The organism is Pseudoalteromonas luteoviolacea (assembly GCF_018100925.1).
Lineage (GTDB): Bacteria > Pseudomonadota > Gammaproteobacteria > Enterobacterales > Alteromonadaceae > Pseudoalteromonas > Pseudoalteromonas obscura.
Map to the genome: position 1 here is coordinate 1 of NZ_JAGJEH010000021.1, position 57,671 is coordinate 57,671.

Genomic DNA, 57,671 nt, shown 5'->3' on the forward strand with positions numbered 1-57,671 from the left:
TTTCTGCCTTAGCTGCGGTTAAAACGGCTCACTTCACCTTGCGCAAAAGAAATGTATTCGCTGCGTTCATTGTCGTTAACACTTTGCACGAAGTCATCCTGAACTTGATTCAGGATCCATGTTTTATGATGTTAGTTAGGTTTTAGAGGTGAAAGGCTTAACAATTATTAAAATGGCTCATTTCACCTTGCGCAAAAGAAATGTACTCACTGCGCTCATTGTCATTAACCTTTTGCACGATATTCACCTTGCGCAAAAGAAATGTACTCACTGCGTTCGTTGTCATTAACCTTTTGCACGATATTCACCTTATGCAAAAGAATCGTACTCACTTTGCTCATTGTCGGTAGCCTTTTGCACGATGTCATCCTGAACTTGATTCAGGATCCATGTTTTTTGATGTTAGTTAGTTTTAGAAGTGTTTACCTCATCGCTTGTTAAAACAGCTCACTTCACCTTGCGTAAAAGAACCGTACTCACTTCGTTCGCAGTCGGTAGCCTTTTGCACGTTATTCACCTTGCGCAAAAGAAATGTACTCACTGCGTTCGTTGTCATTAACCTTTTGCACGTTATTCGCCTTACGCAAAAGAAATGTACTCACTTCGCTCGCTGTCGGTAGCCTGTTGCATGGTTTTATTTGACTACAAACTGATAGCGAAATTGCGAAGCTAACAAAGTCTGCTTAACTGTAATGTAGTGAATTGCACAATAGGAATGAATCGTATGGCGCGTATTGAACGAAGTCAGGTAGGAGCGTTTTGTTGGTCTGAACTATGTAGCTCTGAGTGGGCCGAAGGTAAATCATTTTATACTCAGCTATTTAATTGGCAGCATGTCGACCAACCAATTGGAGAAGGGTGCTTTTATACTATGCTGCAAAAGCACGGAGATGACGTTGCAGCTATGTATCAAATGATGCCTGAACAAAAAGAAGCACAGGTGCCCAGTCATTGGTTAGGGTATGTTGCGGTTGATAATGTTGACGAGATGGCAGAACGAGCAAAAAGTTTAGGCGCGGATATTATTGCGGGACCTCATGATGTTCCTGAAGCCGGCAGAATGGTTATGCTTCAAGAGCCTGGCGGTGCGCGGTTTGCATTGTGGCAAGCAGGTGCTCATACAGGAACAAAGAGAGAACTTGAAGCCGGCGTGCCTTATTGGTATGAGTTGGCAAGCCAACACAGTACCAAAAGTGAAGCGTTTTATTGTGAGCTACTGGGCTGGCAGGCTGATCATCAGGCAATGGAAAATATGGACTATGTGGTTTTTAGCTACAACGGTAAACCAGTTGCCGGGATGTTGGAGATGACAGAAGAGTGGCAGGGCGTACCACCACACTGGATGCTTTATTTTGCGGTATTGGATTGCGACGAGATTGCCGATAAAGCGAAATCACTGGGAGGAGAAGTGTGTGTACCGCCAACCGATATTCCTCAAGTGGGTCGCTTTGCTGTTATCACTGACCCTCAGGGGGCGGTGTTTTCAGTAATGGCATCCGTTATGGACAAGATCACAAACTAACCTGAGTGGCAGCGGTGAGATCAATGATTTCACCATCACAATTGGCAAACTCGCTATTTAGGCGATTGATAAAGCGAGTAAATTCGCCACTATTAACTTTGTCTTTGATGATATCGTTTAATTTAGGTAGGAGTGCGTGGTGCTTTTTGTGAATATAGTGGCGGATAAGCACACCTTGGAAAGGTAAAATACGCATGTAAATTTTACTGAGTCCAGAATCACAAAGCGAGCCTATACTAAAATGGTCGGTTGCCAGCAATTGATCACTGTGGTTGCGCGTCAGAGCTTGGAACGCTGATACATTGTTGTGTACTGGGTGGCAATCGAGTTTTGTACGCTCACAGAACTGTGTCGTCATTAAACTGCCTTCGATGATAATAATACCGTGTTCACCATTGAGGTGACACAACTCGGGCTTCAAGCAAAACACCGCAAGACGCACGATTGCCAGCGGTGTTGGAATGGGAAGCAGCTGTTCAAATGTGGTCATCGCATTTTCTACTCGACCTGCCTCAGCATCGAAACGTCCGCTGTTAACCCACTCAAGGCCTCGCTGAGTGGGGAGGTAGTGAAACGTCGGAGTGATGTCGAGAGGCCGATATATTTCAGTAAAAATTTTTTCTATTTGTGCTTTTCCAAGATGAAAAGACATGCCTTCACTGACATTTATATTAAATTCCTTAGCGCTCAGTTGACTACATAAACACAACAGCATCAATGCAAATAAGGGTTTCACAATGCGTTTTCCAAAATGCAAACCTTTCGTTTAAGACTAGCAGAAGTCTTCATTTCTATCAGAGCTCAGTGAGAAAATTCACTTGAATCTGAACAAGCCACCCCAACTATTTACATCATCAATAGCCAAATAAATGAGAAAAAAATGACCAAACATGTTGTGATCACTGGTGCAAATAGAGGTATCGGTTTAGAGTTTTGCCGTCAATATGCCGAGCTGGGCTATCAGGTGACCGCTGTGGTGAGAAACAGCTCTGAAGAGCTTGATGAACTGGGTATCACTGTTATCGAAAATATTGATGTCAGTGTTGAGCAAGATGTGGCCAGCCTGTCGGCGCAATTACAAGATCAGGCAATTGATGTGTTGATTAACAATGCGGGAATATTCAGTAACGAAAGCCTTGAACATATGGATTTCGCTCAACTTGAGGCACAGTTAGCGGTTAATGCTGTGGCACCTATCCGAGTAACGCATGCGCTACAGTCCCAATTGAGTAAAGGGGCTAAAGTGGCAATGATCACCAGTCGAATGGGATCAATTACTGACAATAGCTCGGGCGCGTATATTGGTTATCGCATGTCTAAAGCCGCACTTAATGCAGCTGGTGTGAGTTTAGCCCATGAACTTAAACCCAAAGGCGTGGCGGTTGCCTTATTGCATCCTGGTTTTGTACAAACCCAAATGGTGAACTTCGCTGGTGATATTTCTGCGCAAGAGTCTGCTAATCGTCTAATTGCCCGCATAGATGAACTTACGCTCAGCAATTCTGGAGGCTTTTGGCATTCAAACGGCGAAGAGTTACCTTGGTAAGAGAGTGATGTTCTGAGCTGGGCTGATAGAATCAGCCCAAATACAGTTGTTTGGGGCTGGTTCAGCGAACTATGCTACAATTGCAAAAAAATAAGCCCAGAGAACTGTATGGAACTTCAAGAGAACACCCCCCTAACACTGCCCCTTTTTCAATTAAATGAACAGTTAGAAACGCGTGATATCGAGTCTCCCGATATGCAACTATCGGTTAATTTAACCGCAGACTTGTTGGCAAATTTATGTCAAAACCCGGCGCCGGAACAGAATATGAGTATTCCTTTGGAAGCTTATGAATTGACAGATATTGAAGCGAGTGTTGCGACAGTGCTCAGTGAAGGACATCAGGCTCAGCTTATCCTGAATCACGGCCCGGTGTTGAGTGCGGTATTGAGCCCACTTGGTGAGGATGTGCTTTTTGTCTCCCCTCCCGTTGATATGATGCCGACTTTTGATCTCGGCTTAGATGATGAAGAGGATGATAGTGAAGAAGCGCAAAACGCTTCACAATAAAAAGTCTAAGGGGTTTTAGTCATGTTGCAAAAGCGCCAAGTTTGGTTGGTAGCTGTGTTAATTGTACTCAGTGGTTGTGCAGTACTAGGGGTAAGTCATTATGATGATTTGTTTGGGCCGGAACAGCCTCGTCAACGCTTAGTCGAATATCGCCAAGGTGGCGCGCATTATTTACAGCAAGTAAAGCCTATTCTGGATAACCGCTGTGTTGTGTGTCATGGGTGTTATGACGCCCCGTGTCAATTGAAATTGAGTTCACCTCAAGGCATTGATAGAGGACTGAGTAAAGCCTTAGTTTATGACGGCACACGAATTCTGGCACAGCCACCAACACGATTACTATTTGATGCAACAACGACTAGCCAGTGGCGTGACAAGGGCTTCACACCCGTTTTGAATGAGCGTGTACAAACAGGTTATGCCAATTTACAAGGCAGTGTGATGTACCACAGTTTATTGCTGAAGCAGCGTACGCCATTTCCTCAGCAAACTGTTTTGAATGATGCGTTTGACTTCTCCCTTGATAGACAGCAAACCTGCCCTACAATGGATGAATATGAGCAGTATGCTCAAAATAATCCCCATGCTGGAATGCCTTACGGCTTGCCTGCGCTGACAAACCAAGAGTATGGGAAATTACATACTTGGTTGGAGCAAGGCGCTCAGATGAGCGAAGTGGCTGTACCCTCAAAAGCGGTAGCACAGCAGGTGACAAAGTGGGAGCAGTTTCTCAATCAGTCTGGCAATAAACACCAATTGGCCGCTCGCTATATTTATGAGCACTGGTACTTGGCTAATATCTATTTTTCAGAACATGGCGGCACAGACTTTTTTAAGCTGGTCAGGTCTAAAACACCACCCGGTGAGTCAATTGAACTGATTGCGACGGTGCGCCCATTTGACGATCCAAAAGTAGATAGGGTGTACTACCGATTACTGCACGAACGCAGTACGATCTTGTCTAAAACGCATTTGCCGTTAGCATTAGATGATAAAAAGTTAGCCCGTCTATACACGCAGTTTATAGGCCCTAATTACAGTGTCTCTGAGCTACCAAGCTACGCGCCAAAACTGGCCGCAAACCCGTTTAAGACGTTTGCGGACATACCCGTAAAGTCCCGTTATCAGTTTATGTTGGATGAAGCTGAGTTGATAGTAAAGGGCTTTATCAAGGGGCCTGTATGCCGTGGGCAAATCGCGCTGAATGTGATCAACGACCACTTTTGGGTGGCATTTGTTGACCCAGAGAAAAATGCCTCGCCAGCCGTTGAGGCTTTGTTGATGCAGCATGACGATGACTTACTGCTGCCTGCTGCAGAGCAAAGTAATGTATTGCCGTTGTCTAGTTGGGCTAAATATGCAAAACATCAAAGTGATTACTTGGAAGCTAAAACTCAGTTATCTGAACAAATTTTCAATCAAGGTGGAAAGCTCGATTTAGCGCTGATTTGGCAAGGTGATGGTCACAATCCCAATGCAGCACTGACCATATTTCGCCATTTTAACAGCGCCACAGTTGTGAAAGGGTTTGTTGGGCAACAGCCAAAAACAGCCTGGGTTTTAGATTACGCATTGTTCGAGCGTATTCACTACTTATTGGTGGCGGGCTTTGATGTATATGGCAATATTGGTCACCAGCTAATTACGCGTCTGTATATGGACTTTTTGCGACTTGAAGGGGAGCAAAATTTTCTTAATCTTCTGCCGCGTAGCCATCGCCAGCAGATAAAGCAGCACTGGTATCGCAAATCACATTTGAGCTTGAGTGAGTTTATCAATCGTAAAAGTTTGCTCGGCGCACCCAGTCATATTAATTACCAAAGTGATGACCCTCAACGAGAGCTCTATGACAAGCTCGCCGAATACCTCGCCCCTGTTATGCATAGAGAGTACGATCATTTGGCTGTGCCCTCAACCTTGCGTGTGTTAAATGACTTGCCCAATGCTGCAGTAGCAACTTTACCTCAGGTGTCATTTGTGCTGGCGAATGACGAACAGGGTGAGTTAAAAGGCTACACCTTGTTGCGTCACAACGCGCACTTTAATATTTCTTCACTATTGAATGAGGAAGGTCAACGCGCTTATGCGGAGGATTACGTAACGGTTTTACCGGGTTTTGTCGGTGATTATCCGGAAGCCATTTGGTACTTACCAAATGAGGCACACGCTGACGCCTTTGCAAGTGGACTAAGACAGGTATCTGATGAAGCAAGTTACCAAGCATTAAAAGCGCAGTTTGGGATACGGCGTACACATCCACAATTCTGGCAATACAGTGATCTACTGCATCAAACAGCAAAACAGACTCGTGGTGTGGAGTTTGGATTATTTGACTATAACCGCCTGGAAAACAGATAAGAAGTTAGACGGTGATAGACTTCCCATCTGTCACCGCTTGACTTGTTAAAGTGCACTGGCCGCTTTTGCAGCAGCAAGTAATACCTGCTCGTCCAATCGTACTTTATAATTTGGGTTGGCGTACTGGAATTGAATTAACCCTTTTTTATCGATGACAAATACAGCTGGAACAGGCAGTGCAACTCTGTCTTTTCCATTGAGATCTACAAAATTTACACCCAACTTATTTCGATAGGCTGTCGCCGTTTTGTCATCTAAATAATAAGCTAGACCTAAAGCTTGTGAATAGGCGAGTTGATCGTCCGACAATAGCATGTAATTTGGTGACTCAATGGTACTTTTAGCCAGCTCTTTTGGTGAATCTGGAGAGATGGCAACAATTTGCACATCTAGCTTAGTCAATTGAGCCTCAATTTTTTGAATGCCATTAAGTTGTCGAACACAGTATGGACACCATCCACCACGATAAACGACCACTAAGGTGGTTTTGTTTTTATATAATTGTGCCAATTCTACAGACTTACCTTGGCTATTTTTAAGTGTTAGTTTGGGTGCATCAAGGCCAGGTAATAAAGGCGCGACGGTATTTGGGGAGTTTGTAATATTGGTAACAGTCGCAGCCGAGGCACTCGGCAGCATAACTAGAAGTAAAATAAAGAGTAGTATTTGCATAAAATCCTCTGTCGAAATGTTTGATCAGTGATATTAGACAGGCAAAGTGACGAAAGACTTTCGCTCGGGTATGATATTGTTTTTATCCTTGTAATTTTATCACGTCAAAGAGAGCGAATATGTCTGCAAATATCACAAAGCTAGTGGTGATGCTGGAAATGCAAAATGCGATGAATACCAAAGTGCATGAGCAATGGTTCAGTCAGGGTTTTGAATGGTATCGAGCGATATGGGTTGAGTGTGCAGAAATGCTTGATCACTATGGTTGGAAGTGGTGGAAAAAGCAAACGCCGGATACAGAGCAAGTGATCTTGGAGTTGGTCGATATTTTTCACTTTGGACTGTCTTTGAGAATTGATGGCGAAACATCATTTGAAGCGCTGGCTGCGCAGCTTGACCAAGAGTTGGCAGCACCTACACAAGCAGACGATTTTAAACAAACGCTTGAACAGTTAGCTGCGAGTGCAGTGGCCGAAAAGTCTTTCAACGCAGCCGCATTTGCAGGGTGTATGGCACAAATCGGAATGAGCCTTGACGACTTATACCGTGGTTATGTAGGTAAAAACACCTTGAATTTTTTCCGTCAAGATAATGGCTATAAAGATGGCACTTATATCAAAGTGTGGGATGGCAAAGAAGACAACGAACATCTGGTTGAGATTGTAAAAAGTCTGGACACTGAACACCCAGACTTTGCTAAGCAAGTTTATAGCGGCTTAACAGCTCGTTACCCTGCTTAGGCTACTTGATTGGCAGCAATGTGCGATAGTCACTGATCGCCAAATAGTCAGTGATCTCTCTAGGAGGTTGCTGACTGTCTGGGTTATTGATTGCCAACAGGTGGCCTATGCCGTACTTTTTGGCTGCAGCCAACACACTCAGGCTATCATCAACAAATAAAGTACGTGTTTTATCAAACCCGATGTCAGCTTGTACTTGCTGCCAAAGCGACTGACTTTCTTTACTGACACCATACTCATGGGTCGAAATCACTTTATCTAAATACCCATCGAACTGAGTACCACTAAGTTGAGTTCGCTCTATCTTGAGGCTTAGGCTGTCGGGGTGAGCGTTCGTTAGCAGCACCAATTCTTTATCGGCATCTTTGAGTGCTTGTAAAAATTCGGGCACGTCTTCTCTGACAGAAATTAAATGCTGCACCTCTCGTTTTAGCTCCATAATGGGAAGCTGAAGCTGTTCTTGCCAGTAGTCGAGGCAATACCACTCTATTTGCCCCATCACGGCTTCATATCTGGCAAGTATATCTGCGCGAGCCTGTTCAAGACTCAAGCCCTGTCTCTGCGCGTGGGCTCTGGGAATGAGTTCTAACCAAAAATGGTTGTCGAAGTGCAAATCTAACAATGTGCCGTCCATATCCAACAGAACGGTATCGATTTTAGACCAATTTAACATAGGCTTTTAACTGCAAAGGCTTTATGATTAGATTACCAACATCATAGCAAATAAAAGTTTATGTCACAGAAAAAGCACCCATGTCCGCCAGAAATTTTGTCATCTGACGTTGTTGCATCGAGCAAGCTGTTTACAGTTGAAGCTTTGTCATTGCAATTTTCAAACGGAGAGCGAAGGCAATATGAGCGTGTAAAAGGGGGTGGGCGCGGTGCTGTGATGATTGTGCCAATAACTGCTGAAAATGAACTATTATTAGTCAGAGAGTACTGTGCGGGCACACATGACTATCAATTGGGGTTTCCAAAAGGGTTAATTGATCCTGGCGAAACACCAGTTGAAGCGGGAAACAGAGAGTTAAAAGAAGAAGTCGGTTTTGGGGCTAACGAATTTGTGAATTTGAAAACCGTATCTTTAGCGCCAAGTTATTTTAAAGCGCAAATGCATATTTTATTTGCACAAGATCTATACCCTGAGCGCTTGATTGGCGATGAGCCAGAACCTCTTGTTGTTGTAAAGTGGCCTTTGAATGATTGGCAATCATTACTTGAGCAAAGTGACTTTACTGAAGCGCGCAGTGTCGCGGCATTGTTGTTATTACAACAGCATTTATTAAAGGAGGTTTAAATTGCAAACCTACTTAGAGCCTTGTATCGAGTTGGCGCAGTTAGCGGGTAAAGCCATTATGGCAATTTATCAACGAGATGATATTGGCCAACAAGAAAAATCTGATCATACACCGGTAACTGCAGCGGACTTGGCCGCCAATGAAGTATTGCTTAATGGGTTGCAGGCATTAGCACCAGAGATCCCGGTAATGTCAGAAGAGACTCCAATCCCCCCTCTTGAACAGCGACAAAGTTGGCAGCGCTACTGGTTGTTGGATCCTATGGACGGAACTGGGGAGTTCATTCTAGAAAGCGGTGATTTTGCTGTTAATATTGCATTAATTGAAGATAATCAACCGGTGTTAGGGGTGATCCATTGGCCTGCCAAAAACGTCACCTATTTTGCAACTAAAGGCGGCGGTGCATTCAAACGTGATAAGCAGCAAGATGAACAGATCTTTGTATCACCGCCTGACACTTTGACACTCGCGGTGAGCCGAAGACAAAAAATCGAAGCGGTGAGCCAATATTTGAATAGCCAATTCGATACAATCGCGCTAGGCTCCTGTTCTCTTAAGGCATGTATTATTGCTGAAGGGAAAGCTGATTGCTTTTTACGAGTTGGACCTACCGGTGAGTGGGATACTGGCGCATCGCAAGTCATTGTCGAAGAAGCGGGCGGCTGCATTACCGATGCACAATTTAATCCACTCACTTACAACCAGCGTGAAACAACTGAAAACCCAGATTTTATTGTTATGGGTCACCCAGATTGGCAATTTCAAAAGTTGATAAGCCCTCATCAGAGGTAATTTTACCCGATCAGAAGGCGTATTTGATTGATAGAATACGCCTGCAATGAATCTATTTGGACCTTCAAAAGTAGGTCTATCTCTTAAAATAAGCGTTGTTGATGTATTTTTGTTCGTTTAAACAATTATTTTATGTCAAATCCTTGCAATAAAAATAAATTTAGATATTATAGCGACCTCTTTAAGGGAGAGCTGCAAAGCACACTTCTTAAAGCGCATCTAAATTAGATGCATACAGGCGCGGGATGGAGCAGCCTGGTAGCTCGTCGGGCTCATAACCCGAAGGTCGTCGGTTCAAATCCGGCTCCCGCAACCACTTCTCAGTTAAGAGAGAAGTAAAACAAACTTAACAATACAGGCGCGGGATGGAGCAGCCTGGTAGCTCGTCGGGCTCATAACCCGAAGGTCGTCGGTTCAAATCCGGCTCCCGCAACCAACTTCTTAGTTAAGAGAGAAGCAAAACAAACTTAACAATACAGGCGCGGGATGGAGCAGCCTGGTAGCTCGTCGGGCTCATAACCCGAAGGTCGTCGGTTCAAATCCGGCTCCCGCAACCAATCCCTGTATTTAAAATTTTCAAACTCTGAACTTCCTGAACATAAAATTTCCTGACTCTTCACTTAGCTTGTCATTTTTATTCGTTTACTTAATTGTGTTGTTGGCAGCGCTCATTTTCTGTGGCTTTTAGATCAAAATAGCGCACCAAAAGTGCGCTATTTAATGTGTTTGCAACTAACAGCGACAAGACGAACGATTGCCAAGACAACTGTGCGCCATCGAAACTTGGCAGCAGACCGTATTGGCTGTTCTTGCACCTGCAACATTTGGTGTGTGTTCTGACTCTAGTACGTTTTCGTGAGTCAGTGTTTTAAGCTTCTTTTTTTCAATTTTAAGTTTCATTAAATTTTCCTTTTTAATAGTTGATAAGTTGAAGTAGCACGCTAAGTGGCAACTTCAAAAATTAAGATAGTACATTTTTTAAAACCAATTAACTTTTTTTTATGTTTCTGCATTTTTTGTCTGAACGCTTTAACGTGTTTTGAAAAAGGCGTATCTAGATTAATAATCGTGGTTTATGAATAGTGTGATGGGCGCTATATTAAAGTGCTATTGTTGCTCTGATTCAACAATGAGTATTAGTATTAATTTCTGGTTATATAGTTGGTCAATATATCGAGCTTAAAATAAGTGCATTTCTATATGGTGTTAAATAGCGCGAGCCTAAAAAGGCTTGCGCTCACTTAGTGTTACAGTTAGCAGCGGCAAGAAAAGCCACCAATACAACTGGCTTCTTTAGATGCGTGGCAGCATAAAGAAAGGTTGGTTGCACAACTATTTGTTACATTGCAACCATAGCCTTCTTGAGACACCCCACCACCTGCTACTTGTGGTGTTTGTTCCTTCATAATACCTTTGTCACTAGATAGTGATTTGAGTTTCTTTTTTTGTATTTTTAGTTTCATTTAAATTTCCTTTTATACTTGAGATTTTTTGCACGTATTGAAAGCTGATTGGTTTCTTTAACATGCAAATTTAATATAGGATAAATATAAAATAAAAAAAACACGCTGGCTTGAACAATGAAAAGTTTAATAGAGAAGGTATGCTGAGGTAGGAAAAATGACAGTTAGACTTACCATGTTTTCTGACCTCTAACGAAGGATATTAAGGTTTAGCTACAAACTTCACTGTCGGGTGTCATATTTTGATTTACTTTTTTCATAGCGCCTCTTCGCTTATTTGTTCTCTCTAAACGAAAATTGAAAAGCACAGTTTTGGAACAGTGCACAGGCTTATGCAAGCAAAGGGCAAATTAATTCAATGAGAGTAATAGGTGGCTATGCAAGGGGTATGTACTAGGAAGAAGTGTTGGTGCAGAAGATTGCTTTGCCCCAACACTAAAATGCTCGCTTTAGTTTCAAACAGCGCACGACTCACCGCTTGAAACTGGACCATCGCTAAAATAAATACGCGAGTGCGCCCTTTGACTTTTTAGGCTCAATACACACACGCTCAAAGATTAATTAAATCTCGGTAGGGCAGGACGACATCTTCGTCTTGCCCCCAATATCAACAATGTAAATAAGCTAAACAAAGTGAAACTACCGCCGCCGCTGTCTGAGTTATCAGACTGCGTTAAAGCTGCTTTTTCAATGGTATTTACGTTGACGGTTTTTGATACCTTAGCACCAGTCTCATCAGTGACCGTGACCACAAATTTATCTGCACCTGAGCTCCCTGCATTCGCTGTATAGGTCAGTACGCCTTGCTCATCAACTGTCGCTGTGCCTCTTGCTGCTTGTTCAGTGACTTCGAATTTTAGCTTACCCCCATCAATATTAATGACATCAAGGGTAGATGATTGGCTTGCGCCGCTGACTACAGACATGTTTAAAACATCACTGTGAAAAGATGGTGCATCGTGCATTGGTAATATATTGACGGTCATATTGAAATAACTTGCACTGCCATGTGTATCTTGGATCAATAGTCTCACGCTATCAGTACCATTTTGGTTTGCTGCGCCTTCATACAATAACGTGTTGTTGTCTTGAATTGAAACACTGCCCTTTTTTGGTTCAACTGCAATACTGATCGTTACCTTATCGCTTTCAGCATCAATAGGAGAGAGTGCGACTGTGGTTTGCCCATCTTCCTCTAATTCGATTTGTAGGTCTTTTTGAGTTGGCGCATAGTTTAGATTGACTCTATTAATACGACCAGCGCTGCTGCTTGCGACTGTGTAAATCTCTTTGCCAAAGCCATTCCCGACTCCATTTGTCGTAATTTGACTATTTTCGTCTATTTGAATCGGCTTTTCAGGGTTTGATATGTCAAACAAGAGACCTTTATCATCAAAAATTGCGATCAATAAATCATCATATACATAAGAAAAAGCATTTCTTGTATCAGTGTTGATGGAGACGCTGCTCTTCCTAACAGGTTTATTTGGTTTGCTTATATCAAAGATGAGTAGCTCTTCAGAACCAAATGCATATAGGATATTTCCAGTTACCACAACCTCTCCAGCATAGAAGTCTTGGTGTTCAATACGACTTAGTTCCGTTACTTTTGATAAATCGGACATGTCATAAATAATAATTTCTGATGAGCCTTTAGACACAAAGAGCAAATTATTCGCCACTGCCATATGGCCATATCTGAAACCTGAATCTATTTGCGATAAGATATTTTTGTCTGCGTCAATAAAGCTTAATGTTGTGAAAGCTTTAGCAACAAAACCATTATCTGTTTTCACTATGCGGCCATCTGTTCCAGTGCTGCCTAAAGTTCCATGATTTATACCGACATCAAGGTGTTTCTTTAAGTCCTCGGCTAGGTGAGACTCCAGACTCGACCCCGAGTTAATAATGATTTCATCATCAACCCATTCAACACCTTGAATATTATTGACCGTGTGATACGTTGACTCTAATGTTGCTGGTTTTGATGCATCTGTTTGCCAAAAGTGCAAATTGCTCTGAAAAGCAGAAACAGCAAGCTCGTTTTCGTGTATTGCGATATCGCTCACGTCACCTGATTGGTTAAAGGTATGCAGGCTTGTCAAAGTACCATCACCGCTCAGATTAACAGCCTCAATACCCATAGAATCTTTAGTTACAAGCAATGTTTCACCGACCAAGGTTGCATCTTCTAAAAAGCCTTTTGTATATAGTTGAGATTTCAACAGCGCGGATTCATTATTTTGAATATCATAAACATCAATCGAGCCAAATGTGCCAATTGCTAAGAGTTGGTTACCTTTGACCTCAAAAGTGTTATACCAAGTGTTATCTGTACTTTCATAGATGATCTTTAACGTATCTCCCTCAATACGTGCCACTTGAAAACCCCAATAGTGATAAGATAAGAACCACAAATCACCGGACACTTGAGAGCTATGATACGCTGATTTTGCGTTAGCTAATTTTAATTCAACGACTTGTCCAAAAGCGCCATTGTCAGCAAGCGGTAACTGGTATAAACCTGCGCCTATTTCATCTTGATTACTGGTTAGGTACAAAGATTGATTGTCGTAAGAAACGCTAAATTTATCATTGTAACGAGGCTCATTTGGACTTATACCAAACTCTAAGCTTTCTTTTTGTTCTAACTTACCACTCTCATCGAGTAGTACGTGCGTTACGATAAGGTTATCTAGCGTACCTATTAAATATAAATTGTTGTTGTGACCAGCGACCAGCTCTCCCGCAGAAAAATGTTTGCTGACATGTAACTCATCTAAGATATTTAAGCGACCGTCTACAATTGATGCTGAAAAAACATGATGCCCATAAGAACTGTAAGCGAGAATTACCCAGTGTCCATTGTGGTTTTCAATACTGATTACTTGTATTGGCTTGTCAACGTTTTGCTTACTGGTTAGTTTAGTTTGGCTGAGCAGCTCAAAGCCGTTGTCACCATATTTTAAAATATCAAGATTAGCACTTAACCAAGACGAACCAGATTCAACTTTTCCCGATACTAAAATACTCCCGTTGTGATAAGCCAATTTACTATAGGGATCAGAGCCAAATGATTCTTTAAGTACCAGAGAAACAGGTTTCTCAAGCGCATAAGAGTTGAACACTGCAAAAAACAGCATAGATATAGTTATAAACTTTTTTGTTAAAGCGGAAATCAGATTGGACATCTGCATACTACTTCCTTTGATTGTTGTATGAAGAGATATAATTACATCACCGCAAGCGGGTTAACTTTTGCGCTACATGTGTGCGTGCATAATAACTTAAATTAGGTATTTGTAAATAAATTAAAATGTGGTTATACATGTTTTTGGAATTAACAAGTGATGATATAAGAAGTGACTTCGTATAAAGTATCTTTTTCTGATTGAATTAAATATTCAAATTACATTTCAAAAATAAAAGGCACACACGTCTGATGTGCAGCGTAAACCTTATGGCTAAAATAGTAATTCTATCTGTGCTTTCTCAATTATACGTTACCACAGGGAACGTAATATCATATTGTGTTGATATGCAAGTTGGAGAATTAATTTATTGAAAGGAAGTCAGGTAGACTGATCAGCCCACCTGATTTAAGTTAAAATTTCGCAGCGAATGCTTCAGCTTGCTTCCAAACTCTCAGCGTATTGCCACCGAGGATCAATTTAATATCGTTATCGCTGTAGCCGCGATCTAAAAGGCCTTGTACTAGATTTGGATAGGTAGATACATCTTTTAACCCGACCGGAAGAGAGTCCCCCACACCATCGTAATCAGAGCCAATACCGACATGTTCAATACCAATCAATTTTACTACGTGATCAATATGGTCCAACACCTGATCTAAAGAGGCGAATGGATAAGGGTTACGTGCGAGAAATGCCGCGCGGAAGTCGGTCTTGGTCGCCCCACGACTGGTTGCTTCTTGCTCTTCTTTAGTGCGTTTATCGGACCAAGTTCGCGATGCAGAGGTGACAAAGCTAGATCCAAAGTTTATCTGGATCACACCACCATTCTTCTTCAGCGCCAATAACATCTCGTCATCCATATTGCGCTCAAATCCTGGAGTATACTTTCGGAGCGAGGAATGTGAGGCGATCACGGGTACTTTTGAGACATCCATTACTTGATAAAAGGCCTTATCTGAAATATGCGAGACATCGATCAGCATACCAATCTTATTCATTTCAACGACGAGCTTTTTACCAAATGGGCTTAACCCTTTCCATTTGCGGCGCAAATCATACGAAGAGTCAGAAATATGGTTGCTTTGCGAATGGGCTAAGGTGATATAGCGCACACCGCGGTCAAAAAAGTGCTGTAGATTTTTTAGATCCCCTTCAATGGGAGAACCGTTTTCCATACCCATGGCAATCGACATCAACCCTTTATTGAACTGCGTTTCGATGTCTTTGGTATTGTGTGCAATTGCAAACTTATGTGGTGCGCGATGTACCAGAGCTTCCATACCGTCAATGAGCTGATTTGCTAACTGGTAACTTTTGCCCTTGCCTTCAAACTCTAAACTAGCAGGTATATAAATTGACATAAAAGGCGCGTTAAGTCCGCCCTGCATTGCTCGAGGGTAGTCGAAATCGCCCCCTTGTGTTGCTTTTGAAACATCATCCCATTTCATATTGATACGATAGGGGACGTCAATATGGGTATCAATAAGTAAGTTTTCTTGAGCCAAACGAATGGCACGGTCGGATGCGGTGTATTCTTTTGCCTGGGCAGTGGAGATGGCCAGTGTCAGAACACAAAGAGCTGAGCTTAACTTCATGTTTGCGCCTTTATTATGATTGTGAAGTTTGATTGTAACAACTAATTATAAAGGCTCAACATGTGGTGCTACATTAAGCGGAGAATACTTAATAAATGGGCTCTGAAGTATAGTCCTGGCTTTGCATAGCGTGAAACTCTGCTTTGCTGACAATATTGACTGATTCATGGAGCTCCGAAAATACAATCAGTGCATCACCACTTTGCAATTGGGCTTTGACTTGAGCAACTTTTTGCTCCGTTGAGATTTCACTGTCACCATAATCTGTGCCTTCACGTAACACATAGTGCTCGATCAAGCTGTTCAGCGTCTCAGTGGCAATTTGTTGATAAGGAATAAGCATGGATGTATCGCTATTTTATTAATGAGTGGATGTAATCAGGCACGACTTTTTCCAGCCAATAGATTGGCTTAAATGGGTTTGCGCCAGAAATAAAGCCAACGTGACCGCCTTTAGAGGATACCGCAAGCTTCACTTGCTCACTGACTTGCTGGATCAGAGGGATAGCTTGTTTTGACAGCATGGGGTCATCTTCAGCGTGGATAAGTAGTGTCGGTGTTTCTATTAAACTTAAATACGGTTGTGCACTGGCCTGTGCATAATAGTCTTCAGCGCCTTTAAAGCCATGTAAAGGTGCGGTGACTCGATCGTCAAATTGCCAAAGGTCTTTAATTTGTGACAGCTCATGGGCAGTCATATTAATGGATGTGTGGATCTGGTCTAATTTACGTGAAAAAGAATGCTTCATTCTATCCAGTAGGTATTTTTGATACAGTTTGAAGCAGCTTTTTCGGATCACTTGGCAAGAGGATGACAAATGATAGGGAGCGGAGATCACCGCAGCGCCAGCTAAGCGGCTTGCATGGCCTTTTTCTCCAAGGTATTTTGCCAACACATTCCCACCTAATGAAAAGCCAACGGCAAACAGAGCCCGGCCGGGAAATCGCTTACTCAATGTTTGCAGTAAGAACCCTAAGTCTTGTGTTTCACCACTGTGGTATGCCCGTGGTTGTTTATTCACTTCTCTAGAGCAGTTACGAAAGTGCATCAGTACCGCATCTAACCCGGATTTGGTAAGGGCATGCAGCATCCCTTTTGCGTAAAAGCTGTTTATATTGCCTTCTAAACCATGCAGTACCACTACGAGAGGCGCCTGTTGATTGCCCTTTTTGGCCCAAGCAAGTTCTAAAAAGTCGTTGTCTGGCGTGGTGAGGTGCTCATAGCTGACATCCGCTTTTAATCTTGGTCGAAAAGCGCGTGGAAGAATAGTTTGCACATGACGGTTGCGCATCCACCAAGCGGGCTGAAAATTTAAATCGAGCTGCTTTGACATAGATAGGTGACGATCTCTTTGTGACGATTAACCCAAATAGTGTACCAAAGCTGCTACAAAATGAGTATGGACCGAAAGAATTTGTCTGTGTCGAATAAAAAGCACCCGACCAGCGAAGCTGGTAAGGTGCTTTGTGCGTCGTGCTTAATTCTGAAACGGGAACTAAGTTTGCTTAACTAGATCTGTGTGACTGTGTCTTACTCTGGTACTTCAGCCTCATTGACCTTTTTCACAAAGTAGTAGACGTAATAGATGCACAGCGCGATCACGATCCCGAGTATGCCAAAAGATAAATACAATACCGGGTCGGAAAAGAAGTCTCTAAAGAATACGTTCATGGCTGTGTCTCCTCAATTTGTCGATGAGTTAATAGTAGAGGAGCACCTGAGCAATCGTTATGATCGAGATCAAGTTTATTATTTAGCCGATCAGCCCGAGTAACGGCACTTGATCTTGATCATAGTTTGGCGTGTTGAAACCGCGTGTAGAGTGACTTTGGCAAATAATGAAGCAGGTTTTTAGGGTCTTTTACATGGTCTTGTAAAGAGAACGTTTTGACATGCTCAATTAAGTGGTGCTGTTGCAGTTTTTCAAGCTCTAGCTCAGTCGCGAGCAGACTGGCTCTGAGTTGTTGATAATCTGGGTAAGCGCTATAACGTGTTTTGGCTTGTTTTCTGGTAGCGCGATAGGGAACCAGCAGTTCCCGATCAATCTGTTTTACGATGACCTCTAACTCGTTAACTTGTTGCACAGTTAGCTGCATATTTAAATAGCTTAAATAGTCTAGTAACAAACACAGGTTTACGTTCTTGCCATGCTTATCTTGGCATTCCAAAAGTATTTGTTGAACTTGCCCGTTTTGATATACCGTGCAAGCGTATTGCCAAAAGGCATCGCGACTTAGCATACCTCTCCTGTACTTGCGAACTGGGCTTCTTTTTCTTCCAGCTCTTCCAGTGCCATTAATAATGCCTCTTCGGTTTCATTCAATTGAGGTGTTAAACGTGCTTGTTCACTCAGCAACCCGCTTAATTTCGCTTTGTTTTCTGCCTCATAGAGCGCATTGTCAGCTAGCTGAGATTCGATTTCGGCCAGTGCAGTCGTATATTTGTCAAGCTGCTTTTCTAGCTTATCTATTGACTTTTTAATAGGTTGCACCGACTTTCTGAACTCCGCTTCTAAGCGTTTTTGCTCTTTTCGATTGACACTTGAATGCGCTTTGTCTTCAGCCTGTGGTTTTTGTTTTGCTTCTTTATTGGCATTAAGCAGCCACTGATAGTATTCGTCTAAGTCATAACCAAATGCCGACACAGTGCCGTTATCGACTAGGTAATACTCATCGGCGGTATTTTTTAGCATATGACGATCGTGGGAAACGGTCACCATAGCGCCCTCAAATCCCTGTAGCGCCATGACTAATGCATGACGCATTTCCAAGTCTAAATGGTTGGTAGGTTCATCCAGCAATAATAAGTTGGGTGACTGATACACCAACATGGCTAATACCAATCGCGCTTTTTCACCCCCCGAGAATGGCGCAACAGGATCAAGCGCTTTGTCGCCGTGAAAGGCAAAGCCGCCTAAAAAGTCACGTAAAGTCTGCTCGGTTGCCTGTGGATCTATGCGTTGTAAGTGGGTGACCGCACTGGCATTTAAATCGAGAGATTCAAGTTGATGCTGGGCAAAGTAACCAACTTTTAAACCTTGATGTTGAAATACCTCGCCTGCTTGAGGTGTTATATCACCAGCCAGCAGTTTAATTAAGGTGGACTTACCTGCGCCATTTCTTCCCAACAGAGCGATTCGGCTACCGGGTACTAAGTTGAGTTTAATTTGATGCAAAATAGTGATGTCGCCATAGCCCGCTTGTGCTTCATCCAATGTCATTAAAGGGTTTGGCATATTTTCAGGGTTGGCAAATTCAAAACTAAATGGTGAATCAGCATGTGCTGGTGCTAACTTTTCCATGCGCTCAAGCGCTTTTACCCGACTCTGTGCCTGTTTGGCTTTGCTGGCTTTGGCTTTAAAACGAGTAATAAACTTTTCAAGATGTGCGATGGTTTCTTGCTGCTTTTCGAACATAGCTTGCTGTTGTGCCATGCGCTCTGCTTTTTGACGCTCGAACTGTGAGTAATGGCCTTTGTAAACATTGATACACTGCTGATCGATGTGCCAGATCTGATCGACTACCGCATCCAAAAACTCTCTATCGTGAGAGATGAGTACTAGGGTACCTTGATAGGCTTTTAGAAATCGTTCCAGCCAGTAAACTGCGTCTAAATCAAGGTGGTTAGTCGGTTCATCCAGCAAAAGTAAGTCGGCGTCGCGGATCAGGGCTTGGGCCAAATTGAGGCGCATTCGCCAACCACCAGAAAACTCACTGACTGCAAAATCTAGTTGCTCATTACTGAACCCTAAGCCATGTAGTAATTCTCCGGCCTTAGCTTCAATGCTATATCCGCCGACTAATTCCATTTGCTGATGGATCTTGGCCTGTTTTTCACCATCACCCTGTGCTTCGGCCTGTTGCAGTGACGCGCGTAATTCATAGTACTGCTGATGACCTTGTAGGACATACTCCATCGCAGAAATAGATAGTGCAGGTGTTTCTTGCTTAACTGAAGCGATAGACCAATCTTTTGGGATTTGAAAGTCGCCTGCATCTGCGTGCAGTTGTGATTTGAGCAACGCAAACAGTGACGATTTGCCGCAACCGTTGGCGCCGACTAAACCGACTTTGTGCTGTGCAAAGAGGGTTGCGCTGGCATTTTTCAATAGCGTTTTGCCGCCGCGTAACAGTTCAATATCAGAAAGTTGGATCATAATAAGCTCGAGTCAAAATTACTGTGTGAATGATAACATGGATCTATAACTAGGGAACAAGCGTATAAATGTATCGCGACTTGAGTTAAAATAGCCTTTCACAGAGTAGGTGAGGTTGTATTGTGAGAACGAAAAAACGCTTTATTGCTGGTGCGTCATGCCCGGCTTGCAACAAAATGGATGTTATGATGCTTTACAAAGAGCATGATGTTGAAAAGGTCGAGTGCGTCGCTTGTGGCCATTCAATGACTCAACCTGAAGAAGCAGTACAAGCGTCAACGCGTCAATTTGAACAGGTCATTGGTGTTTTTAAACCGCAATAACCTGATGCGCCTGAGCGCATCAAATACGGTTGTGGATTAATAGTGCGGTGGTGGGGGCTCTTGCTCGATAGGCATCATGCCATCATCTTTGCCCTCTTTGATTTTTTCAGCTAACAATCTGATTTGATGCTGCATCGTTGCAAGCCTTGCTTGGTGGACTCTTAACTCATCATTTAACGTCTCGATGGTATCTTCTTGAAATGCCACTTTTGCTTCAAGTTCAATTACGCGACTTTCTAACTCTGTCATTACTCTTTTACTCTTTCGAATTGCTCCATTAAACCGCTTGAGCTCTCGGTAACCAAAACGCCGTCACGCTTTGCAAACGCCACATCAAATACGACTGCGGATTTGGGTCGGCTGCCTTCTCTGGGTTTAACTAGCCAAGTGTTTAACTTGGTGCCATCACTGATCCGCCAAAGTGTCAGTTGGCGGTTGGGGGAGCCTGTTGCGAGCAGATCACCCTGCTGATTGAAGCGCACGGCACTGAATATTTTCTGCCGTGCAATATACTGTAATTGCGCCACAAGATCACCTGAAGTGAGCTGCCAAATACTGGCTTTTTTCATGCTGTCGGCAGTAAATGCATAGCGACCTTGCGGATCTAACGCCACTTTGGTCACTCGACTTGGGTGGTTAAATCGGTGCAAAACTTGGCCAGTTCTGGTGTCCCAAAAGTATGCACTATAGTCATTGGCGCCTGTGAGTGCGAAGTGTCCATTGGGTGAAAGCGCAATACTATTAATTTTTTCTTGGTGTCCAAGGAACTCTATTCGTCTTCCGCTATCTAAGTCGAGATGCACAACCACATTGTCACTGCGACCGTATAGGACATATCTACCTTGGTTGCTGACTGCGATGTCTCTGATGGTGCCAGTGTCTATTTGATAATAGCCAATGTTTTTACCGTCGGAGAGCTGCCATACAGCAAATCGATCGTTGGCGGCTGTGACCGCTGTGGAGCTGTCATGGGAAATGGCGAGAGAGTGAATGAGCTCATCAGGCTGATCTGAATGAGACCACTGATATTTCAGGCCATGGGTGGTGTTGTCCCATAAAACTGCACCGTGTTCGACTGATGACACTAAACTGTAACGCCCATCGTGTGAAATAGCGGCTGCAAATGCACCGCGTGCAGCGTGTTCGACAGTCAATTTCGCTTTGGAACTGTCTGGAGAACAACCTGATAGCATCAGAATGGGTAAGCAAACGAAGAGTCGTGTGTGCAATTTAAAAAATTTGGCCATAAATTCGGTATTTCCCCTTAACTCTATGATTTGCACCGAGTAGACTAGTGGTAAAATTGATTGGGCCACAAAACTGATATTAGCGTATTCGCTAAAGTATGTCGCCAGTAACATGGATTTTTCCTAAAGCAAGGTTCTGTAGGTGTGAATCTTGGCTTTGGTGGCAATGAGTGATAATGTGACATCACCTTTTAAATTAATAATTATTTAACATGACAATGAAGTTAGAGAGCAATGAGACATTGCTGGCTGCTCGGATGTCGGAGAAAGTAAAATGAAACAAACTATTAAGCTGTCTTTAATTGCAGCCTCAGTACTTGCATTAACTGCGTGTAATCAAAAAGCGCAGGAAACTGCAAAAGTAGAAGAAGTAAAACTAGAAACTGAAGTTCAAAAGCAAGCATACGGTATTGGTGCATCTGTGGGTAATTTCCTACAAAAAGATCTTGCAGATAAGCAAGGCCTAGGCATTGAGCTTGATCAAGCATTGCTTATGAGAGGCTTTGAAGATGCGCTTGCTGGTAATTCAAAACTAGATGATGAAAAAATTCGTGAAGTGTTAACTGCACTTGATACATCTGTACGTGAAAAGCAAACTGCTAAAGCAGAAGCTGACGCGAAAGAAAACAAAGAAAAAGGCGCAAAATACCTAGCTGAAAACGCGAAGAAAGACGGCGTTACAGTGACTGAGTCTGGTCTTCAGTACGAAGTAATTTCAACAGGCGAAGGTAAAAAGCCAGTTGCAACTGACGTTGTAAAAGTACACTACAAAGGGACGCTACTGGACGGTTCTGAGTTTGATAGCTCATATTCGCGCAACCAGCCTGCAACTTTCCCACTTAACCAAGTTATCGCTGGTTGGACGGAAGGTCTACAGCTAATGCCTGTGGGTTCAAAGTATAAATTCACCATTCCTGCAGATCTAGGTTACGGTGAGCGTAACTTAGGTAAGATCCCTGCTAACTCAACACTTGTTTTTGAAGTTGAGCTACTGGAGATCCAAGAAGATAAAGAGAAGCCTGCAGCCTAAGGTGCGAGCAAATAAAAAAAGGGCCGATAGGGCCCTTTTTTATTTGCTTAGTTTATTCGGTATGATTTGCAAAGAGATTATCAATCAGTTCATCCTCTAGTCCGAACCGCTGCTCCAGCGCTTCACCGAGGGTTGATAGGTCTTTATCAAAATCTTCTAGTGGGTTGTCACTACTTGCTTCTGCGTATTTATCATTGAAGTCGAGTGCTAAATCAGTTGATGCTGTAATTTGCGGGTAAATAGACTGAGCTAGTTTTAAGCTATCAGGGCCTTTTTCTTTGCACGCAGCAACAATGTTGTCATATATCTCAAAGTGTCCAGCTGACAAGTAATCCATTAATATCTGGCAAAAAGACTGGATTTGAACTTGTTCTGGCAGCGCTTTGTCTACGCTCTCATAAGGCGATAGGCCTGCTACTTTGTAATATAGTAGCAGCAATTCTTGACGCTCCATGAGCCAGTTGTCGATAACACTATGACTCCCTCCCCATTTTTGTTGGGCTTGTTCTAACCGTGAAAGCATAGTTATCTCCTTAGCGGGTCGTTTTTTTAGGCCCTGCAATGACCAAATTGTGTTTGTATATTAGATTTTATTTTTATGGGTACATCAAAAATAGGATGGTTTGGACCCAATAAGAGACAGCAATTTGGTAATACTGAATACTTAATCTTGCCTCCTATAAAAATGAAAACTGATGAAAAGATCAACCACTTTTTGCAAAAAGCACATAATTTCTTTCATTTGTACCTTAGCTGGGTTTTTTAGTCTTGGTGTTAATCATTTTTATTTAGTATTCAGGTAGGCAAAGTGATGTTTGCTGGGTGATAAAAAACAAAAAACCACCCTAAGGTGGTTCAAAACAGTTTAGCAAATAGCACTTGTTCTTGTTAGAAGGTGTTTTGTTCTTGTTATTTTGCGCAGCATTTTTATAGCAAGGTTTTTTTTGTGGTGCAAATAATCACGAACATTTTTTTATGAATTTAATATCTCAAAAATATGAAAGTGCGTTTATGGAAAAGTATTGATTGGTGTTTTGAGTCAACAAAGGGGGGATTTGAATGAGTTACACATTAATCTGGATCATGGAGAAGTGATTTAAACGGTTGAACAGCTAGGGGGGTTGGGGATAAAGTGATACAATTCGAACAATTTTTACAGCACTGGAATTGAATCACGCTATGAGCGAGTTGAAAAATGATCGTTATTTACGCGCGTTGCAGAAGCAGCCGGTTGATGTGACACCTGTATGGATGATGCGACAAGCAGGTCGTTACCTCCCTGAATACAGAGCTACACGAGCGCAAGCTGGTGACTTTATGAGCTTATGTAAAAATGCTGAATTAGCTTGTGAAGTGACATTACAGCCACTACGCCGTTACCCACTGGATGCTGCGATTCTATTCAGTGATATTTTAACTATCCCTGACGCTATGGGACTTGGCTTGTACTTTGAAACAGGTGAAGGTCCAAAGTTTGAACGTCCAATCACCTCGCTAGCTGATGTTCAGAAGTTACCAAAACTCGATCCTACGGACGAGCTTGGTTATGTGATGAATGCCGTGAGCACTATTCGCCGAGAGCTAAAAGGAGAAGTTCCTTTAATCGGCTTCTCTGGTTCTCCATGGACGCTCGCCACATACATGATCGAAGGCGGTAGCAGTAAAACCTTTGGTAAGATCAAAAAAATGGCATTTGCTGAACCGCAGACATTGCATTTACTACTTGATAAAGTCGCTGACTCGGTAATTGACTATTTAAATGCACAGGTGAAAGCGGGCGCGCAGTCTCTGATGATCTTTGATTCTTGGGGTGGTGTGCTAAGCCCTCGTGACTATAAAGAGTTCTCGCTACAGTACATGCATAAAATTGTCGATGGCCTGATCCGTGAAAACGATGGTCGTAAAGTGCCCGTTACCTTGTTTACCAAAAATGGCGGGCAATGGATTGAAGCGATTGCTGCAACGGGCTGTGATGCAATTGGTCTGGATTGGACCATAGATATTGCCGATGCAAAACGCCGTGTAGGTGATAAAGTTGCGCTGCAAGGCAACATGGATCCTGCCATGTTACATGGTACACCCGAGCGCATTCGTGAAGAGGTTCAGTCAATCTTGGCTGGCTTCGGAGAAGGCAGTGGCCATGTCTTTAACTTAGGTCATGGCATTACACCGGATGTTGACCCTGAAAATGCAGGTGTGTTCATTAATTCAGTCCATGAATTTAGTCGTCAGTATCATCAGAAGTGATAGTCTGACAAGACAAAAAACCCAAGCATTGCTTGGGTTTTTACTTTATGGCTTGAGCGCTATTCGTCGAATGCGCGGCGCATAAAGTTAGGCGTTGCCAAGGCGCCGTGGTGAATACCGCTATTGTAATATTCGGTATCAAACTGTGCAGCATCAACATCCTGCTCTCTAAAGCCGTTGAAGTGTTCACCTTTGCGCGCGAGTGTTGCTGACCATAGACCGCTTGGGTAAATAGGCTGTGGAAATGGCAAGGTTTGCAAATCGGCAAAACCCACATCTTTCATTGCTTGACGCATTTCTTTAAGCAGTGCCATATGCATCAAAGGTGATTCACTTTGCTGGATTAAAATCCCACCTTCGCGCAGTGCAGCTAAACAACTCGTATAAAATGCGTGATTGAATAGGCCTTCACCTGGACCTACCGGATCTGTACCATCGACAATGACCACATCAATAGAATTTGCAGGAGCTTCTCGCATATATTTGATGCCGTCATCAAACATCACCGTAGCGCGAGGGTCGTCATTTGAGGCGCATAATTCAGGGAAGTACTTGAGTGACATTTGTGTTACCACTTCGTCGATGTCTATTTGAGTAACCGACTCGACGTCTGGATGTTTGAGTACTTCGCGCAGTGTTCCGCAATCCCCACCGCCGATGATCACGACATTTTTAGGTGCAGGGTGAGCAAAGAGTGCAGTGTGACTCATCATTTCATGATAAAAAAAGTTCTCACGAGTACTGACCATGGTGCAGCCATCTATGATCATCAAATTACCAAAGTCGGTTGTTTCATACATCTCAACCTTTTGAAATGGTGATTGAACTTCATCTAGCTTTTTATTGATACGCAGAGAAAAAGCGCTACCATCTCGGTCACTGATCTCTGTAAACCAGCGGTTTGCTTCTAAATTAGACATTTTTGCTTTCACGTTGAATTGTTAACAGGCGCAATTTTGCCAGCGCCAAAGAATTTGCTCAATCTATTTTAGTCGATTGTGCCTAGTTTGTCTGTTTACCATAAATTGCGCCCCTAAGTGCGTATAAAAGCGACCTTTCCCTATCGCTAATCACGCTTAAGAGTATTAAAATGAGCAACATATTAGAATTATTTTGCAGAGAAGATGATGGAGTGGGGAGTCGATACAGCACGTAATACATACAATGTACAACATTGGAGCGATGGTTATTTTGATATTGATGATGCTGGTAAGTTAGTCGCCTATCCAGATGGCGATCGCAGCAAAAGCCCTATTTCATTATCTGAACTTACTGAGCGCTTTAAAGCGCAAGGGCTGACGCTGCCTGTTTTAGTGCGTTTTACCGATATCTTGCAAAACAGAGTAGATACACTGACGCAAGCATTTGAGAATGCGCGTGCTCAAAAGAGCTACCGTGGTCAATACACTTGTGTCTACCCAATTAAAGTGAATCAACAGCGTTCTGTGGTCAGTAAGTTGCTTAGTCATCCAAGTGGGCTAGTGGGATTGGAAGCGGGGTCTAAACCTGAACTTATGGCCATTTTGGGTTTGGCTACTGCTCCAATTACGATTGTGTGTAATGGCTATAAAGACAGAGAGTTTCTTCGTCTTTCACTGATTGGACAAGCCATGGGGCACAAGGTACAGATTGTGGTTGAAAAGCTATCAGAACTTGATGCGCTCATTGCTGAAATAGACGATATGCAAATCGAGCCGGCCATTGGTATTCGCATACGACTCAACTCTGTAGGAAAGGGCAAGTGGCAGAATACGGGTGGAGAAAAGGGAAAGTTTGGCCTGACCGCTGGGCAAGTACTCAATGCGGTAGAGACTTTGCGCCGTCAAAATAAGCTGCACTTGATGCAGTTGGTACATTTTCATATAGGCTCTCAAATTGCCAATATTCGCGATATTCAGCGTGCACTGAGAGAGTGCGCGAGACACTACGCAGAATTAACCCAGATGGGTGTACCGTTAAAAACAGTCGACGTTGGTGGTGGCCTCGGAGTTGACTATGAGGGCTCAGGCTCGCGTAGCGCTTGCTCGATGAATTACACCGTTGGTGAATATGCTCGCAATGTGGTGAACGCATTTGCTGAAGTTGCAGAGCAACACGACTTACCCCACCCAGATATCATTACTGAGTCGGGAAGAGCATTAACTGCCCATCACGCGGTACTTATTACGGATGTTATCGATATTGAAACGGCCCCTTGTGAAGCCGTGCCTGAACAGGAGTCTGGTGATGAACATCATTTAATCCAAGAGTTGCGGTTATCACTGGCGCGATTGACGCCAAGACTGGCCTTGGAAACGTATCATGATGCGATGCATTTGTTCCAAGATGCCCATGATCAATATGTTCATGGCCTTATCACGATGGCACAGTGGGCGCAGATCGAGCGTTTGTATTTTACAATATTGAGAAATGTACGTGATAGCCTGAACACACAATCTAGAGCACATCGAGAAGTGTTGGATGATTTAAATGAAAAATTAGCCGACAAATTATTTGTGAACTTTTCACTGTTTCAATCTTTGCCAGATGTTTGGGGGATCCAGCAGTTGTTCCCAGTTATGCCAATTACCAATCTCGATCAACCCTTAACGCAAAGAGCTATCATCCAAGATATTACCTGTGATTCAGATGGGCAAATTCGCGAGTATGTTGAAGGGGCTGGAATAGAATCCAGTTTGCCAATGCCGCAATATCGCAGCACAGAGCAATATCATTTAGCTATGTTCATGGTCGGTGCATATCAAGAGATATTGGGAGATTTACATAACCTATTTGGCGACACGGATTCTGTGCACGTTGAGCTCACTGAACAAGGCTACCAATTGACGAATGCGCTTAAAGGAGACTGCGTTGAAGATGTATTGCGCTTTGTTCATTATGACAAACAGCAATTGGTAGACAATTTTAACCGCCAGATAAATGCCACGGCTTTGCCTGCGCAAACACAACAAGCATTTCTACAAGAGTTAAATTCGGGTTTGGCTGGATATACATACTTTGAAGATTGATAAGAACTGCTCAGATTTTTTCTGATCTTGAAAATGCGTATGATGACCTCATCACAGTATTGAGCTGTGATGAGATGTCCTCGAGTAAATAATAGTAGTAAAGGAACTTTGCATGTCGCTAGTCCGTCAAATCATGGGGCTTATTTTATATGTCCTAAATACATTAGTGTGGTTCGTGCCAATTTTCATTTGTGGTGTATTAAAACTGATACCGTTCCCTATTTTGCAGCGTTTATTGAGTAAATTGGCAAAAGCATGTGCAAGCATGTGGGTGGCGGGCAACAATGTTAATCAGAGCTGCATTTCACCTTATCAGTTACAAGTTTCAGGTGCAGATACGCTTAATACAAAAGATTGGTACCTAGTGATCGCCAACCATCAAAGCTGGGTTGATATACTGGTATTGCAAAGAGTACTGCATCGCAAGATTCCTTTTTTAAACTTCTTTCTCAAAAAAGAGCTCTTGTACGTGCCGTTTTTGGGGCTTGCTTGGTGGGCGCTGGACTTTCCATTTATGACTCGTACCAGTAAAAGCCAGATTAGGAAAAACCCTAAACTTAAAGGCAAGGATATCGAAACCACAAGAAAAGCATGCGAAAAGTTCAAAACGATGCCTGTCAGTATTGTGAACTTTGTTGAAGGTACGCGTTATACCAAGGAAAAACATCAAAGACAAAATAGCCCATTTAAGCATTTACTTAAGCCTAAGGCTGGAGGCATTGCTTTTGTAATGCAGGCCATGGGAGAACAGATTAATAAAGTGGTCAATGTAACTATTCACTACCCAGATGGAGTGCCTACTTTTATGGATTTTGTGGCCGGAAAAGTAGGCCAAATTAATGTACAAGTCGAGTTGATGCCAGTCAGTGATAAGCTGGTGGGAGATTACACCGGAGACAATGAATTTCGGGTGCAATTTCAAGGAGAGCTTAATCGCTTATGGTCAGAAAAAGACAAGTGCATCGACCAGCTGGCAACGCCTTCGAAGTAAACAGGTAGTACACGGAATAAGCAGCAAGTATAGGAACAGAAATAATGAAGAGTATATTACCGAAGTGGTTTTACGGTGCAATTGGAACATTATTTTTATTACTAAACACCGTGATTTGGGGTGTGATAGTGCTATTACTTGGTGTGACTAAATGGTGTATTCGCGTCAAATTCGTTTCTGTGCTATTGCATTGGGCTTACCATAAATGGTGTCTCGGAAATCGCATAGGATTAAAGCTAGGTGGCGTGCAGATGCACGTCAAGATCCCACAGTCTGTTTCGATAAATGGTTGGTATTTATTGGTTTCTAACCATATTAGTTGGTTGGATATCGTGGTACTAAGTGCGCAAGCTCAATTACCAGCTCCAAAGTTTTTCCTTAAAGATGAGCTAAAATATGTGCCATTTATTGGTACTGGGGCGTGGGCATTGGATATGCCATTTATGAAACGCGCTAGTAAAGCGCAAATAGCTAAAAACCCTAAATTAAAACGCATGGACGTAGAGCGTACCAGACAGAGTTGTAAAAACTTTAAACAACATCCTACTACGGTGATAAATTTTGCTGAAGGTACTCGTTTTACTGCGGCAAAACAGCTGCGCCAAGCGAGCCCATTTGATAATTTATTAAAGCCAAAAGCAGGGGGAACTGCTTTTGCTTTAGATGTGTTGAGTGAGCAGGTTGACGGCTTATTAAATACCGCTGTGGTTTATCATAGTGACGATGAACATATTTGCCGGGCATTTTTCCGCGGGCAGTTAGAAGCAGTTTCGCTGGAAGTTGACTATATTCCAATAGACGATTTACCAAAGGGTGATTATCAACTTGATAAAGAGTATCGCGTGCAATTTCAGGCCTATATGAATCAACTGTGGCAACAGAAATCTCTGCAAATAAAAGCCATAGAGCAACGGCTTGATGACGCAACTGGAAAGTATTCAACAGAGGCAAAATCACTATGAATTCAATGCATGTACAAGATGTGATCTCACCAATTATTGGTGGCGCTAACATGCACCCTTTTGTTCTAGCCTCCCTTACAAATAGTGTGTCGTTGATTGCTTTAGTGATCATATTCGCACTGATCAAGTTAGCATTAGTGCCAAAAGTCAAACGTATGTTATCGCGTTTTTCGCGGGCAAAAATTGCATTTCTCGCTCCCCAGTTAAGTAAGTTAAGTGGCAGAGTGGCTTTACTAATTTGCAGTATGTTGTTTGTGATGGTTAACAAGTATTTGTTTGTTGCGCCCTTGTGGGTCATGGCGCAATTACAAGTATTGGCTCAGGTCATTTTAATTATTGCGTTTGGCTTTTTAGTGAGCTCTTTAATGAATATTGCCCATGCAATATATCAGCAGCAAAAATTCGCAAAAGATGTTCCTATTAAGGGCATTGTTCAGTTGGCCAAACTGATGGTATTCATTGTCACAACTGTTTTGGTCGTCAGCACTGTAGTTGACAAGTCACCAACCTATATTTTGTCTGGCTTTGGTGCCATTGCTGCGGTGACGCTATTGGTTTTCAAAGACACTATTTTAGGTCTGGTGGCGAGTATACAAATCGCAGCAAACAAACTGGTTGCGACAGGAGACTGGATCCAAGTTGATACATTTGGTGCCGATGGAGAAGTCATTGATTTGGGCTTAAATACCGTGCGAGTTCGCAATTGGGATAACACGGTGACAACAATCCCTACCTATGCGCTGATCTCTGATTCCTTTAAAAACTGGCGTGCAATGCAAGAGTCAGCTGGGCGCCGTATAAAGCGTACTATTCCAATAGATATGAACAGTGTGTCTCTGTTGTCTGAGCAGCAATTGATAGTGTTGAAAGACAAGTTCGTAGAATTGAATGCATTAAAATTACCAGAAATGTGTAGCAACTTAACTGCATTTAGAATGTATGCTGAATTGTTATTGAAACAACGTCCCGAGATAAATACTGAGTGTATTTGTATGGTGCGTGAGCTTTCTCCGACTCATAATGGCCTGCCTATCGAGCTGTATTGTTTTAGTAAAGATAAAAGTTGGGTTAACTATGAGCACATTCAAGCTAATATACTTGACCAGATGTTATTGCTCATCAAAGAATTTGAGCTACGTCCCTATCAAACCTTTGACACACGTAGTGTTATGGCTTAAAACGCACTCTGGAGTACCTATGCCTTTTATGCAGGGCGAGATCCGCTGTTCATCCCATAGGTAAAAAAATGACTGAGTAGTCACCTTGTCTGTGATAAGGTGGTGGTTCAGGAAACTATTTTATTGTGGTATTTTCGTGACAATGAGATATGTTATATAGCAGGAGAGCATGACATAGGTAATCGCAAGTACGCACAATGTCTTGGTGTTTAAAGGCGTGTTTTTAGGTGGGTGGTCGAATGAAGTTATATAACGTACTAATACAGAGTGTGTTGGCTTTAACTTTTAGTACGTATAGTCTAGCAGTAGAGCAAATTGTTCATGTGGCAGTGGATCATGCGCCTCCTTATAGCCGGCTGAGTGAAAACAACCACTCTCAGGGCTTGATCTTGGATATTCTCAAATATGCCCAGTTAACCAGTGATAAAAAGTACAAGATAAAAGCGGTACCTTGCCCTTTCTCACGTTGTGTCCGTTTACTGAGTAAAGGTAAGGTAGATGTGATGGGGGGATTAATCAGAACTCCTGAGCGTGAAAAAATCATGTCTTTTGTTGAACCTCCTTATATGGTGTTATCTTCGTCATTTGTATTTTATGGACAGCAAAATAGTGATATTGAGGTTGAACGCTATGAAGACTTACAAGGTAAACGCATTGCGGTGATGCGTGGCGGTGCATTTTTTCCACGTTTTGACAAAGATAATAGCTTAAATAAAATCGCCGTTCCCTCGGAGCGTGTTGCTGTTGATTTGGTGCTTAAAGGGCGTGTCGATTTGGTGATAGCGGTAGAGGATACCGCTGATATTGCAATGGATGCACTCGACCAACCCATGCATAGACTAAAGAAAATGCAATATCGCCATACCCAAGCCATTTATGGTTATATGGCGATGAGTGAGTCATTTGCAAACTCTGGATTGGGGGATCATATTTCTAAGCAAATGCACAGTATGGCCAAAAACAAGACGCTAGACCAACTTGTAGCGCCGTATCACCTGCCCAAAATCCCGTCTAGTTTAATTGAGCCAGCAGCCTCATTTTCGCCTCACTAAGTCATTATTTAATTTGGTGATGCATATACATAGTCATATCAAATATCAGCTTTTCAAGTTTTTGGTATGCTGCGCTTGCCTTCTTAGAGCCAGGATCCGAATCTGTTAGTAAGATAAACCCCGTTTGATTGTATAAGTCGGCAAAAAACTGCGCTTTGGGTGCGGCTACGTTACCTCGGTAGTAAAATTTCTGGTTGTCGGTATGCCAAAAGTAAGTTGGTAGTGGAGTATCATTTTCAATGGCTTGGTGCATACTCGCGATAAGCAAGTGACTCAAATCATTAGCTGTGGAGACAAACTGAGCGCGTGTCGTGGTTGAGTCACTCGAGGGCTGCCAGTAGGTATTTTGCATCTTGAGCGGCTCAAATACATAACGTTGCGCCAATGAAGATATAGGCTCTTGACTACTTTGTTCAAGTACAAAAGTAGCTAATTCTATGCCCATTTGAGAATAAAGTGAGGCATGCTCTGAGGTAACTCCATAGTGACTAGAAAAATTGCCAGTTTGGTATAGCTCACCTTCTGCACTTAAATAGGCTTTTAACAGATTTTCACGGGCTTTGTGTGAGTGCACACAAGACGTGACAAGTTCCGCAGCATGTCCTGCACAGTTGAGGACCTTTGGGTTATCAACAATGCCACTGGTGTGTGTCAGTAGTTTAGAAAGTGTTACTGGGTGGTCGTGACCAACGGGGTATTCCAGTGCAAAAGGCAAAACATCGTCAATTGACTCATCAAGAGAAAAATGCCCATCAATACTCGCATGAGCTATGGTGGCACCAACTAATATGTCGTTCAGTGATGAGAGGTAAAATGGCGTGTCAGCATTGACCAAATTGCGCTTGTTTGTTGTAAAGCCTTGACTATATATAGATTGACCTTGCGACACGATATTTACTGCAATTGTGGCTATGTCTCCCTGTTTTTGTAGTGCGGATATTTCGCGTTCAAAATCCGCCACTGTCTTTGTAGGTCGCGAATCTTTGTTTAATTTATTGAACACAAATTCATATGTTTCAAAGCGCTGCATTTCGATATCATATTGACTGAAAGCGGGGACGTGATGATCAGGAGTAAACCCTGTATGTTCAAACATATCCCCTTGCGCATTGCGATAGATCTCATTGGATAGGCTTAATTGCCAGCCGTTAGGCAACTCAAACCGCAATGCATCTGAGAGCGCTCCGGCAGTTTCTTCACCGACTTTGGTAACATGATCGAGTTGGTCCATCGCCATCGTAAATACTTCAGCTGCGCTGACTGTCAATTGGCTAGTGAGTAAGTAAACCGGTTTGGTATAGGCATTTGGGTTAAGAGTTAATTTCTGCCGTACAGGTATCCCTCGACCAGTTTGGTTGATAGCTTGCTTGTTAAAGGCCAAGACTTCTTTGTCGGCAAAGTAGCCTGCAATGGCCAACGAAATAGCATCATCTCCGCCAGTATTGTGGCGAATGTCCAGGAGCATAGCGTCAGTGTCGCCAAGATCAGTCATGACTCGCGACATCATTTTATGGGCAGCTAAGAGTTGTTGGGACTCATTTGCAGTTTGAGCCTCAGAGTAACTATCCATATTGTTGAGCACCAAAATGCCAATATTGTCTGCTGTTTTCCCCCATATTGCAGTGGCCGTATGGCTATTTTCTGGTATGGTCGTGAGACTGTCTGGCGTAATATAGTGTTGGCTTATGGATTGTAACTGGGATTGGTAATGTTCAAAAATGCGATACATATCATGCTCTTCTCCTAGGTAGTTTAGGTTAGCCATTTCTTGTTGCACAGCATTTAAAAGCGGCACTGACTTGCGTGAGAAATACTCTTGTTGAGGTGATGAGATACTTGCATGCATATCTTGAAGAGGTGCAATCATTTCTGAGAGAACATCAAATAGGGCCTGCTCTGTCATTGATTCTGTAACAAGTGGACGGTACTGGTCATACTGTGCCTGCCAGTCAAGGTTGCGTATTGAAAAAAAGGCATAGTAATCATTAAAAGTATGCCAAAAATAGTCAAAGACAATGACGGGAGAGACTGTCTTCGATGCCGAAATCGGATCGTCGCATTGTGTAGGGATGGCAGCTATCTGTCTATAATCAATAGGGTAAACTTGGTCTTTGTGGATTAAACGCAATCGTTCAGTTGAATGAACTTTCTTTACTTCTAATTGGCGATTTGCTTGTTGATGGGTCAGTTCTGATGTTTGGATGCAGTCATAACTGTTGTATTGGTAGCGTAATACTCGACTCATTGTAATGTGAAGTGCTTCGCCATAAGCTGGTTTGTGCCATGTACCAGCTGAGCGCTGCAAGTCACTCCGATGATCCTGGTTATCTTGGCAACCACTTAAAACTAAGCAGCTCGCAGCGATTAACAACTTGTATTTAGGGGCCAGTATCATTGTGAACAATCCTTTGCAATCGATAATTAAAGTGACATCGATTCTACAAATAGCTGTTGATTGGTGCTGTAAGGGAGTTGGGAAAAAACGTCAACAAATGTTGTAACCATGCTACATTTTTAAACAGTTCAGTGCGCGGATCATGAGTAGGCTGTATATGACGATGACTTTAAGGACAGATGTTGATGCGATTAGAAAATCTTGCTGCGAAGTATTTTGCTATGAGTGAGGAAGTGTGGGAGCGACACGCAAACCCTTGGAGTGTGTGGACTCGATACAGTTGTTTGCCTTTGCTGATTGCCTGCATTTGGTGGCGAGAAATACTGGATATCTGGTTTTGGCCAACTTTGGTGGTCTTGATGGTTTGGATTTGGATTAACCCAAGGTGTTTTAAAAAGCCGCGACATACTCGCCATTGGGCGTCACAAAGCGTATTGGGTGAACGCATACTGATTTATCAACCGGAAATAATCCCGCCGCACCATTCAAAAATGCTGGATATCATTTCAATTTTGCTCTGTATATTTACTGTATTGTGTGTCGCGGGGTTGTTTTTTCACGAAGTGATCAGCACTTGTGTAGGCGCGGTTGGCTTGATATTGACTAAAACTTGGTTTTTAGATCGCATGGTGTGGCTATACCATGAAGTCGACAACGCAAACCGCATGAATAAATCAATTAACTCGGAAAAATAGTACACAGCTCAGTGGGTGAACTCGTGAGCACAGTAATATTTTGGTAGCCCAGTCGTTTTAGCTGTTCGGCGGCAAGTACGGCTCTTCCGCCAGAAGCGCAGTACAAGTAAATCGCCGTTTTTAGATCTGGCGCAAGTTCAGGTAGCTTAAACTCCAGTAAACCTCTAGGGATGTGAATCGCCGCTTTTGGAGCGCCGGTTTGATACTCAGATGCTTCTCTTACATCTATAAGGAAGCCTTGATTAACAGCGAGCTCTTGCTTTGCTTGTTTACCGTCGACACAATTTTGCTTGGCTCTAACGGACGCGACCAAATCTTTAGTGGGTTGAAACATCTTCTAGCTCCTTTTATATTAGAATTTACTAATATTAGATCTTTCTAATGTATGTGTCTATAATCTCGGCATACAGAAATTGTTTGGACGTGATATTGAAAGTTCAAGATATGGCGCAAAGCGCCGAGAATGCAGAAGCTTTGCTAAAGCTTATGGCCAACAAAAATCGCTTAATGATATTGTGTAGTTTGCTACAACAAGAAATGAGCGTTGGCGAGTTAAATACTCAGGTTCCCTTAGCTCAATCGGCTTTGTCACAGCACTTAGCAGGGCTGCGCAAAGCCAATGTCGTTGCGACGCGTCGTGATGGGCAGGTCATTTACTATCGCATCATTGATAACAAGGTCACTGCGATTTTGGCCCAGTTGTATCAACTGTTTTGTCAGCCTCAGCTAGACGAGGAGCCTAGCTAATGCTTGCAAGAGTAATGACGCAGTTATTAAACAGCCGCATCCCCCTGTTTATTCTAGTGGTGAGCATTGCACTGGGCCTGTTAGCGTTACATCAAACTGCACGTGAAGAAGAGCCGCAAATAGTCGTGCCTATTCTAGATATTCACGTTGATGTACCAAATATCGCGGCTCCTGAGGTGACGCGTTTGGTTACTGAACCCTTGGAAAAGTTATTGTGGCAAATTCCAGGTGTTGAGCATGTTTATTCCACGACTGTGTCGGGTAAAACCTCAGTTACATTGCGCTTTGAAGTTGGCCAAGATCGCGAGCGAGCGATTCTCAACACTTACACAAAATTGTATGCCAATGAAGATCGCATGCCTCAAGTCGTTGAAAAGTGGCAAATAAAGCCTGTAGAAGTGGATGATGTAGCGATCTTGATGTTGGGCTTATATAGCGATGACCCCAGTCGTTATAGTGACTTCGAGTTGACTCGTATCGCGCAGGAAGTTTCGATACAGCTACAGACGATTGCCGATACCAGTGAGGTGACGGTGCTCACTGGGCGGCAGCGACAAATTCAGGTTGAGCTCAATGCAAATTCGTTAGCGGCGCATCATACTACACCGCTAGATGTACTGAGTGCGATCCAGCATGCTAATCAGCTGCAGACCGTTGGCAGCTTCGTCGTCGGTGATCGGCAATGGCAATTGCAAGCAGGTGATGTGTTACGTACCGCCGCTGATCTCGGCCAGTTGGTTGTCAATGTTGTCAATGGCAGACAGATTTACCTAAGCGATATTGCCGCTGTGAAAGATGGTCCAAGTGAGCCACTGCATTATCAATGGTTAACCCTAGATGAAAAGCGACGTAACCTACCTATGGTGACGCTAAGTGTGGCCAAACAGCGTGGCAGTAATGCGGTGACAGTTGCCAAGCAAAGTCTTGCAATGATGGACAAGTTGGACATGGAGTTACTGCCAGCTGGTGTGCATTACCATGTGTTGCGTAACTATGGCGAAACCGCAGATGAAAAAGTGAATAACCTGACCGCAAGTTTGGCTTTTGCCATAGTAACTGTGGTGACATTTGTGGGTGTATTTCTGGGCTGGCGTCAAGCCCTAGTGATTGGTTTAGCAATCCCTATCTGCTACGGTATAACGCTGATTCTAGGGTATGCATTTGGCTATACCATTAATCGAGTTACATTATTTGCCTTGATCTTAGCGCTAGGCCTATTAGTGGACGACCCGATAACTGGCGTAGACAATATGACACGCTTTTTGCGGCGCCTCGGGCCTAGTCAAAGCGATGCAAAACACACCAAAGCTATTACATCAGCAATGCTTGAAGTTAAAGTACCGTTGTTAACTTCGACGCTGACCATCATAGTCGCATTTATTCCACTGGCATTTATAACCGGTATGATGGGCCCCTACATGGCGCCAATGGCATTCAATATTCCTGTCAGCGTGATTGTGTCGACCTTGGTGGCTCTATTTGTTACACCTTGGTTGGGCAGTAAATTGCTAACTAAAAACACAAATACAACGCCAAAAAGCACACAGGGTTGGTATAGGAAAGTACTAACAACCTTGCTCTCACAGCCAAAAAAGGCCAAATGGATACTGTGGACTGTGCTGGTGCTTTTTGTCATTAGTGCTTGTTTGCCCCTGCTACGTGCCGTACCACTTAAACTCTTGCCTTTCGACAACAAGAATGAAGTACAAGTGTTACTCGATATGCCGAGGGGGAGCAGCTTAGAAGCAACAGCAGCGCAGGTTCAGCGCATCCAAGAGGTGGTTTGGCAGCTTCAAGAAGTGTCGTCTATCGCCGCTTATATCGGACAGCCATCTAGTGTTGACTTCAATGGCATGGTGCGCGGGTATTATCAACGTCATGGGAGCCACTTTGCAGAGCTTCGTGTGCTATTGCTTGATAAGCGGCAACGTGTTCATCAATCTCATGCAGTGGTGCTAAGGATGCGACAATTGTTGTCACCTCTCGCGACTCACGGCATAAAAATTAAGGTCGTTGAGGTACCACCTGGACCCCCTGTGATGTCCACCTTGGTTGCGGAAGTATATGCCTCAGATATGTTTACAGACAGAGCAACACATGAAAAATCGGCAACAATATTGGCAAGTAGGCTGGCACAAGAAGCACACGTTACAGAGGTTGATTTAAGTTTGGACCCTCAAGCGACTCGTCAACGATTTGTATTGGATAAAAGTAAAGCAGCTTTGTCTGGTATTGTAACTCAGGACGTTAATCGAACATTGCAAATAGCCAGTGGAGGCCTAGTTGCTGGCACATTACATGTACCTTCTGAAGCCACGCCATTAGAAATTGAATTGCAATTACCTTTTATTGAGCGAAATCAGTGGCCAGTGCTCAATGCCCTGCAACTACGCGGTCGCGGTGAACTCGCTAAAAACGCATCTGGTCAAGCGCTTGAAGATGCAGCCAAACCTTTGGTGCCATTGGGGGAGTTAGGAAAATGGCAGTTGGGAGCTGTGGAGCAAGCTATTTATCGAAAAGACTTAAGAGAAGTCATTTATGTCACGGCTGAACTGAACGGTCGCACGCCCGCATCAGTGATTGCAGACATTGTCAGTGATGAAAATAGAGAAGGTCGGTTGGAGGAGCGAGATTGGCAGCAGCGTACATTTATCAGGAGTGGCTCTGGCATGGGTTGGCAATTACCACAGGGGATTGAATATCGATTCTCTGGAGAAGGGGAGTGGCGTATTACCGTAGATGTCTTTCGTGATATGGGAATTGGCTTTGCATTTGCCCTTACTGCGATATTTGTGATCTTACGTTGGCAAACCGCATCGAGTGCTTTGGCTGGCATTATTATGTCGGCCATTCCTTTGACTATGATTGGGATCATGCCCGGTTTTTGGTTATTGAATCAGTTTGGTGAGCGCACCATTGCCAATGCACCGGAACCTATTTTGTTCACTGCCACAGCTATGATTGGGATGATCGCATTGGCTGGGATAGTGGTACGAAATAGCTTAATTTTAGTGGAATATGTAAATCAGCAACGCGCCCAAGGGGTGGAGATTAAAGAAGCGCTTTACCAAGCGGGCGAAGTACGTATGAGACCAGTGTTGTTAACGGCTGGAACGACCATGCTTGGGAACTTAGTGATCATCTTAGACCCGGTATTTAGCGGATTGGCGCTAGCTATTATATTCGGTACATTGGCATCAACGATGCTCTCACTGGTGGTGGTGCCAGTGGTGTACTTCTTGGTATTTTCGAACAACTCACAGCAGGAGAAATCAAATGCACTTAGTGAATAAAAAGTGGGTCGCGTTGGGTGCATTTGCAGCCTTAGGTATTTTATTGGCCACCTTTTCCGGTGTATTTGATGAGAAACGCAAGCCCCTGCTGCGTGCCAAACCTGAGCCATATCAGGGGGATCAATATATCGTGCAAGCACAGCCTGTGGCATCGAGTGATATTGTCAGTGCAAGTGTGGTTGCACGTGAAAATACGCTCGTTGCGAGTCGGATCTTAGCGCAATTGCAGACACTCGAAGTCCGGGCTGGTCAGTTAGTCAAACAAGGTCAACTATTGGCGACACTGGACGGTGCAGAGCTGCGTGCGGCATTGCAAGAGATCAGGGCGCAAAGTAAAGCCAATGAAGCTCAATTGCTGCAAGCCAAAAAACAACTGACGCGCAGTGACGCACTATTTGCTAAAGGTCTTATTGCAAAAAATATTATTGACGAGCGGCAAAGCAAGGTTGATGAATTGGAAGCGCGTCATCTAGCACTGAGCGAACAATTAAATGGTGCACAAGTTGCCTTAAGTTACACTCAACTGCGTGCGCCGATAGCAGGTTTGGTCGTAGAGCGATTACAAGAACCCGGCGTTATGCTGAGCCCCGGCGTGCCGATTGTAGAAATATTTAACCCTGCTAGCTTACAAATTAGCGGTGCAGTGCGCTCAAACTTGGCAGGTCAGCTGAGTATAGGTGAGCCATTACAAGTGAAATTAGATGCGCTGGGAAAGTCTGTGATAGGCCACGTCAGTGAAATAGTCCCGGTGGCAGATAGCCTTGCTAGGCAGTTCGAAATAAAATTAGACATCACGCCACCGAAGGGAGCAAAACCTGGCATGTATGCGCAAATCACTCTGCCGACTGAGCTTGTATCGAGAGTAGTGGTGCCGCGTCAGCTTGTCTATCAAACTGGGCAATTGAGCATGGTATATGTCGTTGAACAGGGGATAAAACAAAGACGGTTAATTCGATTAGGGCGACAACTGAATGACAAGGTGGTGGTGTTATCTGGATTAAAATCGGGAGAGATACTGGCCGTTACGCCCAGTATCTCATCTTGAGTACTAGATAAATGAAGCGATCTCATCCAGTGACTTTTTAACCAGGGCATGCTCAGGTACTGTAGCATCCTCGGCAGGGTAGCCGGCTATCAGTAGCATGTACGGGCGCTCGTTGTCTTTGTCACGTCGACAAATTTCAGTTAAAAAGCTCATTGGTTTTGGCGTATGTGTCAAAGTGGCAAGGCCTGCATTGTGCAAAGCTTGGATCAAAAAGCCTGTGGCGATCCCAACTGATTCATGTACATAATAATTGGTGTTTTTGTCATCAGCGTGGATCCCGCCTTTTTTTTGCGTGAAAATCGCAATAAGCCAAGGGGCATGTTCTAAATAGGGTTTTTGCGCGTCGGTACCAAGTGGCTTCAGCGCGTCTAACCACTCATCGCCAGCGCGGCCTTCATAGAATGAGCGCTCTAGTTGCTCTGCGGCTTCTCGGATTTGCTTTTTCACATCACTGCTGTGAATTGCCACAAAGTGCCACGGTTGGTGGTTGGCCCCGCTGGGAGCAAGTCCGGCTGTTTTGATACAGGTTTCAATGATTTCTTTTGGCACTGGGCGGTCACTAAAGCTACGAATGGTATGTCTGCGCTGCATTAACTCGAAGTTGTCGTCCGCTCTTTGTTGCATTTCTTGTGGAGGGTACTCAACAAAATCAGTCAATGGGATATTGTCATGGGCTTTCATGATTGTGGTTCCTAGTTACTTGCTGTGGGTTTTTTATAACTTGTGATTATAAAGGTTTCAACTTGTTGCGCACTATGGTTAACATAAAGTTTCCATAACAGTGGCAAAATATGTTTACTATCTGTTAGGTGAGATGAGCATAATAACGAGTGTGTATATTGGCTATAATAACTGCAAACTCTGATTTACTCCTATGCTTAGGTACAATTATGCGTGATGTATCTGATAGTGAAGGATAAAAGCCATGTATCAACACAAATGGGTTTCAGGAGAAACCGTGCAACTTCCAGTTGGAAAAGCTGTATGTATTGGACGTAACTATGTTGCGCATGCAAAAGAGCTCAATAATCCTGTACCAGAATCACCTCTATTGTTTATCAAGCCAGCCAGTGCTTTTTGCGATTTTGCTCCAGCGATTACGATAAATGAGCAGCTAGGTAGGCACCATTATGAAGCTGAGCTCGTCTTATTGGTTGGTAAGACACTAGATGCCAATAGTAAAGATCCGCTTGCACATATCGCAGGTATCGGGTTGGGTTTAGATTTAACATTACGAGATCTGCAGTCGCAGTTAAAACGACAGGGCCACCCGTGGGAGCGCGCAAAAGCATTTGATGGCAGTGCCAGTTTAACGCCATTTTTGCCAGTCACTGAAGATGAGTTGAAATTGCCATGGCAATTTCAATTTTGGCAAAACGACCAACTGAAACAATTAGGCGAGACTGACAACATGATTTTTAAGTTGCCCCTTCTGTTACAAGAGATCTGTCGCTACTTTACTCTACAGCCAGGAGATATCGTTATGACAGGCACACCGCAAGGTGTTGGGGAGCTCAATATTACAGATACACTGGCGCTGCAATTAGGCGACGGCGAGCGGGTGTGTAGTCAGGTGCAAAAACGTAGTTAACATCATTTGGCCGTTTTTAAAGCATGGAAGATAATTTGCTGGACTCGATACGCAGCATGAGCTTAGGCTATTGAGGTGAATTTACGGATATCAGGAAAATGTATGAAAACTAAGTCATTAGGAACCCCTTTTAGCGCCACTGCGTGTAAGGTATTGTTTTGCGGTGGCGGTGAGCTTGGCAAAGAAACGGTGATTGAGTTTAAGCGGCTCGGTGCCGAAGTCATCGTCTTAGATCGTTATGACAATGCGCCAGCGATGCAAGTCGCGGATAGGAGTTACACCTTGTCGATGCTAGATGGCGATAAGTTGGCAGCAATCATCCGTGCAGAGAAGCCTGACTACATAGTGCCTGAAATAGAAGCTATTGCAACGGGGACTTTAGTTGAACTCGAAGGTGAAGGGTTTACAGTGGTACCCACAGCAAAAGCAACGCAATTGACCATGAACCGTGAAGGGATCCGTCGACTTGCAGCCGAAGAGCTTGGCTTGGCGACCTCCCCATATCAGTTTGTCGATAATTTAGCTGATTTTACAGCTGCAATTCATCAGATTGGTATGCCATGTGTGGTGAAGCCGATCATGAGTTCTTCTGGGAAAGGGCAGAGCGTGGTGAAAACTGATGCCGATATTGACGCGGCATGGACATATGCGCAGCAAGGCGGCAGAGCTGGTCAAGGACGTGTTATTGTTGAAGGTTTTGTTGATTTTGACTATGAAATCACACTGTTGACGATCCGCCATATTCAGGGTACTAGCTATTGTGCGCCAATAGGGCATGTACAAGCGGGTGGCGATTATCAGCAAAGTTGGCAACCCCAGGCAATGAGCGAAGTTGCGCTTGCGCGCAGCAAAGAAATTGCGTGCAAAATCACAGAAGCGCTTGGTGGTCGGGGCTTATTTGGTGTTGAACTCTTTATCAAAGGTGATGAAGTGTATTTCAGCGAGGTCTCGCCACGGCCCCATGATACCGGCATGGTCACGTTAATATCACAGGATTTGAGTGAGTTTGCCCTGCATGCACGCGCAGTCTTGGGGCTTCCTATCCCGAATATTCACTTTCACGGCCCGTCTGCATCCAGTGTCATTTTAGTAGAAGGTGAGTCCAAACAATTGCAGTTTGGCAATTTAAGCCAAGCGCTGGCTGAGCCAAACACTGACTTACGACTCTTTGGTAAGCCGGATGTTCAAGGAATTAGGCGTATGGGTGTTGCGTTAGCACGGGATACCCACATTGAGCAGGCCGTTGAAAAAGCAAAAAGAGTCAGCGCTGCGGTGGAGTATTCTTTGTAAATCATAGAAATAGGGCCGTTAGGCCCTTTGAGTTGCAGCAAAAATCAAATTACAAATCGAAGTCGACAGCGTAACTGACATAAACTTTAAGATCGTCGTCGGCGTCGAGATCGGTTTTGACTAGGCCAAATGTGTAACCATCTTTACTTAGGTTGACCCCATAATCCATATAGCTGTCATCTTCTCCTGTCCACTCCATGACCGTATCTCCCCGTGAGTTTCCGATATGCAATCCAAGCTCAGCGCTTTTGAATACCGGAAATGTGGCATTGAGTTCAAGATAGAGCATATCTTCTTCTGTGCTGCTACCTGATTGGGCATGGGTCAAATAACTGGCTTTAAAACTGAGATTGCGCCAGCCTAGAGAAGTATAAACTTCACCAAAGTCGATATCACCTGCAGCATCTGGGTAAGCATAGTGAATGTAGCCGACATCATAACTTAGCGCTTTGATCTCTCCGCTAAACCCCAAATAAAAATCTAGTTCGTAACTGGTGCTAGAAGTCTCACCAAAGTCTACATTAGATGCCCACGTTCCAAGGTAAAATCCAGAGTCATTGCTGTAATCGAGGCCACCAGATACAGCCGCGCCATCATCAGATTGCGTGATCCCACGCCAAAAATAATTTGAGCTGGCAGCAGCATTGGCTGAAATAGTATGGCCACTGGCAGCTAGGGCATTGCTAGAAAGTAATACTAAGCACGTACCCAATAAGAAAGAAGCTTTGTTTGTCATAATGGTTCCTATATGGCACAGAATAAATCATTTTTTAATACGAGTACCATTGAGAGAATTGTTTAACCCTGTGTTCAATGGCAACCCAAGCATCGCAAGCTCTGCGCCAACCTAAATAGGACAGAATGAATATTGATTAGGTAGTTGAAATTAATGGTGATAAACCAAAGTGCCGATAGCGCTGTTGGTGGGAAAGGTTATGCTGTGTGCACATCCTTGGTGCGCAATAGCATAGCCTGCACTGTTATTATGCAGGCTATGTCCTCAGAATTAGCCAAATATGGTACGCATTAGCTGGATAGTTTCATCTACGCTTCTGCCTTTTTCTACCTCGGCGATGATGGAGTCTCGTTTAGAGCGTATGTGCTCCGGCATAGACTCATCACTGAGTGCTCTGTCAACTAATGTTGCAGCAGACTCTTTGCTGCGTCGCACTGATTTGGTACCAGATGAAGTTGTAGTGCGCTTTGGTTTGTGCAGTAATTTATAGTAGTTAGAAGACGTTTTTGTGTCTTCATCAGCATAATAGAAGAAGATTGGCAGTAGTGCTTTCACTTCTGCAAGTTTCGACTCAAGTTCAGAGGTTCCACAGGCCATCGCAAACCAAGGCATTTTAGCGATTGCTTGCACGATATCTTGCCAATAACGCTCGAAATCACGGTTGTTTAAGCGGGTGACGCCCAAAGCTTGACACAGTGCATCGAGGCGATTATTGGTGATCGGTGTGAACACATCAGGGCGGCGCATGGCGAGCAGGCGTGTTGCAGGGGCAAGAGTTGGTTTTTCATCACTGCCATTAAAAGCACTCAGAAATGCGATAGTAAACCCTTGATAGTTCTCAAGTGTGACTGGACCCTCTAACGGAATATGAGCGAGGGCTTCGTCAAAAGCACCAGGCAAATCGGCCAATTGTTGATGAAAGCCTTTCGCGCTTTTTGTCGATGCAAACCATTCAACATCAAACTGATACACACTGGTATCGTGTTTTGCTGTGTGTTTACCAGCAAAAGCCAAGCGATCTTCAATTATCATGTCTTGCAACTTGTTGTCACGTAGTGTTGCGATGTATTCCATGAGCTTTAACTGCTCTTCAAGCACCAATACATCACTGCGTTGGGCTATGAAGTCACTAATCATTGGCCAAGGAGCGATCCGCAACGTTTTGACTTGCAGGAAGCTGATTGCTGAGATCAGCATATCTTGGAGTTTTTTTACAGTCGGAAGCTGGTGGTCGTCCAGCAGGTCAAAATTAATGCGGTTTTTAGCCACATTGAGTAACTCATAACACCAGCCCAGAAAGTCCTCTGGGTGATTTTCTACTTTAACCGCCATCAGATTTAAGCTGATCTCAGTAGATTGTTTTAAGATGTTTTGGTAAATCTGACTTTCTTGTTCGCCCAAAGCCATATTTGACGGTGAAATGAGCAACTTTTTCATGCTGCGCGGATACTCCAAGGTTAGGTTAAAATCTAGACTACTCAGTTTAGCGAATGTATCGATAAACTGGCAAGGGCGAGGATCATACCGGGTTCTAGCGCAGTTGCAACGCGGTTTGTGGTCTTTTTTTCAGCGAGCCTTATTCTGCCTTTTTTATGAGATCTGTTTTGCTCACTTCTGCTTGATGTTTGTTGGGTTATTTAAAGCGATTTGTGAATTGTAAATTGGGCGCAAGTAGTTAATCAGTTGGCGAGAGCTACTTTTATTTTAATTAATAAAAGCAATTGGTTATAAAATTTCTTAATGTACGGAAAGAGAATTTAGAGCCGTTTTATAAAACTTTTTTGCTATTTTTTTTACTATTCGCTTGTACGCTTCTTTTGTGGTTTTTTATCAGCCTCGCTATGATAGTGAATAGAAAATTATTTCTGTGTAAGGATGATCGATGAAGGCGATTTTAAAAGGTTTAGTGGGTCTCATAGTATTGACGATAACGTTGATCATATTGGCGCCCATGTTAATTCCGACAGAAACGATAGTATCTCAGATCACGTCGCAAGTTGAAAAAACAACGGGGCGGAAGTTAACCATCTCTGGCGACAGTGAGTTATCTATTTTACCTGAGCTCAACATTACGCTAAACCAAGTGGCGTTTGACAACATGCCTTCGGGAAGTGCGCCACATATGCTTAAAATGGACCAGCTTGCAGTTCATGTTCCTTGGTTTTCTTTACTGTCAGGTGAGTTTCAACTTGAGCGCTTTGTTATTCAAAACCCGCAGATATTGTTAGAGGTCGATGCACAGGGCCGTCCAAATTGGCAGCTATTTGATCCGGTGGCACAATCTCAAACGCCTGAAGCGACTGAGACTCAATCAGGTCCAGTTGCACTGCCAAGTGGATTCGATATTGCTTTAGGCGAAGTCGCAATTTATGGCGGTACTATCACGTATGCCGACGCTCAAGCGGGTACCAATGAAATGCTCACTGATTTAGCCTTGAGTGTCATGCTCCCTTCTCTATATCAACTGCTTTCGATCAAGGGGCAAGTAACATTCCAAAAACAGCGCTTTGATTTAGCGCTCAATGTTGATAATCCCGCCAAAGCGATTCAAAGTGAAGACTTTAAATTTACTAAACAGTTGCGCAACGAATTAGTGAATGTAGATTTCAACGGTGGCGTTTTAAAACAGGGGAGTGTCTTTGAGGGTGAATTGGCTGTTTCGGGTAGCTCAGTGAAATCATTGACGCAATGGCAAAATGTTGTATTGGAAGCCAAAGACAATGCGTTTAATGAGTTTGAAGTTACCGGCGCGATGACATTTTCCAATAATGTATTTAGCTTGGAAAGCTTTAGCGCAAAATTAGATGAATTGGCTATCAAAGGTAATGCGCAAGTCAACCTTGGTGAGCGTTTGTCTGTTGCGGCCAATGTGGATTTAGGAATGTTGAATTTAAATCCTTATCTACCTGAACCTGTGAACTCAACACAGCCTACAAAGCCAGAAGAAGAGGTTGCCGCAACACCGATTGTGTGGGATGACACTAAGATAGACTTGTCGGCGCTGAACATGTTGGATGCGGATATTGTCGTACGGTCTATGGGCCTTCAAGCACGCCAGATTACACTTGGGAAAAATCAATTGTCGGTGAAATTGGATAAGGGTCAAGCGGTATTATCACTGGATAGCTTCAATGCTTATGATGGCACAGGAAAAGGTAAAGTGGAGGTAAATGCCACTGCGATCCCTTATCAAGTCGATACAGACTTTGCACTCAATGGGATTAACGCTGAGCCATTGCTAACCGATGCGATTGGTTTTGATAAAGTACTGGGTAAGGGAAGTCTCAATTGGCAATTAAGTACGCGTGGTGTTAGTCAAAAGCAATTTATCTCACAGTTAGCTGGGAAATTGGCTTTTGAGTTTAAGGATGGAGGTGTAAAAGGGGCCAATCTAGCGGAGATGGTACGCAAAGGGCAAGAAATGCTTAAAGGTAATTTTTCTGGTTTATCAGAAGGGATCAACGCAGATTTTGATCCGCAACAAAAAACGGACTTCTCGGCTTTAACGGGCAGTTTTACGTTCAAAAATGGGGTTGGTACAAACAGGGATCTGCTACTGGCAAGTCCTCTTATCCGCATAACAGGGTCGGGTGTGGTCGATCTACCAAAAACTTTTGTGGACTACCGTTTAGTAACTGGGATTGTTGATACCATAGAAGGGCAAAGCAGTCGCGATAAAAGCACAGGTTTTAAAATTCCGGCGAGAATTAAAGGTCCATTCCACAAGGTCGAGACCAGCCTAGACTTTAGCAGTGCAGCCAAAGACAAGGCAAAAGATACCATTAAAGACAAACTGAAAGATAAGTTCAAAGGCTTGTTTGGAGGTTAAACAGTCTAAGGTGCATATTGTTTGATAGGACCACAATATGCATCTGTCCCCCTGCATTGTGGGTTTGAGACTTGAAGAGTCGGTTAATTGTATGCTGTGAAGACTTGGTCGCTGTATACTTCAGTTACTTCACTCCTCAAACCTCTATGTTTCATAATGTAAACCATCCTTTAGTATAAATTTATTATTTCCTATTTTGCATATGTTGAGTGGTAGCCTGTTTTTAAGTGTCTAGTATTTGGTATATAAATCTTTTTCTCATCCAGTAATTGTAAATAGTGTTACTTACATGTGATATTTTTGATTGAAAAATACACGCTAGTCGTTTAATTCTATTACTCATATTCTCAGCTCAGATAAATTTGAAGACCATGCTTACTGACCCCGACTTGTTAGGTTTAATTGGTTTACCATGCAATCGAAAATATGCACTGAATACCTCAGCGGCCATATTATTGAAGGCGGTGTTATGAAAGTCATACAGGTTGACTGTGTCAGTAAAACCTACCAGTACTATAAAAAGCCACAGGGTCTTTCTGCCTCTCTGAGACAGTTATTCCATCGAGAAATTGAATACAAAGAAGCGATAAAGGACATCTCGTTTGACATTGAGCGTGGACAGATTGTCGCTGTTGTTGGAGAGAATGGTGCTGGGAAAACCACAACGATGAAGATGCTTTCAGGTATCGTACATCCAACACAAGGGCATATAAAAATATTCGGTAATACGCCCTGTGCACAAACCGCATCTTTCAAAAAGCGCTGTTCTTTTTTAACCGGTCAAAGTTATCAACTTTGGCCCGATTTACCTGCTATCGATAATTTCAATTTATGCCAGTGTATTTATGAGATCCCATTACCTATATATCGACAAAGATTGTCCTATTTGGCTGAGTTTATGCGGGTTTCACACTTGCTTGATATTCAGGTGCGTCGTCTGTCTGGGACTGAGCGCTTGAAAATGGAATTAATCGCTGCGTTATTGCATGGTCCAGAGCTATTATGTTTGGATGAACTCACCATGGGGCTCGATTATTTATCTCAGCGTGAAGTCATGCGTTGTCTAAAGCAGTTAGCAAAAGAAGATAAATTAACTGTATTAGTATCAAGTGACACGGTAGATGATGTCTCGACATTGTGCGAAAGGGTACTGGTGATTAAAGATGGGCGTTTGATATGTGACAATGGTATTGAGCTGGCAAAGCAGGTATTAGAACATGTCATTGAAGTCGCTTGAACCAAATATTTACCTTATAAAGGTATGAAAAATGAATAAAAGTCATGTTGACAGCCATGGTCTGAACACGAAACAGTCTGCAATATGCGATATTGTGTCATTGATAAAACCTTAGGCTTTAGTCTCCACGACGCGACTGGCTTGGCTTTTGACTACCACAAGCTTTGAACCTGCGCTTTAAGATATCATGTCGAGAATTTCTAAAATGTCATCAATAAATCCGTGTCTTTTAAAACGATTTACATCTTAGCAATTTACTCGATCCCCCTGTGATATTTGTTGGAAGAATTTAATGTTCTAATAGTACTGCGGCAATCATTTCTTCAGACGTATTTTTTGCTTGGAAACTGAAATCTTTGAACTGAAACGAGTGTAGTAATATAGGCACTAACATGCATTGCCTTGTATGCTAATAGCATGGCACCGCCAGTGCTCCTTAATATATCCACCTAATCTTTTCTCAGGCTGGCCATACAACGGCCATAATGGCAATCCTTTATTTGCTGTTGTTATTTACTAAATTATTCCGTGCACTATGAATGTTTCGAAATTGAAACAGGTCCATAAAAGCTCTAGATTGAGTTGTTTTAGCTAATTTTTAACCAATTAGATGTTTAAATAAAAAATGAAAAAGCAGGATCGGATATATGCATTTAAATAAAAGAGCATTAATGGATCGCATTTTGGCTGTGCTGCTACCAACAATGGTAATGGCTAGTCCCGTGTCGGCTAACACTGGCCTAGAGAACATTAATCAACAACAGCTTAACCAACTTGCCGACACGCTAGATGTGAAATACCGTCTACTGAGTAATATGCCGGAGCAATGCCCCGGGTCAAATGCCGAATTTTGCTACCACGCACAAATTGAAATAACGAGTCCCTTTACAGCGAATGTGGATGGCTGGAAAATTCTGTATAGCCAAGTTTATCCAGCGACTCAAAGCAGAAGTAAGCAACTGACCTTAAGCCACTTTAATGGAGACCTTAATCACATTGCACCCAGTAGTGACTTTACTGGGTTTAAAGCAGGTAAAAGTCAAGTGATTGAATTTTGGGTTGCCAGCTCACTATTGAATGAAGGTGAGTTGATGCCAAATTATATTCTAACTGCTCAAGGGCTGGCGCCAAAAGTCATCAAGAGTACGCAGTCGTACATTGAGCCAGATACGGGTTTAGAGATAAAGCCCTATGCAGCTGTTAGCGCAAAGAGCAGTGTTATGCAATCTCACCCTGATGATCATTATGCAAAGTATACCTCAGCCGCTCTGTTTGATAAGTATGATATTGAGGGGTATACGCTCGATTCTGTACAGCACGCTATTGTTCCTACCCCAGAAGCGATGGAAGTGTTTAAAAGAGATACACCGCTGAGTCTGAGCAAAGGGATTAAGTTACATTTAACCGGGTTAGAGTATGGCGATATTGCAGCGGCTTTACAGCGGTTAGATTCGTTAGGTGTAAAACAAACTCACAATGGCATTGCTGTTAACATCACCGTAAGTGGAAAACCACAGGGTCATGCTGGTGCTTACCAGCTGAGTACCCGAAAAGGTAAAATACAAATTAATGCACAGGACAGTGCGGGCGCATTTTATGGATTACAGTCAGTTGCAAGCCTTTTGTCGCTGGATACAATGCAAGTCGCAGCTGTCAAGGTAGAGGATAAACCTCGATATGGTTATCGTGGTTTGCACTTGGATGTTGCGCGTAATTTCCGGTCAAAAGAGTTTGTTTTGAGGCTGCTCAGTAAAATGTCTGCATACAAGCTCAACAAATTACACTTTCATTTGGCTGATGATGAAGGTTGGCGCATAGAAATTCCTGATCTACCTGAATTGACAGCGCTATCATCACATAGATGCGTTGATTTAGATGATAAACACTGTTTACAGCCACAGTTAGGTTCGGCCATTAATACAGGAAGAGATGGCTACTATTCTGTAGCTGATTACCAAGAGATTTTGAATTTTGCCAAGCAACACCACATCGAAATCATCCCCTCTTTGGATATGCCTGGCCATTCGCGCGCAGCGGTAAAGGCAATGGAAAAACGTTTTTATACACTGACGAAAGAAGGTGAACATGATGCTGCTCGTCAGTATTTAGTTAGTGATCCACAGGACGCCACAGAGTATCGCTCAATACAACATTATAATGACAACACGTTAAATGTGTGTATGGAGTCAACTTATGCGTTTGTTGATAAGGTGATTACGGAAGTTGCGGCTCAGCACAAAAAGGCAGGATCTCCACTCAATATCTATCATATTGGCGCAGATGAAACGGCCGGTGCATGGGTTGAATCTCCAGCCTGTAAACGGTTTATTGCGGACAAATCTAACGATGTACATGATGTAGAAGAACTTACTGGTTACTTTATTGAGCGTGTTGCAGCAATGATTGCTGAAAAAGGCATTGAAGTGGCTGGGTGGAATGATGGTCTATCGGAAACAAGACAAGACAAAATGCCACATAAGGTCGCCTCATATGTCTGGGCGACACTTCCACAAAATGCCCACAAAGTCGTGAGCGCTCATGCCAGGCGTGGTTGGGACATTATACTGGCAACACCTGATGTGACCTATTTGGATTTTCCATACGAATTAGATCCAAAAGAAAGTGGTTACAAATGGGGAGCAAGAAGAACTAATAGCCAAACAATTTTTGAGTTTATGCCAGATAATCTACCAGCCAATGCGGAAGTTAAAAAAGACACCATTGGCAGGCACTACGTCGCGGATGATCGTACACAAGTTGACAAGCATGGCAAGTTTACGCATCAGCCTCTCCCTGAAGGCTTTAGAGTAGCGGGTATTCAAGGTCATCTTTGGTCAGAAGTTATCCGCAAAGATCATCTGGCGGAGTATATGTTGTTTCCCCGCTTATTGGCATTGGCAGAAAAAGCATGGCACCGAGCCAAGTGGGAAGTGCCATACAATTATGCAGGTGAGAAGTATGATCACACGACCAGTTTCCTAACTGCGCAAATGCGAGAGCAACGAGAGCAACAGTGGCAAGATTTCATTCATGCTGTCGGACATAAAGAGTTGGAGAAATTTGACCGGCTAGGCGTATTTTATCGTATCCCAAATGTTGTCAGCAAAGTGATCAATGGTCGGCTACATGCCTCAACGATTATTCCTGGATTACCCATTCAATATCGTTTGAATGACGGTAAGTGGCAAGAGTACCTTGAACCATTGCAATTAACTTCGGGTACTGTAGTGAAATTGAGAGCGCTGTCCCCTGACAGACGACGGCCAGGTAGAATAGAAGTGGCCGATTTGACTGGGAAAGCGCGCCTATAAAATAACTGAGAGGTAACAACTACTCTGTTACCTCATCGCTTTATGCAATAGCCGTAGAAGTTTGTCTGGGTAGCCAAACATGAAATACAGCCAAGTTTTAGGCGTTAAAACGCTCTTTGTGAATGCTTGTTGGATAAATCAAACTAGATTTGATTTATCCAACAGAAGGCAATTTGACCCATTGCTAGGATTATCCGCCTCATCTGAACTTTATGATCGACAGAACACTGTTATCGCGTTTGTTGATTTGGTTTTTAGTCCGCGTAATTGCAACACGCACTTAACTAAGGTGTTTTTGAGATGAAGTTGGATGCACTATACCCTCAAGATGATCATTTTACCTATCGATCCGGTAGGTTAGAAAAAAGCATTGCAAGGTGCGCGGGCATCACCGAAGTAACGTGTGTGTGTGTGATAAAAAATATGACAGAGCTGCACGGTACTTTAAGGCTATTGGAAATGCAGTTACTTAAACCTGTTGAGTTAGTGGTATGTCATTCTCCTGAGTTGTACATCGAAGCATATCAAAAGACCACATTTGATGTACGCCTGTTGCCAACCAGATTGACACTCAGCTTAGCAGAACGTACTTCAGAGCAGCTTGCATTGGCAGTTAATTGTGATTACGTGGTTATTTGGCCAGTGCTGAAAACTTGGGTATCGAAAGCATGGATACTCTCCCAGATTACCTATTTACGAGAGAAGCTATTGGATGCTGCTGTACTATCTCTTGATAAGGCTGAAGACTATTATTGCTCGCAGGATGAGGGGCTGTGTTGCACAAAAGAGTTCTTTTTAGCTAAACACCAAGCAAGTGATAAAAAGTTTGGCTTTCAAGTATCAAGCAGAAAGCAAACACTCATAACAGACAGCTGACTTGGTGAGATAGCCTCATTGCTACTGGTTCAAGCCGGGAGCCTCACAATAAGCGCTACCTCACAGAGATATGTGTAAGTGTGTTTGTATTTTTTATAGCTACAGGTTTGGTAGGACCTTAAGAAGTGGAATACACGTACAAAGCAGAGTATCGGTTTTCTATATAGTACTAATGTTATTTGTTTTTAAATCTATAAAAGCAATTAAATCAGTGGTTTGTGTTTTATAAATAGAAAATCAGAATACCTTCACTGTTTCATCATGGCGGATAATAGATGTAATACACACACTGCATGGTGAGCGACTTTAAACAAAAAAATGGAGATGGTATGGGCTCATTGAACACATTCAGTAAACTAGTGGCAGTCACCTTATTAACTTTATCCCATAGTAGCTTTGCAACGGTAGGAGAGGCTGCGTCTGAGGCAATAGGCTTTAGCTATCCAAATGGTGCCCGATATGCAATTTCATTGAGCTTCGATGATGCCCGAAGTAGTCAGGTGGATGTTGGCTTGCCCATACTCGATAAGCATGGTGTCAAAGGTACTTTTTATATCAACCCGCAATTTGCGAAGGAACGGTTGGCGGGTTGGAAAGCAGCTGTAAAGAATGGTCATGAATTAGGCAATCATACAAGCTCTCACCTCTGCACTGGCAACTTTGAATGGCTTAGGAAAGATAACTTAGGGTTAGAGCAAGTAGACTTGGCTTGGCTAAAGCGAGACATAGAGTCGACAACCCAATTTATGAAGCAGCAGCTGGAGGTCACGCCGAGATCGTTTGCTTACCCTTGTGGCAATACCTTTGTTGGCAGAGGGGTAGAGGTTCAAAGTTATGTGCCTTTAGTTGCTGAATTATTTAAAACAGGCAGAACTTGGCTAGACGAGACAGGTAATAACCCCACGTACACCGACTTTGCGCAGCTTGCTGGCAATCGCATGGATGGCATGAGTTTTAGTGAAATTAAAGAAATGCTCGACCTCTTGAAAGAAGAAAATAAGTGGATCATTTTGGCAGGCCATGACGTCGGTGAAAAAGGTCTGTATACGGTAGACAAGGAGGCTCTAAACGCACTAATTGTGTATTTGAAGGACCCAAAAAATGGCTATTGGCTTGCAACAGTAGACGAAGTGGCAACGTACATTGAAAAGCATAGATAAACTTTTTTCGGTTATTTTTTAAACTGTAACAAAGGTTTAAATTTTACACATTAGACTTGTTTTCCATTTCACCGCCCTCATATGTATATGGGTGGTGAAGGCAGACAGAGCAAATTGATAAATTAATTAAAAATTGAACTATCTTTGCCTGAACTTTGCTGTTACAATTCCCCGCCCTTGAAAGACGAAAGCTTCGTTTTTTGAGTGGAATTTAATCTAAATGCTTAGGTTTTATACAAAATCTAGGTAAATGTTAACTACACCGGAGCATAGACAATGATCCAAATGCAAACTCAGCTGGACGTTGCTGATAACAGCGGCGCTCGCAAAGTGCAGTGTATTAAAGTCCTTGGTGGTTCGCACCGTCGCTACGCGCGTGTTGGTGACATCATTAAAGTTTCTGTTAAAGAAGCTATTCCTCGCGGCAAAGTGAAGAAAGGTGATGTTAAAAACGCAGTAGTAGTGCGTACTAAGAAAGGCGTTCGTCGTCCAGACGGCTCTTTAATCCGTTTCGATAGCAATGCGGCTGTTATCTTAAATGATAGTCATCAGCCAATTGGTACTCGTATCTTCGGCCCTGTGACACGTGAACTACGTAACGACAAGTTCATGAAAATCGTTTCACTAGCACCAGAAGTACTATAAGGAGTCGATCATGGCAGCAAAAATCCGTCGTGATGACGAAGTAATCGTACTAGCCGGTAAAGACAAAGGTAAGCGCGGTAAAGTGCTTTCAGTTGTAACTGAAACTGGTCGTGTATTTGTTGAAGGCGTAAATATCATCAAGAAACACCAGAAGCCTGTACCACAACTACAGCAAGCTGGCGGTATTGTTGAGAAAGAAGCGTCTGTAGACGTATCAAATGTAGCGATTTTCAATGCCGAAACTGGCAAAGCAGATCGTGTTGGTTTTAGATTTGAAGACGGTAAAAAAGTCCGTTTCTTCAAGTCTACTGGCAAAACTATTTAATAGTTGGAGTAGACGATGGCGAAACTGCATGAAGTGTACAAAGACAAAGTAGTAAAAGAACTTTTTGAAAAGTTCGGTTACAGCTCTGTCATGCAAGTCCCTCAGATCGAAAAGATCACACTTAACATGGGTGTGGGCGAAGCCCTAGCTGACAAGAAAATTCTAGAAAATGCAGTAGCAGATCTAGAAGCAATCTCTGGTCAGAAGCCTCTAGTGACTAAAGCACGCAAATCAGTTGCTGGCTTTAAGATCCGTGAAGGTTACCCAATTGGCTGTAAAGTAACCCTACGCGGCGAGCGTATGTGGGATTTCCTTGAGCGTTTAGTCTCAATCGCGATGCCACGTATTCGTGACTTCCGCGGTGTTAGCGCAAAGTCTTTTGACGGTCGCGGTAACTACTCTATGGGCGTACGTGAGCAAATCATCTTCCCAGAAATCGATTATGATAAAGTAGACCGCGTTCGCGGTATGGATATCACAATCACTACTTCTGCGAAAACAGATGATGAAGGCCGTGCGTTATTAGAAGCGTTCAACTTCCCATTCAAAAAGTAAGGGTAGGGTTATGGCAAAGAATTCAATGAAAGCGCGTGACGTAAAACGTGCTAAATTAGTTGCACAGTACGCAGAAAAGCGTGCTGCACTTAAAGCTATCATCAGCGATGTTAAAACATCTGATGATGAGCGTTGGGACGCGGTATTAAAGCTTCAGTCTTTACCGCGTGATTCTAGCCCTTCACGTCAACGTAATCGTTGTAACATTACGGGCCGCCCACATGGTTACCTTCGCAAGTTCGGCTTGAGCCGTATTAAAGTTCGCGAAGCAGCTATGCGCGGTGAAATTCCTGGCCTTAAAAAGGCTTCTTGGTAATAGAATCACGGGAGTAAGACATGAGCTTGCAAGATCCAATCGCGGATTTGTTTACACGCATCCGTAACGGTCAGTCTGCGAAGAAGGTATCAGTAACGATGCCAACTTCAAAGCTGAAAGTAGCTGTTGCTGACGTACTGAAAAACGAAGGTTTCATCACTGGTTATTCAGTATCTGGCGACGTAAAAGCAGAATTGACTATCGAACTTAAGTACTTCGAAGGCAAAGCTGTTATCGAAAGCATCCAGCGTGTTAGCCGCCCTGGTCTACGTATCTATAAGAAACGTGACGAATTACCTAAGGTAATGGGTGGTCTAGGTATCGCTATCGTATCAACTTCTAAAGGCCTGATGACAGACCGCGCTGCGCGTACCGCTGGTGTTGGTGGTGAAATCATTGGCTTTGTAGCTTAATCGGAGGGGAACTATGTCTCGTATTGCGAAGGCTCCTATTGCTGTTCCTGCCGGTGTTGAAGTTGCAATTAACGGCCAGGAAATCAAAGTTAAAGGTAAAAACGGTGAATTGACTCGCGTTCTTAACGACGCAGTTGAAGTTGTTCTTAACGACAACGTTATCACTACAGTTCCTCGTGAAGTAGCAAATGCTTGGGCTCAAGCTGGTACTGCACGCGCTCTGATCAACAACATGATCATCGGCGTTAACGAAGGTTTTGAAAAGAAACTACAACTAGTAGGTGTTGGTTACCGTGCTGCAGTTAAGGGTAAAGTATTAGACTTAACTCTTGGCTTCTCACACCCTGTGAACTTCGAGATCCCAGCGGGTATCACTATCGAAGCTCCAAGCCAAACTGAAATCGTTGTTAAAGGCGCAGACAAGCAGCTAGTTGGTCAAACTGCTGCTAACATCCGCTCATATCGTGAACCAGAGCCTTATAAAGGTAAAGGTGTACGTTACGCTGATGAGCACGTGCGTCGTAAAGAGGCTAAGAAGAAGTAAGGTAAGACGATGGATAAGAAAACAGCTCGTCTACGTCGTGCTAAGCGCACTCGTAGAAATATTATCGAACAAGGCACAACACGTCTTGTTATCCACCGCACGCCACGTCACATCTACGCTCAAATCGTAAACGTTGAGGGTAATGTACTGGCTGCTGCTTCTACTGTTGAAAAAGCAATTGCTGAAACAGTTAAAGGCACTGGCAACATCGAAGCTGCACAAGCAGTTGGTAAAGCAGTTGCTGAACGCGCGGCAGACAAAGGCATCGAAAAGCTTGCTTTTGACCGCAGTGGCTTTAAATATCACGGCCGTGTGAAGGCGCTTGCTGATGCAGCGCGTGAAGCCGGTCTGCAATTCTAGGAGTAGACAATGGCTAACGTAGAAGCAAAGCAACAACAGCCTGATTTGGCTGAAAAGCTAATCGCGGTAAACCGTGTGTCTAAAGTGGTTAAAGGTGGTCGTATCTTTAGCTTCACTGCACTAACTGTAGTTGGTGATGGCGCAGGTAAAGTAGGTTTTGGTTACGGTAAAGCACGTGAAGTTCCAGCTGCTATTCAAAAAGCAATGGAAAAAGCGCGTCGTAACATGGTAAATGTTGACCTTAACGGTCACACGCTACAGCACCCAATCAAGGGTCGCCACGCGGGTTCTAAAGTGTACATGCAGCCTGCATCTGAAGGTACAGGTATCATCGCCGGTGGTGCGATGCGTGCAGTACTAGAAGTTGCTGGTGTACAGAACGTACTTTCAAAAGCATACGGTTCTACTAACCCGATCAACATC

General features: G+C 43.3%; 55 protein-coding genes and 3 tRNA genes (1 of these 58 running past the window's edge). 37 read left to right on the forward strand and 21 right to left on the reverse strand.

Annotation, left to right across the window (positions count from 1 at the left end; all coding sequences use genetic code 11):
• Nucleotides 1–724 precede the first annotated feature (724 nt).
• Entirely contained in the window at nt 725–1,522 is a 798-nt protein-coding gene (locus J8M00_RS26580) for a VOC family protein (protein ID WP_211013405.1), read from the forward strand.
• Here J8M00_RS26580 and J8M00_RS26585 read toward each other — a convergent pair.
• Complete coding sequence (locus J8M00_RS26585) at nt 1,512–2,258, reverse strand: hypothetical protein (RefSeq protein ID WP_211013406.1); 747 nt, start codon at nt 2,256–2,258, stop codon at nt 1,512–1,514. The genes J8M00_RS26580 and J8M00_RS26585 overlap by 11 nt on opposite strands.
• Before the next feature lie 144 nt (nt 2,259–2,402).
• Here J8M00_RS26585 and J8M00_RS26590 point away from each other — a divergent pair, with 144 nt between their 5' ends.
• The 3 genes from J8M00_RS26590 to J8M00_RS26600 all read left to right on the forward strand — a co-directional run bounded on the left by J8M00_RS26590 (nt 2,403) and on the right by J8M00_RS26600 (nt 5,936).
• On the forward strand, nt 2,403–3,068 hold the full coding sequence (locus J8M00_RS26590) for an SDR family oxidoreductase (protein ID WP_211013407.1): 666 nt from the start codon (nt 2,403–2,405) through the stop codon (nt 3,066–3,068).
• A gap of 108 nt (nt 3,069–3,176) precedes the next feature.
• The gene (locus tag J8M00_RS26595) at nt 3,177–3,578 is read left to right on the forward strand and encodes a hypothetical protein (RefSeq protein WP_211013408.1); all 402 of its coding nucleotides are present in this window, start codon (nt 3,177–3,179) and stop codon (nt 3,576–3,578) included.
• Nucleotides 3,579–3,599: 21 nt separating this feature from the next.
• The gene (locus J8M00_RS26600; RefSeq protein WP_211013409.1) at nt 3,600–5,936 is read left to right on the forward strand and encodes a fatty acid cis/trans isomerase; all 2,337 of its coding nucleotides are present in this window, start codon (nt 3,600–3,602) and stop codon (nt 5,934–5,936) included.
• A 45-nt stretch (nt 5,937–5,981) separates the two neighbouring features.
• On the opposite strand, the gene J8M00_RS26605 is transcribed toward J8M00_RS26600, so the two are convergent.
• Nucleotides 5,982–6,608: a peroxiredoxin-like family protein gene (locus J8M00_RS26605; protein WP_211013410.1), complete on the reverse strand. Its 627-nt coding sequence runs from the start codon at nt 6,606–6,608 to the stop codon at nt 5,982–5,984.
• A 119-nt stretch (nt 6,609–6,727) separates the two neighbouring features.
• Here J8M00_RS26605 and J8M00_RS26610 point away from each other — a divergent pair, with 119 nt between their 5' ends.
• On the forward strand, nt 6,728–7,348 hold the full coding sequence (locus tag J8M00_RS26610) for a dUTP diphosphatase (protein WP_211013411.1): 621 nt from the start codon (nt 6,728–6,730) through the stop codon (nt 7,346–7,348).
• A gap of 1 nt (nt 7,349) precedes the next feature.
• On the opposite strand, the gene yrfG is transcribed toward J8M00_RS26610, so the two are convergent.
• On the reverse strand, nt 7,350–8,021 hold the full coding sequence (gene yrfG / locus J8M00_RS26615; RefSeq protein WP_211013412.1) for a GMP/IMP nucleotidase: 672 nt from the start codon (nt 8,019–8,021) through the stop codon (nt 7,350–7,352).
• Between the two features lie 60 nt (nt 8,022–8,081).
• On the opposite strand from yrfG, the gene nudE reads away from it, so the two are divergent.
• From nudE to J8M00_RS26640, 5 genes are all read left to right on the forward strand, one after another.
• Nucleotides 8,082–8,645, forward strand: a complete 564-nt coding sequence (gene nudE / locus J8M00_RS26620) for an ADP compounds hydrolase NudE (protein ID WP_211013413.1) — start codon at nt 8,082–8,084, stop codon at nt 8,643–8,645.
• 1 nt (nt 8,646) lies between these two features.
• On the forward strand, nt 8,647–9,438 hold the full coding sequence (gene cysQ / locus J8M00_RS26625; protein WP_211013414.1) for a 3'(2'),5'-bisphosphate nucleotidase CysQ: 792 nt from the start codon (nt 8,647–8,649) through the stop codon (nt 9,436–9,438).
• Nucleotides 9,439–9,677: 239 nt separating this feature from the next.
• Nucleotides 9,678–9,754: transfer RNA gene (locus J8M00_RS26630), tRNA-Met, on the forward strand.
• Nucleotides 9,755–9,797: 43 nt separating this feature from the next.
• A tRNA-Met gene (locus J8M00_RS26635) sits at nt 9,798–9,874 on the forward strand.
• A 44-nt stretch (nt 9,875–9,918) separates the two neighbouring features.
• A tRNA-Met gene (locus tag J8M00_RS26640) sits at nt 9,919–9,995 on the forward strand.
• Between the two features lie 175 nt (nt 9,996–10,170).
• Here the strand turns inward: J8M00_RS26640 and J8M00_RS26645 are convergent.
• The 9 genes from J8M00_RS26645 to J8M00_RS26685 form a co-directional block, all read right to left on the reverse strand.
• Nucleotides 10,171–10,338: a hypothetical protein gene (locus J8M00_RS26645; RefSeq protein ID WP_211013415.1), complete on the reverse strand. Its 168-nt coding sequence runs from the start codon at nt 10,336–10,338 to the stop codon at nt 10,171–10,173.
• A gap of 353 nt (nt 10,339–10,691) precedes the next feature.
• A complete protein-coding gene (locus J8M00_RS26650; protein WP_211013416.1) occupies nt 10,692–10,901 on the reverse strand; it encodes a hypothetical protein in 210 nt (69 codons plus the stop codon).
• Nucleotides 10,902–11,458: 557 nt separating this feature from the next.
• On the reverse strand, nt 11,459–14,098 hold the full coding sequence (locus J8M00_RS26655) for an Ig-like domain-containing protein (RefSeq protein WP_211013417.1): 2,640 nt from the start codon (nt 14,096–14,098) through the stop codon (nt 11,459–11,461).
• Between the two features lie 407 nt (nt 14,099–14,505).
• Nucleotides 14,506–15,690, reverse strand: a complete 1,185-nt coding sequence (locus J8M00_RS26660; protein WP_211013418.1) for a dipeptidase — start codon at nt 15,688–15,690, stop codon at nt 14,506–14,508.
• 88 nt (nt 15,691–15,778) lie between these two features.
• On the reverse strand, nt 15,779–16,033 hold the full coding sequence (locus J8M00_RS26665) for a YheU family protein (RefSeq protein ID WP_023401305.1): 255 nt from the start codon (nt 16,031–16,033) through the stop codon (nt 15,779–15,781).
• A 10-nt stretch (nt 16,034–16,043) separates the two neighbouring features.
• Nucleotides 16,044–17,024 carry a hydrolase gene (locus tag J8M00_RS26670; protein ID WP_211013419.1) on the reverse strand — a complete coding sequence of 327 codons (981 nt, stop codon included), beginning with the start codon at nt 17,022–17,024 and terminating at the stop codon, nt 16,044–16,046.
• Between the two features lie 197 nt (nt 17,025–17,221).
• On the reverse strand, nt 17,222–17,362 hold the full coding sequence (locus J8M00_RS26675; RefSeq protein WP_023401303.1) for a hypothetical protein: 141 nt from the start codon (nt 17,360–17,362) through the stop codon (nt 17,222–17,224).
• A gap of 119 nt (nt 17,363–17,481) precedes the next feature.
• Nucleotides 17,482–17,931 (reverse strand): TIGR02444 family protein, encoded by a 450-nt coding sequence (locus J8M00_RS26680; RefSeq protein ID WP_211013420.1) that lies wholly within the window; start codon nt 17,929–17,931, stop codon nt 17,482–17,484.
• Nucleotides 17,925–19,847, reverse strand: a complete 1,923-nt coding sequence (locus tag J8M00_RS26685) for an ATP-binding cassette domain-containing protein (RefSeq protein ID WP_211013421.1) — start codon at nt 19,845–19,847, stop codon at nt 17,925–17,927. The genes J8M00_RS26680 and J8M00_RS26685 overlap by 7 nt, the downstream gene beginning before the upstream one ends.
• 122 nt (nt 19,848–19,969) lie before the next feature.
• On the opposite strand from J8M00_RS26685, the gene J8M00_RS26690 reads away from it, so the two are divergent.
• Nucleotides 19,970–20,170 carry a YheV family putative zinc ribbon protein gene (locus tag J8M00_RS26690; RefSeq protein ID WP_023401300.1) on the forward strand — a complete coding sequence of 67 codons (201 nt, stop codon included), beginning with the start codon at nt 19,970–19,972 and terminating at the stop codon, nt 20,168–20,170.
• Between the two features lie 36 nt (nt 20,171–20,206).
• On the opposite strand, the gene J8M00_RS26695 is transcribed toward J8M00_RS26690, so the two are convergent.
• Together J8M00_RS26695 and J8M00_RS26700 are read right to left on the reverse strand one after the other, a co-directional pair.
• Nucleotides 20,207–20,419, reverse strand: coding sequence for a SlyX family protein (locus J8M00_RS26695; RefSeq protein ID WP_023401299.1), 213 nt, complete (start codon nt 20,417–20,419; stop codon nt 20,207–20,209).
• Complete coding sequence (locus tag J8M00_RS26700; protein WP_247687593.1) at nt 20,419–21,363, reverse strand: WD40 repeat domain-containing protein; 945 nt, start codon at nt 21,361–21,363, stop codon at nt 20,419–20,421. Before J8M00_RS26700 ends, J8M00_RS26695 begins: the two co-directional genes overlap by 1 nt.
• A 328-nt stretch (nt 21,364–21,691) precedes the next feature.
• On the opposite strand from J8M00_RS26700, the gene fkpA reads away from it, so the two are divergent.
• Nucleotides 21,692–22,447: an FKBP-type peptidyl-prolyl cis-trans isomerase gene (gene fkpA, locus J8M00_RS26705; protein WP_211013422.1), complete on the forward strand. Its 756-nt coding sequence runs from the start codon at nt 21,692–21,694 to the stop codon at nt 22,445–22,447.
• A gap of 52 nt (nt 22,448–22,499) precedes the next feature.
• Here the strand turns inward: fkpA and rsd are convergent, their stop codons facing one another.
• Nucleotides 22,500–22,970: a sigma D regulator gene (gene rsd / locus J8M00_RS26710; protein ID WP_211013423.1), complete on the reverse strand. Its 471-nt coding sequence runs from the start codon at nt 22,968–22,970 to the stop codon at nt 22,500–22,502.
• A gap of 656 nt (nt 22,971–23,626) precedes the next feature.
• Here rsd and hemE point away from each other — a divergent pair.
• A complete protein-coding gene (gene hemE, locus J8M00_RS26715) occupies nt 23,627–24,694 on the forward strand; it encodes a uroporphyrinogen decarboxylase (protein WP_211013424.1) in 1,068 nt (355 codons plus the stop codon).
• A 59-nt stretch (nt 24,695–24,753) separates the two neighbouring features.
• Here the strand turns inward: hemE and speE are convergent, their stop codons facing one another.
• Nucleotides 24,754–25,614 carry a polyamine aminopropyltransferase gene (speE, locus tag J8M00_RS26720; protein ID WP_211013425.1) on the reverse strand — a complete coding sequence of 287 codons (861 nt, stop codon included), beginning with the start codon at nt 25,612–25,614 and terminating at the stop codon, nt 24,754–24,756.
• Between the two features lie 207 nt (nt 25,615–25,821).
• On the opposite strand from speE, the gene speA reads away from it, so the two are divergent.
• From speA to J8M00_RS26745, 5 genes are all read left to right on the forward strand, one after another.
• Nucleotides 25,822–27,702, forward strand: a complete 1,881-nt coding sequence (gene speA, locus J8M00_RS26725; protein ID WP_211013446.1) for a biosynthetic arginine decarboxylase — start codon at nt 25,822–25,824, stop codon at nt 27,700–27,702.
• Nucleotides 27,703–27,814: 112 nt separating this feature from the next.
• Complete coding sequence (locus J8M00_RS26730) at nt 27,815–28,693, forward strand: acyltransferase (protein WP_211013426.1); 879 nt, start codon at nt 27,815–27,817, stop codon at nt 28,691–28,693.
• Nucleotides 28,694–28,734: 41 nt separating this feature from the next.
• Nucleotides 28,735–29,655 carry an acetyltransferase gene (locus J8M00_RS26735; RefSeq protein ID WP_211013447.1) on the forward strand — a complete coding sequence of 307 codons (921 nt, stop codon included), beginning with the start codon at nt 28,735–28,737 and terminating at the stop codon, nt 29,653–29,655.
• Nucleotides 29,652–30,833: a mechanosensitive ion channel family protein gene (locus tag J8M00_RS26740; protein WP_211013427.1), complete on the forward strand. Its 1,182-nt coding sequence runs from the start codon at nt 29,652–29,654 to the stop codon at nt 30,831–30,833. The genes J8M00_RS26735 and J8M00_RS26740 overlap by 4 nt, the downstream gene beginning before the upstream one ends.
• Before the next feature lie 239 nt (nt 30,834–31,072).
• On the forward strand, nt 31,073–31,885 hold the full coding sequence (locus J8M00_RS26745) for a substrate-binding periplasmic protein (protein ID WP_211013428.1): 813 nt from the start codon (nt 31,073–31,075) through the stop codon (nt 31,883–31,885).
• 4 nt (nt 31,886–31,889) lie between these two features.
• On the opposite strand, the gene J8M00_RS26750 is transcribed toward J8M00_RS26745, so the two are convergent.
• Complete coding sequence (locus tag J8M00_RS26750) at nt 31,890–34,280, reverse strand: S41 family peptidase (RefSeq protein ID WP_211013429.1); 2,391 nt, start codon at nt 34,278–34,280, stop codon at nt 31,890–31,892.
• A gap of 185 nt (nt 34,281–34,465) precedes the next feature.
• On the opposite strand from J8M00_RS26750, the gene J8M00_RS26755 reads away from it, so the two are divergent.
• Nucleotides 34,466–34,975, forward strand: coding sequence for a DUF6653 family protein (locus J8M00_RS26755; RefSeq protein WP_211013430.1), 510 nt, complete (start codon nt 34,466–34,468; stop codon nt 34,973–34,975).
• Here the strand turns inward: J8M00_RS26755 and J8M00_RS26760 are convergent.
• The gene (locus J8M00_RS26760; protein ID WP_211013431.1) at nt 34,959–35,309 is read right to left on the reverse strand and encodes a rhodanese-like domain-containing protein; all 351 of its coding nucleotides are present in this window, start codon (nt 35,307–35,309) and stop codon (nt 34,959–34,961) included. The two genes, J8M00_RS26755 and J8M00_RS26760, sit on opposite strands and share 17 nt — an antisense overlap.
• Nucleotides 35,310–35,404: 95 nt before the next feature.
• Here J8M00_RS26760 and J8M00_RS26765 point away from each other — a divergent pair, with 95 nt between their 5' ends.
• Genes J8M00_RS26765 through J8M00_RS26775 form a run of 3 tightly spaced genes read left to right on the forward strand, consistent with a single transcriptional unit; the run spans nt 35,405 to nt 40,060 of the window.
• Nucleotides 35,405–35,722: an ArsR/SmtB family transcription factor gene (locus J8M00_RS26765; RefSeq protein WP_211013432.1), complete on the forward strand. Its 318-nt coding sequence runs from the start codon at nt 35,405–35,407 to the stop codon at nt 35,720–35,722.
• Nucleotides 35,722–39,015 carry an efflux RND transporter permease subunit gene (locus J8M00_RS26770; RefSeq protein WP_211013433.1) on the forward strand — a complete coding sequence of 1,098 codons (3,294 nt, stop codon included), beginning with the start codon at nt 35,722–35,724 and terminating at the stop codon, nt 39,013–39,015. The genes J8M00_RS26765 and J8M00_RS26770 overlap by 1 nt, the downstream gene beginning before the upstream one ends.
• Entirely contained in the window at nt 38,999–40,060 is a 1,062-nt protein-coding gene (locus J8M00_RS26775; protein WP_211013434.1) for an efflux RND transporter periplasmic adaptor subunit, read from the forward strand. Before J8M00_RS26770 ends, J8M00_RS26775 begins: the two co-directional genes overlap by 17 nt.
• A gap of 3 nt (nt 40,061–40,063) precedes the next feature.
• On the opposite strand, the gene J8M00_RS26780 is transcribed toward J8M00_RS26775, so the two are convergent.
• Complete coding sequence (locus tag J8M00_RS26780; RefSeq protein ID WP_211013435.1) at nt 40,064–40,741, reverse strand: nitroreductase family protein; 678 nt, start codon at nt 40,739–40,741, stop codon at nt 40,064–40,066.
• Between the two features lie 244 nt (nt 40,742–40,985).
• Between J8M00_RS26780 and J8M00_RS26785 the strand changes: the two genes are divergently transcribed.
• Both J8M00_RS26785 and purT read left to right on the forward strand, forming a co-directional pair.
• The gene (locus tag J8M00_RS26785) at nt 40,986–41,651 is read left to right on the forward strand and encodes a fumarylacetoacetate hydrolase family protein (protein ID WP_211013436.1); all 666 of its coding nucleotides are present in this window, start codon (nt 40,986–40,988) and stop codon (nt 41,649–41,651) included.
• A gap of 102 nt (nt 41,652–41,753) precedes the next feature.
• Nucleotides 41,754–42,941, forward strand: a complete 1,188-nt coding sequence (purT, locus tag J8M00_RS26790; RefSeq protein ID WP_211013437.1) for a formate-dependent phosphoribosylglycinamide formyltransferase — start codon at nt 41,754–41,756, stop codon at nt 42,939–42,941.
• Nucleotides 42,942–42,990: 49 nt separating this feature from the next.
• On the opposite strand, the gene J8M00_RS26795 is transcribed toward purT, so the two are convergent.
• The gene (locus J8M00_RS26795; RefSeq protein WP_211013438.1) at nt 42,991–43,677 is read right to left on the reverse strand and encodes a TorF family putative porin; all 687 of its coding nucleotides are present in this window, start codon (nt 43,675–43,677) and stop codon (nt 42,991–42,993) included.
• A 270-nt stretch (nt 43,678–43,947) separates the two neighbouring features.
• Nucleotides 43,948–45,114: a hypothetical protein gene (locus J8M00_RS26800; RefSeq protein ID WP_211013439.1), complete on the reverse strand. Its 1,167-nt coding sequence runs from the start codon at nt 45,112–45,114 to the stop codon at nt 43,948–43,950.
• Between the two features lie 445 nt (nt 45,115–45,559).
• Here J8M00_RS26800 and J8M00_RS26805 point away from each other — a divergent pair, with 445 nt between their 5' ends.
• The 13 genes from J8M00_RS26805 to rpsE all read left to right on the forward strand — a co-directional run.
• Nucleotides 45,560–47,506, forward strand: coding sequence for an AsmA family protein (locus J8M00_RS26805; protein WP_211013440.1), 1,947 nt, complete (start codon nt 45,560–45,562; stop codon nt 47,504–47,506).
• Between the two features lie 469 nt (nt 47,507–47,975).
• Entirely contained in the window at nt 47,976–48,743 is a 768-nt protein-coding gene (locus J8M00_RS26810; protein WP_211013441.1) for an ATP-binding cassette domain-containing protein, read from the forward strand.
• A 647-nt stretch (nt 48,744–49,390) separates the two neighbouring features.
• Complete coding sequence (locus J8M00_RS26815; RefSeq protein WP_211013442.1) at nt 49,391–52,054, forward strand: family 20 glycosylhydrolase; 2,664 nt, start codon at nt 49,391–49,393, stop codon at nt 52,052–52,054.
• A gap of 300 nt (nt 52,055–52,354) precedes the next feature.
• Nucleotides 52,355–52,930 carry a hypothetical protein gene (locus J8M00_RS26820; protein ID WP_211013443.1) on the forward strand — a complete coding sequence of 192 codons (576 nt, stop codon included), beginning with the start codon at nt 52,355–52,357 and terminating at the stop codon, nt 52,928–52,930.
• A 329-nt stretch (nt 52,931–53,259) separates the two neighbouring features.
• Nucleotides 53,260–54,090, forward strand: a complete 831-nt coding sequence (locus tag J8M00_RS26825; protein ID WP_211013444.1) for a polysaccharide deacetylase family protein — start codon at nt 53,260–53,262, stop codon at nt 54,088–54,090.
• 276 nt (nt 54,091–54,366) lie between these two features.
• On the forward strand, nt 54,367–54,735 hold the full coding sequence (gene rplN, locus J8M00_RS26830) for a 50S ribosomal protein L14 (RefSeq protein ID WP_023401270.1): 369 nt from the start codon (nt 54,367–54,369) through the stop codon (nt 54,733–54,735).
• Nucleotides 54,736–54,745: 10 nt separating this feature from the next.
• Nucleotides 54,746–55,060 (forward strand): 50S ribosomal protein L24, encoded by a 315-nt coding sequence (gene rplX, locus J8M00_RS26835; protein WP_023401269.1) that lies wholly within the window; start codon nt 54,746–54,748, stop codon nt 55,058–55,060.
• A 15-nt stretch (nt 55,061–55,075) separates the two neighbouring features.
• Complete coding sequence (gene rplE / locus J8M00_RS26840; protein ID WP_010386945.1) at nt 55,076–55,615, forward strand: 50S ribosomal protein L5; 540 nt, start codon at nt 55,076–55,078, stop codon at nt 55,613–55,615.
• A gap of 10 nt (nt 55,616–55,625) precedes the next feature.
• Nucleotides 55,626–55,931: a 30S ribosomal protein S14 gene (gene rpsN, locus J8M00_RS26845; protein WP_023401268.1), complete on the forward strand. Its 306-nt coding sequence runs from the start codon at nt 55,626–55,628 to the stop codon at nt 55,929–55,931.
• A gap of 20 nt (nt 55,932–55,951) precedes the next feature.
• Nucleotides 55,952–56,344, forward strand: a complete 393-nt coding sequence (gene rpsH / locus J8M00_RS26850; RefSeq protein WP_063355771.1) for a 30S ribosomal protein S8 — start codon at nt 55,952–55,954, stop codon at nt 56,342–56,344.
• A gap of 13 nt (nt 56,345–56,357) precedes the next feature.
• A complete protein-coding gene (gene rplF, locus J8M00_RS26855; RefSeq protein WP_063371526.1) occupies nt 56,358–56,888 on the forward strand; it encodes a 50S ribosomal protein L6 in 531 nt (176 codons plus the stop codon).
• 9 nt (nt 56,889–56,897) lie between these two features.
• Nucleotides 56,898–57,248: a 50S ribosomal protein L18 gene (gene rplR / locus J8M00_RS26860; protein ID WP_063355770.1), complete on the forward strand. Its 351-nt coding sequence runs from the start codon at nt 56,898–56,900 to the stop codon at nt 57,246–57,248.
• A 9-nt stretch (nt 57,249–57,257) separates the two neighbouring features.
• Nucleotides 57,258–57,671 carry the 5' portion of a 30S ribosomal protein S5 gene (rpsE, locus tag J8M00_RS26865; RefSeq protein WP_023401264.1) on the forward strand. It continues 93 nt past the right edge of the window, so the window shows 414 of its 507 coding nt (coding positions 1–414); the start codon lies at nt 57,258–57,260; its stop codon lies off the right edge, out of view.

Coding starts and splice junctions, on each gene's coding strand:
- J8M00_RS26610 (WP_211013411.1), top strand. CDS start 6,728: ATGTCTGCAAATATCACAAAGCTAGTGGTGATGCTGGAAATGCAAAAT.
- J8M00_RS26785 (WP_211013436.1), top strand. CDS start 40,986: ATGTATCAACACAAATGGGTTTCAGGAGAAACCGTGCAACTTCCAGTT.
- J8M00_RS26815 (WP_211013442.1), top strand. CDS start 49,391: ATGCATTTAAATAAAAGAGCATTAATGGATCGCATTTTGGCTGTGCTG.
- J8M00_RS26655 (WP_211013417.1), bottom strand. CDS start 14,098: ATGCAGATGTCCAATCTGATTTCCGCTTTAACAAAAAAGTTTATAACT.
- J8M00_RS26770 (WP_211013433.1), top strand. CDS start 35,722: ATGCTTGCAAGAGTAATGACGCAGTTATTAAACAGCCGCATCCCCCTG.
- J8M00_RS26740 (WP_211013427.1), top strand. CDS start 29,652: ATGAATTCAATGCATGTACAAGATGTGATCTCACCAATTATTGGTGGC.
- J8M00_RS26810 (WP_211013441.1), top strand. CDS start 47,976: ATGAAAGTCATACAGGTTGACTGTGTCAGTAAAACCTACCAGTACTAT.
- rplN (WP_023401270.1), top strand. CDS start 54,367: ATGATCCAAATGCAAACTCAGCTGGACGTTGCTGATAACAGCGGCGCT.
- purT (WP_211013437.1), top strand. CDS start 41,754: ATGAAAACTAAGTCATTAGGAACCCCTTTTAGCGCCACTGCGTGTAAG.
- J8M00_RS26685 (WP_211013421.1), bottom strand. CDS start 19,847: ATGATCCAACTTTCTGATATTGAACTGTTACGCGGCGGCAAAACGCTA.
- hemE (WP_211013424.1), top strand. CDS start 23,627: ATGAGCGAGTTGAAAAATGATCGTTATTTACGCGCGTTGCAGAAGCAG.
- J8M00_RS26700 (WP_247687593.1), bottom strand. CDS start 21,363: ATGCTATCAGGTTGTTCTCCAGACAGTTCCAAAGCGAAATTGACTGTC.
- rplF (WP_063371526.1), top strand. CDS start 56,358: ATGTCTCGTATTGCGAAGGCTCCTATTGCTGTTCCTGCCGGTGTTGAA.
- speA (WP_211013446.1), top strand. CDS start 25,822: ATGGAGTGGGGAGTCGATACAGCACGTAATACATACAATGTACAACAT.
- rplX (WP_023401269.1), top strand. CDS start 54,746: ATGGCAGCAAAAATCCGTCGTGATGACGAAGTAATCGTACTAGCCGGT.
- J8M00_RS26760 (WP_211013431.1), bottom strand. CDS start 35,309: ATGTTTCAACCCACTAAAGATTTGGTCGCGTCCGTTAGAGCCAAGCAA.
- nudE (WP_211013413.1), top strand. CDS start 8,082: ATGTCACAGAAAAAGCACCCATGTCCGCCAGAAATTTTGTCATCTGAC.
- J8M00_RS26600 (WP_211013409.1), top strand. CDS start 3,600: ATGTTGCAAAAGCGCCAAGTTTGGTTGGTAGCTGTGTTAATTGTACTC.
- J8M00_RS26665 (WP_023401305.1), bottom strand. CDS start 16,033: ATGCTTATTCCTTATCAACAAATTGCCACTGAGACGCTGAACAGCTTG.
- J8M00_RS26680 (WP_211013420.1), bottom strand. CDS start 17,931: ATGCTAAGTCGCGATGCCTTTTGGCAATACGCTTGCACGGTATATCAA.
- J8M00_RS26645 (WP_211013415.1), bottom strand. CDS start 10,338: ATGAAACTTAAAATTGAAAAAAAGAAGCTTAAAACACTGACTCACGAA.
- rpsH (WP_063355771.1), top strand. CDS start 55,952: ATGAGCTTGCAAGATCCAATCGCGGATTTGTTTACACGCATCCGTAAC.
- J8M00_RS26795 (WP_211013438.1), bottom strand. CDS start 43,677: ATGACAAACAAAGCTTCTTTCTTATTGGGTACGTGCTTAGTATTACTT.
- fkpA (WP_211013422.1), top strand. CDS start 21,692: ATGAAACAAACTATTAAGCTGTCTTTAATTGCAGCCTCAGTACTTGCA.
- rplR (WP_063355770.1), top strand. CDS start 56,898: ATGGATAAGAAAACAGCTCGTCTACGTCGTGCTAAGCGCACTCGTAGA.
- J8M00_RS26825 (WP_211013444.1), top strand. CDS start 53,260: ATGGGCTCATTGAACACATTCAGTAAACTAGTGGCAGTCACCTTATTA.
- J8M00_RS26775 (WP_211013434.1), top strand. CDS start 38,999: ATGCACTTAGTGAATAAAAAGTGGGTCGCGTTGGGTGCATTTGCAGCC.
- rsd (WP_211013423.1), bottom strand. CDS start 22,970: ATGCTTTCACGGTTAGAACAAGCCCAACAAAAATGGGGAGGGAGTCAT.
- J8M00_RS26670 (WP_211013419.1), bottom strand. CDS start 17,024: ATGTCAAAGCAGCTCGATTTAAATTTTCAGCCCGCTTGGTGGATGCGC.
- J8M00_RS26800 (WP_211013439.1), bottom strand. CDS start 45,114: ATGAAAAAGTTGCTCATTTCACCGTCAAATATGGCTTTGGGCGAACAA.
- speE (WP_211013425.1), bottom strand. CDS start 25,614: ATGTCTAATTTAGAAGCAAACCGCTGGTTTACAGAGATCAGTGACCGA.
- J8M00_RS26755 (WP_211013430.1), top strand. CDS start 34,466: ATGCGATTAGAAAATCTTGCTGCGAAGTATTTTGCTATGAGTGAGGAA.
- J8M00_RS26780 (WP_211013435.1), bottom strand. CDS start 40,741: ATGAAAGCCCATGACAATATCCCATTGACTGATTTTGTTGAGTACCCT.
- rplE (WP_010386945.1), top strand. CDS start 55,076: ATGGCGAAACTGCATGAAGTGTACAAAGACAAAGTAGTAAAAGAACTT.
- J8M00_RS26595 (WP_211013408.1), top strand. CDS start 3,177: ATGGAACTTCAAGAGAACACCCCCCTAACACTGCCCCTTTTTCAATTA.
- J8M00_RS26730 (WP_211013426.1), top strand. CDS start 27,815: ATGTCGCTAGTCCGTCAAATCATGGGGCTTATTTTATATGTCCTAAAT.
- J8M00_RS26820 (WP_211013443.1), top strand. CDS start 52,355: ATGAAGTTGGATGCACTATACCCTCAAGATGATCATTTTACCTATCGA.
- J8M00_RS26805 (WP_211013440.1), top strand. CDS start 45,560: ATGAAGGCGATTTTAAAAGGTTTAGTGGGTCTCATAGTATTGACGATA.
- rpsN (WP_023401268.1), top strand. CDS start 55,626: ATGGCAAAGAATTCAATGAAAGCGCGTGACGTAAAACGTGCTAAATTA.
- yrfG (WP_211013412.1), bottom strand. CDS start 8,021: ATGTTAAATTGGTCTAAAATCGATACCGTTCTGTTGGATATGGACGGC.
- J8M00_RS26650 (WP_211013416.1), bottom strand. CDS start 10,901: ATGAAACTAAAAATACAAAAAAAGAAACTCAAATCACTATCTAGTGAC.
- J8M00_RS26750 (WP_211013429.1), bottom strand. CDS start 34,280: ATGATACTGGCCCCTAAATACAAGTTGTTAATCGCTGCGAGCTGCTTA.
- J8M00_RS26605 (WP_211013410.1), bottom strand. CDS start 6,608: ATGCAAATACTACTCTTTATTTTACTTCTAGTTATGCTGCCGAGTGCC.
- J8M00_RS26580 (WP_211013405.1), top strand. CDS start 725: ATGGCGCGTATTGAACGAAGTCAGGTAGGAGCGTTTTGTTGGTCTGAA.
- J8M00_RS26745 (WP_211013428.1), top strand. CDS start 31,073: ATGAAGTTATATAACGTACTAATACAGAGTGTGTTGGCTTTAACTTTT.
- J8M00_RS26695 (WP_023401299.1), bottom strand. CDS start 20,419: ATGACAGAGTTAGAAAGTCGCGTAATTGAACTTGAAGCAAAAGTGGCA.
- J8M00_RS26590 (WP_211013407.1), top strand. CDS start 2,403: ATGACCAAACATGTTGTGATCACTGGTGCAAATAGAGGTATCGGTTTA.
- J8M00_RS26660 (WP_211013418.1), bottom strand. CDS start 15,690: ATGAAGTTAAGCTCAGCTCTTTGTGTTCTGACACTGGCCATCTCCACT.
- J8M00_RS26675 (WP_023401303.1), bottom strand. CDS start 17,362: ATGAACGTATTCTTTAGAGACTTCTTTTCCGACCCGGTATTGTATTTA.